The 55080-nt window shown below is 75.0% G+C and carries 57 protein-coding genes (2 of these 57 cut by a window edge); 32 read left to right on the plus strand and 25 right to left on the minus strand.

From position 1 onward, the window contains the following. Positions 1–482, minus strand: the 5' portion of a protein-coding gene (locus tag FXF65_RS08120; RefSeq protein WP_148349108.1) for a cation:proton antiporter regulatory subunit. It extends 1 nt beyond the left edge of the window; the window shows 482 of its 483 coding nt (coding positions 1–482); it begins with the start codon at positions 480–482; its stop codon straddles the left edge of the window (only 2 of its three bases are visible, at positions 1–2). 154 nt (positions 483–636) lie between these two features. Here FXF65_RS08120 and FXF65_RS08125 point away from each other — a divergent pair, with 154 nt between their 5' ends. Both FXF65_RS08125 and FXF65_RS08130 read left to right on the plus strand, forming a co-directional pair. Further along, complete coding sequence (locus tag FXF65_RS08125) at positions 637–1257, plus strand: RNA polymerase sigma factor (protein ID WP_148349109.1); 621 nt, start codon at positions 637–639, stop codon at positions 1255–1257. Further along, positions 1250–2284, plus strand: coding sequence for a CU044_5270 family protein (locus FXF65_RS08130; protein ID WP_246198416.1), 1035 nt, complete (start codon positions 1250–1252; stop codon positions 2282–2284). Before FXF65_RS08125 ends, FXF65_RS08130 begins: the two co-directional genes overlap by 8 nt. 83 nt (positions 2285–2367) lie before the next feature. Here FXF65_RS08130 and FXF65_RS08135 read toward each other — a convergent pair whose 3' ends face one another. The 3 genes from FXF65_RS08135 to FXF65_RS08145 form a co-directional block, all read right to left on the minus strand. Next, positions 2368–3609, minus strand: coding sequence for an isochorismate synthase (locus FXF65_RS08135; RefSeq protein WP_148349110.1), 1242 nt, complete (start codon positions 3607–3609; stop codon positions 2368–2370). A gap of 273 nt (positions 3610–3882) precedes the next feature. Continuing rightward, entirely contained in the window at positions 3883–4488 is a 606-nt protein-coding gene (locus tag FXF65_RS08140; RefSeq protein WP_148349111.1) for a biotin transporter BioY, read from the minus strand. A 157-nt stretch (positions 4489–4645) separates the two neighbouring features. Beyond that, the gene (locus FXF65_RS08145) at positions 4646–5359 is read right to left on the minus strand and encodes a spermidine synthase family protein (RefSeq protein ID WP_148349112.1); all 714 of its coding nucleotides are present in this window, start codon (positions 5357–5359) and stop codon (positions 4646–4648) included. A 173-nt stretch (positions 5360–5532) separates the two neighbouring features. Between FXF65_RS08145 and FXF65_RS08150 the strand changes: the two genes are divergently transcribed. Continuing rightward, the gene (locus FXF65_RS08150; protein WP_222868432.1) at positions 5533–6054 is read left to right on the plus strand and encodes a GNAT family N-acetyltransferase; all 522 of its coding nucleotides are present in this window, start codon (positions 5533–5535) and stop codon (positions 6052–6054) included. 42 nt (positions 6055–6096) lie between these two features. Here the strand turns inward: FXF65_RS08150 and FXF65_RS08155 are convergent, their stop codons facing one another. Next, positions 6097–6966 carry an SDR family oxidoreductase gene (locus FXF65_RS08155; protein ID WP_148349113.1) on the minus strand — a complete coding sequence of 290 codons (870 nt, stop codon included), beginning with the start codon at positions 6964–6966 and terminating at the stop codon, positions 6097–6099. 337 nt (positions 6967–7303) lie between these two features. On the opposite strand from FXF65_RS08155, the gene FXF65_RS08165 reads away from it, so the two are divergent. Further along, positions 7304–8341 (plus strand): S1C family serine protease, encoded by a 1038-nt coding sequence (locus FXF65_RS08165; protein ID WP_222868433.1) that lies wholly within the window; start codon positions 7304–7306, stop codon positions 8339–8341. 259 nt (positions 8342–8600) lie between these two features. On the opposite strand, the gene FXF65_RS08170 is transcribed toward FXF65_RS08165, so the two are convergent. Next, a complete protein-coding gene (locus FXF65_RS08170) occupies positions 8601–9632 on the minus strand; it encodes an Rv2578c family radical SAM protein (protein WP_187412172.1) in 1032 nt (343 codons plus the stop codon). A 164-nt stretch (positions 9633–9796) separates the two neighbouring features. Here FXF65_RS08170 and FXF65_RS08175 point away from each other — a divergent pair, with 164 nt between their 5' ends. The 3 genes from FXF65_RS08175 to FXF65_RS08185 all read left to right on the plus strand — a co-directional run bounded on the left by FXF65_RS08175 (position 9797) and on the right by FXF65_RS08185 (position 13094). Further along, positions 9797–11581: a glycoside hydrolase family 10-like protein gene (locus FXF65_RS08175; RefSeq protein WP_187412173.1), complete on the plus strand. Its 1785-nt coding sequence runs from the start codon at positions 9797–9799 to the stop codon at positions 11579–11581. Positions 11582–11633: 52 nt separating this feature from the next. Further along, positions 11634–11831: a DUF3040 domain-containing protein gene (locus tag FXF65_RS08180; RefSeq protein WP_067886258.1), complete on the plus strand. Its 198-nt coding sequence runs from the start codon at positions 11634–11636 to the stop codon at positions 11829–11831. 513 nt (positions 11832–12344) lie between these two features. Then, a complete protein-coding gene (locus FXF65_RS08185) occupies positions 12345–13094 on the plus strand; it encodes an ATP-binding protein (RefSeq protein ID WP_148349114.1) in 750 nt (249 codons plus the stop codon). Between the two features lie 209 nt (positions 13095–13303). Here FXF65_RS08185 and FXF65_RS44445 read toward each other — a convergent pair whose 3' ends face one another. Both FXF65_RS44445 and FXF65_RS08195 read right to left on the minus strand, forming a co-directional pair. Further along, complete coding sequence (locus FXF65_RS44445) at positions 13304–14431, minus strand: helix-turn-helix transcriptional regulator (protein WP_222868434.1); 1128 nt, start codon at positions 14429–14431, stop codon at positions 13304–13306. A 92-nt stretch (positions 14432–14523) separates the two neighbouring features. Continuing rightward, complete coding sequence (locus tag FXF65_RS08195) at positions 14524–17337, minus strand: hypothetical protein (protein WP_148349115.1); 2814 nt, start codon at positions 17335–17337, stop codon at positions 14524–14526. Between the two features lie 231 nt (positions 17338–17568). On the opposite strand from FXF65_RS08195, the gene FXF65_RS08200 reads away from it, so the two are divergent. After that, complete coding sequence (locus FXF65_RS08200; protein ID WP_148349116.1) at positions 17569–18570, plus strand: EamA family transporter; 1002 nt, start codon at positions 17569–17571, stop codon at positions 18568–18570. A gap of 46 nt (positions 18571–18616) precedes the next feature. Here FXF65_RS08200 and FXF65_RS08205 read toward each other — a convergent pair whose 3' ends face one another. Together FXF65_RS08205 and FXF65_RS08210 are read right to left on the minus strand one after the other, a co-directional pair. After that, the gene (locus tag FXF65_RS08205) at positions 18617–19387 is read right to left on the minus strand and encodes an ABC transporter permease (RefSeq protein ID WP_148349117.1); all 771 of its coding nucleotides are present in this window, start codon (positions 19385–19387) and stop codon (positions 18617–18619) included. A 33-nt stretch (positions 19388–19420) separates the two neighbouring features. After that, complete coding sequence (locus FXF65_RS08210; protein WP_148349458.1) at positions 19421–20500, minus strand: ATP-binding cassette domain-containing protein; 1080 nt, start codon at positions 20498–20500, stop codon at positions 19421–19423. 102 nt (positions 20501–20602) lie between these two features. Here FXF65_RS08210 and FXF65_RS08215 point away from each other — a divergent pair, with 102 nt between their 5' ends. Further along, complete coding sequence (locus FXF65_RS08215; protein WP_148349118.1) at positions 20603–21301, plus strand: TetR/AcrR family transcriptional regulator; 699 nt, start codon at positions 20603–20605, stop codon at positions 21299–21301. Between the two features lie 95 nt (positions 21302–21396). Beyond that, positions 21397–21771: a YybH family protein gene (locus FXF65_RS08220; protein WP_148349119.1), complete on the plus strand. Its 375-nt coding sequence runs from the start codon at positions 21397–21399 to the stop codon at positions 21769–21771. 23 nt (positions 21772–21794) lie between these two features. On the opposite strand, the gene FXF65_RS08225 is transcribed toward FXF65_RS08220, so the two are convergent. Beyond that, positions 21795–22937 (minus strand): alkene reductase, encoded by a 1143-nt coding sequence (locus FXF65_RS08225; RefSeq protein WP_148349120.1) that lies wholly within the window; start codon positions 22935–22937, stop codon positions 21795–21797. A gap of 69 nt (positions 22938–23006) precedes the next feature. On the opposite strand from FXF65_RS08225, the gene FXF65_RS08230 reads away from it, so the two are divergent. The 5 genes from FXF65_RS08230 (at position 23007) to FXF65_RS08250 (ending at position 28589) form a co-directional block, all read left to right on the plus strand. Continuing rightward, complete coding sequence (locus FXF65_RS08230) at positions 23007–23900, plus strand: sigma-70 family RNA polymerase sigma factor (protein ID WP_148349121.1); 894 nt, start codon at positions 23007–23009, stop codon at positions 23898–23900. 96 nt (positions 23901–23996) lie between these two features. Further along, positions 23997–24557, plus strand: a complete 561-nt coding sequence (locus FXF65_RS45810; protein ID WP_148349122.1) for a YdeI/OmpD-associated family protein — start codon at positions 23997–23999, stop codon at positions 24555–24557. A 182-nt stretch (positions 24558–24739) separates the two neighbouring features. Continuing rightward, a complete protein-coding gene (locus FXF65_RS08240; RefSeq protein WP_148349123.1) occupies positions 24740–25312 on the plus strand; it encodes a dihydrofolate reductase family protein in 573 nt (190 codons plus the stop codon). 92 nt (positions 25313–25404) lie between these two features. Further along, positions 25405–26616, plus strand: a complete 1212-nt coding sequence (locus FXF65_RS08245; protein ID WP_148349124.1) for an AI-2E family transporter — start codon at positions 25405–25407, stop codon at positions 26614–26616. A gap of 107 nt (positions 26617–26723) precedes the next feature. Beyond that, positions 26724–28589 carry a glycoside hydrolase family 3 protein gene (locus FXF65_RS08250; protein WP_148349125.1) on the plus strand — a complete coding sequence of 622 codons (1866 nt, stop codon included), beginning with the start codon at positions 26724–26726 and terminating at the stop codon, positions 28587–28589. Between the two features lie 133 nt (positions 28590–28722). Here FXF65_RS08250 and FXF65_RS08255 read toward each other — a convergent pair whose 3' ends face one another. Then, positions 28723–29463, minus strand: coding sequence for an alpha/beta fold hydrolase (locus tag FXF65_RS08255; RefSeq protein WP_148349126.1), 741 nt, complete (start codon positions 29461–29463; stop codon positions 28723–28725). An 82-nt stretch (positions 29464–29545) separates the two neighbouring features. Between FXF65_RS08255 and FXF65_RS08260 the strand changes: the two genes are divergently transcribed. Then, positions 29546–30496 (plus strand): helix-turn-helix transcriptional regulator, encoded by a 951-nt coding sequence (locus tag FXF65_RS08260; RefSeq protein WP_148349127.1) that lies wholly within the window; start codon positions 29546–29548, stop codon positions 30494–30496. A gap of 12 nt (positions 30497–30508) precedes the next feature. Here FXF65_RS08260 and FXF65_RS08265 read toward each other — a convergent pair whose 3' ends face one another. The 9 genes from FXF65_RS08265 to FXF65_RS08305 all read right to left on the minus strand — a co-directional run bounded on the left by FXF65_RS08265 (position 30509) and on the right by FXF65_RS08305 (position 37792). Next, the gene (locus FXF65_RS08265; RefSeq protein ID WP_148349128.1) at positions 30509–31078 is read right to left on the minus strand and encodes a GNAT family N-acetyltransferase; all 570 of its coding nucleotides are present in this window, start codon (positions 31076–31078) and stop codon (positions 30509–30511) included. A 9-nt stretch (positions 31079–31087) separates the two neighbouring features. Then, on the minus strand, positions 31088–32047 hold the full coding sequence (locus tag FXF65_RS08270) for a YihY/virulence factor BrkB family protein (protein WP_148349129.1): 960 nt from the start codon (positions 32045–32047) through the stop codon (positions 31088–31090). Positions 32048–32061: 14 nt separating this feature from the next. Continuing rightward, complete coding sequence (locus tag FXF65_RS08275) at positions 32062–32691, minus strand: DUF3618 domain-containing protein (RefSeq protein WP_148349130.1); 630 nt, start codon at positions 32689–32691, stop codon at positions 32062–32064. Continuing rightward, positions 32688–33224, minus strand: a complete 537-nt coding sequence (locus tag FXF65_RS08280) for a phage holin family protein (protein WP_246198417.1) — start codon at positions 33222–33224, stop codon at positions 32688–32690. Before FXF65_RS08280 ends, FXF65_RS08275 begins: the two co-directional genes overlap by 4 nt. A 119-nt stretch (positions 33225–33343) precedes the next feature. Beyond that, positions 33344–34468 (minus strand): AAA family ATPase, encoded by a 1125-nt coding sequence (locus tag FXF65_RS08285; RefSeq protein ID WP_148349131.1) that lies wholly within the window; start codon positions 34466–34468, stop codon positions 33344–33346. Next, positions 34452–35240 (minus strand): RNA ligase family protein, encoded by a 789-nt coding sequence (locus tag FXF65_RS08290; RefSeq protein ID WP_148349132.1) that lies wholly within the window; start codon positions 35238–35240, stop codon positions 34452–34454. Before FXF65_RS08290 ends, FXF65_RS08285 begins: the two co-directional genes overlap by 17 nt. A gap of 84 nt (positions 35241–35324) precedes the next feature. Continuing rightward, positions 35325–36716, minus strand: a complete 1392-nt coding sequence (locus FXF65_RS08295; protein WP_246198418.1) for an MFS transporter — start codon at positions 36714–36716, stop codon at positions 35325–35327. After that, positions 36713–37417, minus strand: coding sequence for a sigma factor-like helix-turn-helix DNA-binding protein (locus tag FXF65_RS46185; protein ID WP_148349133.1), 705 nt, complete (start codon positions 37415–37417; stop codon positions 36713–36715). Before FXF65_RS46185 ends, FXF65_RS08295 begins: the two co-directional genes overlap by 4 nt. A 24-nt stretch (positions 37418–37441) precedes the next feature. Further along, positions 37442–37792: a winged helix-turn-helix transcriptional regulator gene (locus tag FXF65_RS08305; RefSeq protein WP_148349134.1), complete on the minus strand. Its 351-nt coding sequence runs from the start codon at positions 37790–37792 to the stop codon at positions 37442–37444. Between the two features lie 78 nt (positions 37793–37870). On the opposite strand from FXF65_RS08305, the gene FXF65_RS08310 reads away from it, so the two are divergent. From FXF65_RS08310 to FXF65_RS08335, 6 genes are all read left to right on the plus strand, one after another. Next, positions 37871–38719, plus strand: a complete 849-nt coding sequence (locus FXF65_RS08310; protein ID WP_148349135.1) for an MBL fold metallo-hydrolase — start codon at positions 37871–37873, stop codon at positions 38717–38719. Next, positions 38719–39717 carry a quinone oxidoreductase family protein gene (locus FXF65_RS08315; RefSeq protein ID WP_148349136.1) on the plus strand — a complete coding sequence of 333 codons (999 nt, stop codon included), beginning with the start codon at positions 38719–38721 and terminating at the stop codon, positions 39715–39717. Before FXF65_RS08310 ends, FXF65_RS08315 begins: the two co-directional genes overlap by 1 nt. A 77-nt stretch (positions 39718–39794) precedes the next feature. Beyond that, on the plus strand, positions 39795–40373 hold the full coding sequence (locus FXF65_RS08320) for an RNA polymerase sigma factor (protein ID WP_187412174.1): 579 nt from the start codon (positions 39795–39797) through the stop codon (positions 40371–40373). Further along, positions 40370–41338, plus strand: coding sequence for a CU044_5270 family protein (locus FXF65_RS08325; protein WP_148349137.1), 969 nt, complete (start codon positions 40370–40372; stop codon positions 41336–41338). Before FXF65_RS08320 ends, FXF65_RS08325 begins: the two co-directional genes overlap by 4 nt. Before the next feature lie 140 nt (positions 41339–41478). Then, positions 41479–41796 (plus strand): hypothetical protein, encoded by a 318-nt coding sequence (locus FXF65_RS08330; protein WP_148349138.1) that lies wholly within the window; start codon positions 41479–41481, stop codon positions 41794–41796. A 22-nt stretch (positions 41797–41818) separates the two neighbouring features. Then, the gene (locus FXF65_RS08335; protein WP_148349139.1) at positions 41819–42046 is read left to right on the plus strand and encodes a hypothetical protein; all 228 of its coding nucleotides are present in this window, start codon (positions 41819–41821) and stop codon (positions 42044–42046) included. A 31-nt stretch (positions 42047–42077) separates the two neighbouring features. On the opposite strand, the gene FXF65_RS08340 is transcribed toward FXF65_RS08335, so the two are convergent. Beyond that, positions 42078–43199, minus strand: a complete 1122-nt coding sequence (locus tag FXF65_RS08340) for a coiled-coil domain-containing protein (protein WP_187412175.1) — start codon at positions 43197–43199, stop codon at positions 42078–42080. Positions 43200–43832: 633 nt separating this feature from the next. Between FXF65_RS08340 and FXF65_RS08345 the strand changes: the two genes are divergently transcribed. From FXF65_RS08345 to FXF65_RS08375, 7 genes are all read left to right on the plus strand, one after another. After that, positions 43833–44795, plus strand: a complete 963-nt coding sequence (locus tag FXF65_RS08345; protein ID WP_246198465.1) for a tyrosine-type recombinase/integrase — start codon at positions 43833–43835, stop codon at positions 44793–44795. A gap of 214 nt (positions 44796–45009) precedes the next feature. Then, positions 45010–45435, plus strand: coding sequence for a GNAT family N-acetyltransferase (locus FXF65_RS08350; protein WP_148349142.1), 426 nt, complete (start codon positions 45010–45012; stop codon positions 45433–45435). Positions 45436–45584: 149 nt separating this feature from the next. Further along, positions 45585–45920, plus strand: coding sequence for a YciI family protein (locus FXF65_RS08355; protein ID WP_148349143.1), 336 nt, complete (start codon positions 45585–45587; stop codon positions 45918–45920). Next, positions 45917–47170 (plus strand): RNA polymerase sigma factor, encoded by a 1254-nt coding sequence (locus FXF65_RS08360; protein WP_148349144.1) that lies wholly within the window; start codon positions 45917–45919, stop codon positions 47168–47170. The genes FXF65_RS08355 and FXF65_RS08360 overlap by 4 nt, the downstream gene beginning before the upstream one ends. Positions 47171–47261: 91 nt before the next feature. Further along, the gene (locus FXF65_RS08365) at positions 47262–48023 is read left to right on the plus strand and encodes a DUF899 family protein (protein WP_148349145.1); all 762 of its coding nucleotides are present in this window, start codon (positions 47262–47264) and stop codon (positions 48021–48023) included. A gap of 179 nt (positions 48024–48202) precedes the next feature. Next, positions 48203–49654, plus strand: coding sequence for an MFS transporter (locus tag FXF65_RS08370; protein WP_246198419.1), 1452 nt, complete (start codon positions 48203–48205; stop codon positions 49652–49654). Positions 49655–49692: 38 nt separating this feature from the next. Next, positions 49693–50193 (plus strand): MarR family winged helix-turn-helix transcriptional regulator, encoded by a 501-nt coding sequence (locus tag FXF65_RS08375; RefSeq protein ID WP_148349146.1) that lies wholly within the window; start codon positions 49693–49695, stop codon positions 50191–50193. A gap of 55 nt (positions 50194–50248) precedes the next feature. Here FXF65_RS08375 and FXF65_RS08380 read toward each other — a convergent pair whose 3' ends face one another. After that, complete coding sequence (locus tag FXF65_RS08380; protein WP_148349147.1) at positions 50249–51343, minus strand: helix-turn-helix transcriptional regulator; 1095 nt, start codon at positions 51341–51343, stop codon at positions 50249–50251. Between the two features lie 106 nt (positions 51344–51449). Here FXF65_RS08380 and FXF65_RS08385 point away from each other — a divergent pair, with 106 nt between their 5' ends. Continuing rightward, positions 51450–51884: a VOC family protein gene (locus tag FXF65_RS08385; protein WP_148349148.1), complete on the plus strand. Its 435-nt coding sequence runs from the start codon at positions 51450–51452 to the stop codon at positions 51882–51884. A gap of 41 nt (positions 51885–51925) precedes the next feature. Here FXF65_RS08385 and FXF65_RS08390 read toward each other — a convergent pair whose 3' ends face one another. Next, positions 51926–52441 (minus strand): nuclear transport factor 2 family protein, encoded by a 516-nt coding sequence (locus FXF65_RS08390; protein WP_148349149.1) that lies wholly within the window; start codon positions 52439–52441, stop codon positions 51926–51928. Positions 52442–52557: 116 nt separating this feature from the next. Between FXF65_RS08390 and FXF65_RS08395 the strand changes: the two genes are divergently transcribed. After that, the gene (locus FXF65_RS08395; RefSeq protein WP_222868436.1) at positions 52558–53616 is read left to right on the plus strand and encodes a LysR family transcriptional regulator; all 1059 of its coding nucleotides are present in this window, start codon (positions 52558–52560) and stop codon (positions 53614–53616) included. 132 nt (positions 53617–53748) lie between these two features. Next, a complete protein-coding gene (locus tag FXF65_RS08400; protein ID WP_148349150.1) occupies positions 53749–54381 on the plus strand; it encodes a hemerythrin domain-containing protein in 633 nt (210 codons plus the stop codon). 41 nt (positions 54382–54422) lie between these two features. On the opposite strand, the gene FXF65_RS08405 is transcribed toward FXF65_RS08400, so the two are convergent. Next, positions 54423–55080, minus strand: the 3' end of a protein-coding gene (locus FXF65_RS08405) for a complex I subunit 5 family protein (RefSeq protein ID WP_222868437.1). Its footprint extends 1160 nt past the window's final position; only the last 658 of its 1818 coding nucleotides appear in the window; its start codon lies off the right edge, out of view; its stop codon occupies positions 54423–54425.

A 55080-nucleotide genomic window follows, 5' to 3' on the forward strand; every position in this document is an offset into this window, starting at 1 on the left:
CAGCCGTGGGCGAGGATGTCGGCGACGGCGGTGGTTCCTTCGCCGGTGCCGACGACCACGACGGTGTCGCCCGCGGTGAAGACGAAGTCGGGGCGTGGGCTGGCGACGACCTGTCCGCCGCGGACGACGGCGACGATGGAGGCGCCGGTGCGGGTGCGGGACCGGGTGTCGGCGAGGGGTCGTCCGTCGTAGGGGGATCCGGCGGCGATGGGGATCTGTTCGGTGACGAGTCCTTCGACCTGCCGGTGGAGTTCGGCGAGGTGTTCCAGGACGCGGCCGGTGCCGAGGAGTTCGGCGATGGCGTTGGCCTCTTCGGCGGTGAGGGCGACGGTGGCGATGCAGCTGTCGGGGTCGTCGCGGTCGTAGATGACGAGGTCGCGGCGTCCGGTGCGGTGGGAGATGACGCCGATCTGGCGGCCTCGTCCGGTGGTGATGACGTGCTGCAGGCCGATGCCGGGCAGGGCTGTCCGTTCGACGTCCACGGTGCTCGGGTCCTCCGTTGGTGCTGGTGGGTCGTGGTCGACCGTACCGGGTGCGCCGCGTGGTCCTTCACTGCCGGTGGGGGTGGTGGGAACCGTTCGGGGGCCGTTCGGCAATAGGGGGTGACCTGATCGGAAGCCCGAGAGGCGCAGACACATGAGTGATTCGAGCCCGTCGGATGCCGACGGCACCGATGACGGCGCCGATGACGCCGCCGTGATCGAGCGGTCGCGGCGGCATCCGGAGGCGTTCGCCGAGGTGTTCAGGCGGCACGCCCCCGATGTGAAGCGGTATGTGACCCGCAGGTTGGGGCGGGACGCGGCCGAGGACGTGGTGGCGGAGACGTTCCTGGCCGCGTTCCGGCAGCGTGACCGGTATGACCTGGCGCGGCGTGACGCGCGGCCGTGGTTGTACGGGATCGCGACGAACCTGGTCGGCCGGTATGTCCGGGACGAGGTGCGTCAGTTGCGTGCGGTGCAGCGCGGTGGTGGTGATCCGGTTTCTGAGTCGTTCGCGGATCGCAGTGATGAGCGGGTGAGCGCGCAGGCGCACGGGCGGCGGCTGGCGGGGGCGCTGGCGTCCCTGCCGGAGGGGCATCGTGACGCGTTGCTGCTGGTCGCGTGGGGCGGTTTGACCTATCCGGAGGTCGCGGCCGCGCTGGGCGTGCGCGTCGGGACGGTGCGGTCGCGTGTCAGCAGGGCGCGCAGGCGGTTGCGCCGGGAGCTCGGCGAGATCAGTCCCACGTTGTTCGTCAGGGAGGAGACGGTTCATGGATGAGATGACCGTGCTGGACCGGTTCCGGGCGGAGGTTCCGCGTCCGGGCCTGGACGAGCTGCGCAGCGAGGAGGCCCGGCTGATGGCCGCCATCGCCGGTGCGGACGCGGGGGTGGATTCGGCGTCCGTTCGGCGGGTTCGTCTCGTTCGTCGGGGGCGGTTGACGATCGGTGTGGCCGGGGGGCTGGCGGCCGCGGCGGTGGCCGGGGTCGTGGTGGTCACCGCGCGGGGGCCGGAGCAGGGCACGGTCACGCATGTCATGCCGGTCGCCGCGTCCCGCGTCCTCACGCGCGCCGCCGACGCCTCCACGGGGTTCCCTGAGCTGCGTCCCGAGCCGGGGCAGTTCCTGGTGTACGAGTCGCAGACGATGGATCCGGTGGAGTCGAACTCCGCGCAGGGGCATGCGCGTTACCTGGCCCGGAGCGTCCGCAAGGTGTGGCTGCCCGTGGAGGGCGACTCGACGCGGGGTGTCATCGAGGAGAGGACGCTCGCGCCCAGGCCGTATCCGGGGTGGCCCATCCCGCCGTCCGCGCGGCGGGCCGGTCCGAACGGCGGGCCTGAGAAGCTCGCGGACTTCGACGACCGGGCGGAGTTCCTGCGCAACGACTTCGCCTATGTCAGCCGTCTGCCGACCGAGCCGCAGAAGATGTACGAGCATCTCTACACCCGTCTCGGTACCGGTCCGCAGGCGGACGTGGAGGCGTGGATGCGGGTCGGCGGCCTGCTGACGGAGGCGTACCTTCCGTCGGCGCAGCGCGTCGCGCTGTACCGTGCCGCCGCGGCGATCCCCGGAGTCACCACGGTCGACAGGGCGGTGGACGCGGCGGGCCGGGCGGGCATCGCGGCGGCGAAGACGGTCGGCGGTGTGCGGCGGGAGTACCTCTTCGACCAGCGCACGTACCAGTATCTCGGGCAGCGTGAGGTCGTCACGGACGCCGCTGTGGCCAGGGCGCCGGTGGGGAGCGTCCTGACGTCCACGGCGCAGCTCAGGGTGTCGGTCGCCAACCGCGCCCCGCGAGTCGACTCCTAGCAGGCGTGGCTGGGCCCCGCCACCGTCGCCGGTGGCCGGGGCCTTGCTCCTGCGTCTGCGTGACCGAAAGGCAGGTCGGGCGGTCAGCCGTTGAGGGCGTATTGCATGGGGCGGAGTTTGGTGCGGGCTTCGGCGAGTTCGGCGGCGGGGTCGGAGTCGGCGACGATGCCGCAGCCGGCGAACAGGCGGGCGCGGGTGCCGTCGATCTCGGCGCAGCGCAGGGCGATGCCCCATTCGCCGTCGCCGCGGGCGTCGACCCAGCCGACGGGCCCGGCGTAGCGGCCGCGGTCCATGCCCTCGAGTTCGCGGATGAGGTCGAGGGCGGTGCCGGTGGGCGTGCCGGCGACGGCGGGGGTGGGGTGGAGGGCGGCGACGACGTCGAGGACTGACCGGTCGGCGGCGAGGCGTCCGCGGACGGGGGAGGCGAGATGGGTGAGGTTGGGGAGGGTGAGGAGTTCGGGCTCGTCGGGGACGGTGAGTTCGGCGCAGAGGGGGGCGAGGGCGTCGCGGACCATGTCGGCGGCGTAGCGGTGCTCCTCGCGGTCCTTGGCGGAGGCGAACAGGCGGGCGCCGCGGGCGCGGTCGTCGGCGGGTCCGGCGCCGCGGGCGGTGGTTCCAGCGAGGACGAGGGATTCGACGTCGCCGCCGGTGCGGCGGATGAGGAGTTCGGGGGTGGCGCCGACGAGTCCGGCGCAGGAGAAGGCGTAGCAGGCGGGGAACCGGTCGGCGAGGCGGCGCAGGAGGACGCGGGCGTCGATGGGCGCGGCGGCGCGGGCGGTGACGTCGCGGGCGAGGACGACCTTGCCGAGGCGTCCGTCCCTGATGCGGGCGACGGCGGCGGCGACGGCGTCCTTCCAGGCGTGTTCGGCGAGGGCGCCCTGGCTCCAGGTGAGGCCGGTCGGGGCGGCGGGAGGCGTGGTGAGGGTGAGAGGCTCGGTGTCGTCGCCGATGGTGGTGAGCCAGGCGACGCCGTTGCGGCGGCCGAGGACGCGGCGCGGGACGATCAGGACGGAGTCGGGCGATTTGGGGTCGAACCCGAACGATCCGAACGCGACGGGTCCTGTGCCGGGGAGGGCGACGGGGTCGTCGACGTCGGCGGCGCCGAACAGGCGGGTGAGGAGCCGGGCGGCGTCGGTGAACCGGTCGTTGCCGTCGCCGCCGGGGAGGGTGAGGCGGGCGGCCTCGCCCCAGCCGACGATGCCCTGCCCGTCGCGGATCCAGGCGAGCGCGGTCGGGTGCGGAAGCCGCGCGACGAGGTCGCCCGGGTCGGGGACCGGGACGGTGCGGACGGACAGGCGGTCCGGTGCGGTCACGGCGAGCTTCACGCGACCCACTGTACGACAGATTTGAACCTGTTCAAACGGGTGGGGGCGGGGCGCGCGGTGAGGTGTGCGCCACATCCGGGACGCCGAACGCCCCCGCGACGCCGCACGAAAGCCGCACGGGACAGCCCGACCGGACGCCCGCCCGTCTGTCCGGGAGGGCGGTGTCCGGTGCGGGCTTGGATTCCCGTCCGCCCGGCGCCTATGCGCGCCGCGCGCAAGACGCGGCCCGTGGAACCGGACGGACGGGTGCCTTAGGGGGCTGCCGGGGCGGGGTCAGCGGCGGCGGGCGGCGCCGGTCAGCTTCCACGCCGCCGGGAGCAGCCCGGCCGCGAGCAGCACCTTCAGCGCGTCCCCGGCCAGGAACGGCGTCATCCCGAGGTCGATCGCCTTGCCGAGCCCGACGTGCAGCGACGCCATCAGGTACGGGACGCCCGCCGCGTACATGATCGCGGTGCCGACGAGCATGGTCGCGACGGTGCGCGCGGGGGTACGGTCCCCGCCGCGCTGGGCGAGCCGTCCGACGACGGCGGCGGCCACGACGAACCCGATGACGTAGCCGAGCGTGGGCGAACCGGTGCCGGACTCGCCGTCGGTGAACCACGGGACGCCCGCGATCCCGGCGAGCAGGTAGAGCAGCATGCCGAGGGCGGCGCGGCCGAAGCCGAGCGTGGCCCCGGCCAGCAGGACCGCGAAGGTCTGCCCGGTGACCGGCACGGGCGTGCCGGGCAGCGGGACCGCGACCTGCGCGGCGAGGCCGGTGAGCACGGCCGCGGCGGCGACGAGCGCGGCGTCGCGGGCCAGGGCGCCGGGCAGCAGGTCGCCCAGGACGGCGGGACGCCGCCGGGCCGCGCCGCCGGCGGCTGCGTGGGCAGTAGCCACAGATCCTCCCAAACGTGTGTTCGTCAGGGCGAACCTAGCGAACGGGTACACGGGGGTGGATCACGCGGGGTACGGAAACGAGCGCCCGCGCTTTGCCGCGCGCACCCCTTGACACCGGCCGGGCCGGCCGCCCTCGCGGGGTCGGGCGCCGTGGGGGTCAGGCGGTGCGGCGGGGGCGGCGGGCGAGGTAGACGACGTCGGGCTCACCGCGCGGCACGGGCACCGGCCGCGCCTCCACGGCGGCGAACCGGTCCCGCAGCAGCGCCTCGAACGCGGGGTCGGCGGCGGCGCTCCAGACGGCGAGCGTCCCGCGGCGGGTGAGGCGGGCGGCGAGGAGGTCCAGCCCGGCGGGGGAGTAGAGGCGGGCGTTGCCGGGGGTGACGGTCCAGCCGGGCCCGTTGTCGATGTCCAGGCACAACGCGTCGAACCGCCCGCCGCCGCCCGCCGGGACGGGTTCGGCCGCGACGGGTCCGGCGAGGACGTCGAGCAGGTCGGCGCAGCGGACGGTGACGCGCGGGTCGTCCACCGCGCCGCGCGACCAGGGCCGCAGGACGCCGCGGTGCCAGTCGACCACGGCCGGTTCGCGCTCGACGACCGTGACGTGCGCGACCTCGGGGAGGTCGAGGGCCTCGGCGAGGGAGAACCCGACGCCGAGCCCGCCGATCAGCAGCCGCACCGGCCCGTCCAGCCCGTCGACGGCGGCGCGGACCAGCAGCCGCTCCGACGTCCCGTCCCGGGTGTCCATCAGGAACACGCCATTGCTGATGATCTCGTAGTCGTCGCCCGCGCGGCGCAGCACGAGCTCCCCGCCGACCCCGTCGGCGCGCTCGACCACGACCGGCCCGCCGGACGTCCCCGCAACCACTCCCATGCCCGCACCCTACGACGTGCCGAGCCGCCCCCGGACCCGCCACGGGCAACCGGCCGTCCCCTCTCGGCACCGGCCGCACCCGCCGCCATCCAGCCCGCCCGCCAGGCCCTCCGCCGACCTGGCTCGGGTAAGGGCTGGCGGTCGGGACGGACGGCGGCCTACGGTGAGTCACCGTGGACGATCTTGTGCGGTTGCGGCCCGTGGCCGAGGACGACCTCCCCTTCATCGCGGCGCTGCGCACCGACCCCGACCTGTGTGGACCGTTCCTGTGGGAGGGCTGGCGCGACCCGCACCGCTTCCGCCGCCGCTGGGAGGACGACGGATGGCTCGGCGACGACACCGCCCTCCTGATCGTCGCGCGCGGCGCCGATGCCCTCGGCCTGGTCTCCTACCGGCGCGTCGAGATGGCCGGACCGGTGTGGTGCTGGAGCATCGGGGCCCTGCTGGCGCCCGAAGCCCGCGGCCAGGGCCTCGGAAGCCGCGCGCAGCGCCTTCTCGTGGAGTACCTGTTCGGCTGTACCCTCGCGCACCGGATCCAGGCCGAGACCGACGTCGACAACATCGCCGAGCAACGCGCCCTGGAAAGTATCGGCTTCACCCGCGAGGGCGTCCTGCGCGCCTACTCCTTCCTCGGCGGCCGCTACCACGACGAGGTCGTCTACAGCATCCTGCGCACCGAAGTCTCCCCACCCTGACCTTGCGCCATGCCCCCGGGCGGCTACAGAGCGCCGGTTCGCCTAACGGAAGTCGGCGGCGTGGTCGAGCGCCCATTCGTCGAAGCCGATCGCGGGGCGGCCCAGGACCTCCTCGACGGTGGGTGTGGCCGGTGAGTTCCCGGCGGCCGCGTCGTCCAGGAACCGCAGCACCGCTTCGCCTTCCCACCCCTCCATGAACTGCGAGAACCACCGCATCGCGGCCCCGCGGGACAGCTCCTCCACCGAAATCGGCTCGCCGACAGCGCGGCCGATCGCAGCGACCTGGTCACCCTGGGAGATCCGAGCCGGACCGGTGAGCAGACCGCTCGCCACCGGCTCGGAGGCACCGGTCAGCGCGGCGCAGGCGACGGCGGCGACGTCCCGCTCGTGGATCGGCGCGGTCAGCGCATCCGGCCGATACAGTGCCACGCTCCCGGCGGCGCGGACCTGGTGCGCCCAGCAAAGTGCGTTGGTCGCGAGGACGAGCGGACGGATCGGCACCACCACCACATCCGAGGCGGCGGCGAACGCGGCCTCCACCTCGCGGTGCTTCTCGGTGATGGCGTTGCCCGCCGAGGTGGGATGGACCACGCTCCCCGACGACAACAGCACGACGCGCCCCACCCCGGCCACCCGAGCCGCCTCGACGACACCGCCGACACCCTCATGCTTGGCATAGAGGAACACCTGCCCGGCCCCCTCGAACGCGGGGGAAAGACTCGCCGGGTCGGTCAGGTCCGCGGCAAAGACCTCGACGCCGTCCGGAAACTGACCGGACTCCAGCCGCCGCGCGGACGCGCGGACCGGGACGCCTTCGGCCAGAAGCCCCTGAATGACGAACCTGCCGACGCTCCCGCGAGCACCCATCACCAAGGTGGGCCTGCGATCAGAATGTGCCACGACCGGCTCCAATGCACGTAGTCCCTACGCGCCACGGAGACCCGGACCGGCCGGCGGGGCGTTCCGACGCAGCACCCCACCACCGGCAAGCATAACTCCGGTCGACGTCGATCAGGCGCTAGCCAACAGGCGTGGGAACACCACTTCCCGTTCTGGGGTTACCGTGTAACGATGTAATCATCTGGGAGGTGTGATGATCTCCGACCCCCATGACGACGCCACCGACCGCCCGCAAGAACGTCCGCAAGAACGTCCGCAGGACCGCCTACAGGAACGTTCACAAGACAGCCCGCAGCGACGTTCCGGAGACGGCCGCTCCGTCGACGGCCGTTCCGCGGACGAGGGGGCGATGGACGAGGGGGCGATGGACGAGGGGGCGATGGACGAGGGGGCGATGGACGAGGGGGCGATGGACGAGGGGGCGATGGACGAGGGGGCGATGGACGAGGGGGCGATGGACGCCTACTCGCGTGTCGTGTCCGCTGTCGCGCGGGAGCTGACGCCTCGGGTGGCGGCGTTGCGTGTCCGGCATCCGCGTGGTGAGGGCGCCGGGTCGGCCGTGGCGTTCACCGGTGACGGGTTCCTGCTCACCAACGCCCACGTCGTCGGGGACGCCTCCGGCGGGCAGGTCGCGTTCGCCGACGGCGCGACCGCCCCGTTCAGCGTCGTCGGCACCGACCCCCTCTCCGATCTCGCGGTCGTCCGCGCGGACGGCCCCGTCCCCGATCCGGTCACCCTCGGCGACAGCGACGACCTGGTCGTCGGGCAGCTCGTCGTCGCCGTCGGCAACCCCCTCGGCCTCGCCGGGACGGTCACCGCGGGCGTCGTGTCCGCGCTCGGCCGGTCCCTGCCCACGCGGCAGCCCACCCGCACCGGGACCGTCGCCCGCGTCATCGAGGACGTCATCCAGACCGACGCCGCCCTCAACCCCGGCAACTCCGGCGGCGCGCTCGCCGACTCCCGCGGCCGGGTCGTCGGGGTCAACACCGCCGTGGCGGGGATCGGCGTCGGCCTCGCCGTCCCGATCAACGCCACCACCCGCCGCATCATCGGCGCCCTCATCCGCGACGGGCGGGTCCGCCGCGCGTACCTCGGGCTGGTCGCCGCGCCCGTCCCCGTCCCCGCCGCCATGCGGCCCCGCATCGGCCAGGACGAGGCACTGCGCGTCGCCGAGGTCGTCCCCGGCAGTCCCGCCGACCGGGCCGGGCTCCGTCGCGGCGACCTGGTCCTGACCGCCGGCGGCACGCCCGTCTCACACGCCCAGTCGCTGCAGCGGCTGATGTTCGCCGAGGCGATCGGACGGCCCCTCCCCATCACCGTCCTGCGCAACGGCGCCATGGTCGACGTCATCGCCGCCCCCGTCGAACTCGACGCCGAACACGCCTGACCCGGGACCGAACACACCCGACCCCCAGCCCAAGCCCGGCCGACCGGCCCAACCTCGCCCTACCGGACCGCCCACACCCCGACCGGCCCGAACACACCGACCTTCGCGCCCGCCACCTCTGACCGCGGCCCCGCCAGGCGAGGCGTCCCCCCCACCCACAAGGCGTGGCGTCGCACCCGCCACGCCTGGCGGGGCGCCGTCAGGCCCGACGTCAGGCATCATGTGGCGCCTGACGTCGCGCTATCGCGCGTGGCTTCGGTCAGAGCAGTGTCAGCTGCCGTGGTGGCGCGGAGGGCGGGACCGGCTCGGCGACGGGCGGGGGCGCGCGGCGGCCGGTGATGCCGTACCGGTCGGCCAGGTCGCGGACGCGCCGGGACACCCGCTCCTGGTACTCGCGGGGCGCGTAGGAGCCGCCCCGGTACAGCCGCGCGTACGGGACGACCAGCTCCGGATGGTGCTCGCGCAGCCACGCCATGAAGTGCTCCCGCGCCCCCGGACGCAGATGCAGCGTGATCGCCGACACCGACGTGGCGCCCGCCTCGGCGATCGCCCGGACCGCCGCGTCCAACTGGGCGGGGGAGTCCGACAGGTAGGGGATCACCGGGCCCATCAGCACCCCGCAGCCGATCCCCGCCTCGTTCAGCGCCGCGCACACTCCCAGGCGGCGGCGCGGCGGCGGCGTGCCCGGCTCCACCAGCCGCCACAGGTCGGGGTCGACCGACCCCACCGAGACCGCCGCGCCGACCGTGGTGCGCTCGGCCGCCTCCTGCAGAAGCGGCAGGTCCCGCAGGATCAGCGACCCCTTCGTCAGGATCGAGAACGGGTTGGCGGCGTCCCGCAGCGCCGCCAGGATCCCCGGCATCAGCCGGTAGCGGCCCTCCGCGCGCTGGTAGCAGTCGACGTTGGCGCCCAGCGCGATGTGCTCGCCCCGCCACCGCGGCGACGCCAGCTCCGCCCGGACCCGCTCGGCCGCGTTCACCTTCACCACGATCCGCGAGTCGAAGTCTGCGCCCGACCCGAGGTCGAGGTACTCGTGGGTCTTGCGGGCGAAGCAGTAGACGCAGGCGTGCGAGCAGCCCCGGTAGGGGTTGACCGTCCACCGGAACGGCATCCGGGACGCGTCCGGCACCCGGTTCACCACGGTCCGCGCGCGGACCTCGTAGAAGGTCATGCCGCGGAACTCCGGCGTGTCGAACGTCCGGGCCACCGCGCGCCGCTCGATCAGCGGCACGCCCGCGCCGGCGTCGGCGTCGCCCGCCTCGCCGTCCAGCCGCAGATGGTCCCAGCGCACACCCCACCCCTCTCGAACGTGTGAGCGAATCCGCGCGCCGCCAGTATGGAACACCTGTTCGATGATCGCAATTCGCGGGCGGGACGAACACGCACGTTGTGGGATAACACGGGCATCTCGGTTTGGGCCGAAGCATCGCGACCCGTGCGTAACAATGGGCCGCTATGGCATCGCGATCCACGATCACGACGACGGCAGCCGAGTCCCCGAACGAGCCCCCGAACGGGCGCGCCGCGAGCGGCCGGGCGGGTGGCCGGTCACGCGACGGCGGCGCGGCCCCGGTCCAAGCCACGGCGGGGCTTCTCGGCGCGCTCCGGGCCCGCGGCGCCGCGGGGCTCGCGGCCGGGCTCGCGGCGGGCGCGGTCGCCGGATGCGGCATCCCGGCGCTCGGCGGCTCGGGCGAGTCCGGCGCCGGGACCGGAGCGCCCGTCCCCTCCGGCGCCCCCGCCGAATGCCCGCGCGTCGGCCCGCCCCCCGCGTCCGGCGGACGCGACCTGCGCGCCATGTGGATCGCCACCGTCGGCAACATCGACTGGCCGAAGAACCCCCGCGCGTCCGCCGACGAGCAGAAGAAGCAGTACGTCCGCCTCCTCGACACGGCCGCCGCGATGCACATGAACGCCGTGTTCGTGCAGATCCGCCCCAACTCCGACGCGTTCTACCCGTCCCCCTACGAGCCGTGGTCGCAGTGGATCACCGGGACGCAGGGCAAGGACCCCGGCTACGACGTCCTGGCGTTCATGCTCAAGGAGGCCCACGCCCGCAACCTGGAGTTCCACGCCTGGTTCAACCCCTACCGCGTGTCCCGCCAGGACGACGTGAAGAAGCTGTCGCCCAAGAGCCCCGCCCGCCAGCACCCCGACTGGGTCCGCAAATACGGCGGGGGACTGTGGTACGACCCGGGCCTGCCGCAGGTCCGCGACCTGGTCACCAACGCCGTGCTGGACGTCGTCCGCAAGTACGACATCGACGCCGTCCACTTCGACGACTACTTCTACCCCTACCCCGAGGGCGGCGAGTTCCCCGACGCCGCCACCCACAAGACCTACGGCGCGGGCATGAGCAAGGGCGACTGGCGGCGCGCCAACGTCAACACCCTCGTCCAGTCTCTGTCGAAGCGGATCCACGACGCCAAGCCCTGGGTCCGGTTCGGGATCAGCCCGTTCGGCGTGTGGCGCAACAAGAGCACCGACCCCGCCGGGTCGCCCACCAGCGCCCTGCAGAGCCACGACGACATCTACGCCGACACCCGCACCTGGATCAAGAAGGGCTGGCTCGACTACGTCACCCCCCAGCTGTACTGGCCGATCGGCGACCCCCGCGCCGACTACGCCAAGCTCGTCGCCTGGTGGGCCGCGCAGGTCAAGGGCACCCGCGTGCAGCTGACCATCGGGCAGGCCGCCTACCGCGTCGGCGAGGACGCCACCTGGCGCAACCCCGCCGAACTGTCGCGCCACCTCACCCTCAACGCCAAGTACCCGCAGGTCCAGGGGGACGTGTTCTTCAGCGCCTCCGACATCGCCGCCAACCGGCGCGGGTTCGCCGCCCGGATCCGCGCCGACCACTACGCGAGGCCCGCGCTCCGCCCCGTCGTCGACGGCCGCGGAGGCGCCGCGCCGCCCGCCGTCCAGAACACCGCCGCCGCCCCCGCCGACGGCGGCCAAAGCGGTGACGGTGTGAAGGACGTGAAAGCCGTGAAGGGCGTGAAGGTCACCTGGCGGGCCTCCGAGGGCGCCGCGTCCTACGGCGTCTACCGGGTCGACGGCAAGGGCCCCGCCTGCGCGGCCGTCCGGCCCGCCGACCTCGTCGCCGACGTCCGCGGCGGCGGGATCGTCGACCCGTCCGCGAAACCGGGCCGCACCTACACCTACTACGTCACCGCCCTCGACCGGCTCGGCCACCAGAGCGGCCCCGCACGCGGCGCAACCGCCACCGCACCCCAGGGATAATGATCATGTTCGGGGGGGAGGTACCAGACACCTGACCCCCGGAGGTACGAGCATGTCGCTGTCGATGGAGGAGCAGCGGATCCTCTCCCAGATCGAGGTCCGCCTGAGCGAGGACGACCCCCGGCTGGCCCACCGGCTCGCCCGGCTCGGCACGCGCCGCCGCCGCGCCCGCACCGTCGTCATCGCCGCCGCCGTCATCGTCGTCGTCCTCGCCGCGATCGCCGCGCCGGTCATCGCGGCCGTGCTGTGACACCGCCGCCCCGCCGCCGCGGGCGCCGCAGCGACCCCGCTCCCAGACCCCCGTGACCCTCCCCTACCCCGGGGGCGGGCGACCGTGCCCGAACCCCGCGGAGACGCGAACGCCGATGCCCCGGCGAGGACAGCCTCGCCGGGGCATCGGCGTTCAAGCCGGTGTGGTGGTCGCCTCACGGCGAAAGGCACAACGAAGCTCCAGCCCGGACCGCATGGGACCGGCGGTATTCCCCGAAGGCATCAGGTAGAGCCCGGGGGACACATGCCACACCGACCCACCCACTGTAACGGCTCCCAGCCACTGCCTCCTCCACCGCGTCCCCCCGAGCACCGATCACCTCACCCCCGAGTGACGCTTCCCCTACGCCTGCGCACCGCCACGACGGACAGCGCGTCCCTGCATATGACCTGAATACGACCGAACGCGGCAAAGGGGCCGGCGGGGGACGCCCACCCGATGCCGCGCCGCGACCCGGCACGAGCACCAGCAGGGGGACGAGGAGACGGGGACGTGAACACCACGGGGACCGGGACCAGACCACCCACCAACGACACAGGCACAGACACCACCGGCGAGACCACCTTCGACGACACCAATGGCGACAACTTCGACAGCGACCTCGACGACAACTTCGACGACGACCTCGACAGCGACCTCAGCGGCGACCAGCTAAGCCGCTCCATCGGTCGCGACACGGGCGGCAGCTCCAGTCCCGGCGGCGGAGTGCACGGCGAGCCGCGCGGGGCCCCGGGCGGCGGCTACGGGGTGGGCAGCGAAGCGGGCGGGGACGGCCGGGCGGCGGGTGAGCGGACGTGGGAGCTGAGCCCCGGTGCCGACGCCGCGTCACGGGCCCGCGCGCTCACCCGCCACGCCCTGCGCGAATGGCACGTCACCGGGCCCGCCGACGCCGACGACATCATCCTCATCGTCGACGAACTCGTGACCAACGCCGTCGTCCACGGGGACGGGCCCGTCCGCCTCACCCTGCGCCTGGACGACCCACTCGACGGCTCGCCCGGCCGGCGCCGCCTCACCGGCGACGTCCACGACGACGGCGCCCGCACCCCCGCCGAGGCGCCCGCCCCGCCGACCGGCGCGCAGCCCCCCGACTGGTCCGAGGCCGGACGCGGACTCCTCCTCGTCGCAGCGCTCGCCACCGCCCACGGCACCCGCCCCGACCCCGCCGACAGGACCGGAAAGCCCGGCAAGACCGTCTGGTTCACCCGACTCCTCGCACCCGCCACCCACAACCCCGCCTGACCAGCCTCAGCCCACCCGGCCAGGCCCACCATCGGCCTCAGCCCTCGCCACGATCGTGGCCTTGTCGCTGTCGAGGAGCCCGATGCACCATCCCGTACCGGTACGGCCCTGAGCGCCCAGCGGGCGACGGGCATGCGTGGGCGTGCAGGACACGGGCGGTGGGTGCGCACGGCGGGGTGCCCGTGGGCCCCACTGTGGGTGGAGGCGGGTCATGCCTGGAGGGGGCAGCGGTCTATCAGCCAGACCTCGCCTTCGTCGTCGGTGAAAGGTTCGGGCGGCTCGTCGGTGAGGCGGTCCAGGTGCCATTCGATGTGGGCGAGGGGGCCGCGCCAGCCTGCCAGGAGGTCCGCCAGAGGGCGCGGCGGACCCGGCGGGCCGTAGGGGCGCGGGTCGGGCAGCTCCTCCTCCCACAGCGCGTCGTCGCAGTCGGCCGCCCAGTGCGCGAGCGACGCCAGGACCTCCTCCAGGTCGCGGACGAGGTCGCCCAGCGACCGCAGCGCCATCGCGTCCTGGATCATCCGCTCCCGCGCGTCGTAGGGCAGCTCCCGGTCGAACACCGGCGGGAAATCCGGACGCCGCCCCGCCAGCACCGGGTCCTCGCCGGTCGCCGCCGCGCGGACCGCCGCCGCCTGCCACCGCGTCCACTCCGCCAGATGCCCGAGGACCGTCCGCAGCGACGCCGCGCCCGCGCCGCCGCCCGACCGGACCTCCGCCGCCGCGTCCCGCAGCCGCGACCGGACGAACTCCACCCGGTCCAGCGTCCACGCGCGCGCCCGGTCCGCCCCCGCCGGGCCCCGCGGCCCCGGCCCCGACCGCGTCCGCGGACGCGGCATCGGCGCCCGCAGCGCCGCCAGCAGATCGTCCAGGTCGCGGACCTCCGCGCCGCGCCCCGACAGGAACGCCGCGCCGATCCGGTCCAGCCGGAACATCCGCGGCCCGTCCCGCATCCGGCACCACCCCACCAGGTACTCCCCGTAGGGGGCCGTGACCAGGCCGTGCGCCTCCACGTCGCGGAAACTCCGCGCCCCCGCCTGATCGGTGTAGGCCAGCCGGACGATCCGCCGCGTCCGGACCGCCTCGCCCAGCGTGTCGCGCACCGGCCCCATCAGCGACCCGACCTCGCTCAGCGGCTCAGGCTCCGGCGCGGCGCGCAGCACGTACCCGCGGCCCTTCTCAGCCCGCACCGGCAGGCCCCCGTGCGTCAGCAGCTCAAGGTCGCGGCGGACCGTCCGCGCGCTCACCCCCAGCCGCGCCGCCAGCGCCGCCGCGTCGAGCGGCTCGGGGGACGCCGCGCGCAGCTCCGCGACGAGCGCGAGTAACCGGTCAACGCGATCCACCCACCCATCGTGACCGCGCCCACCGACATTTCCGCCGTCCCCGCAGGGCTCCAAAACCCTTACGGGGTCGGTGATTCCGACGCCCGCGCAGGTCAGGTGCCGGACAGCTCCGCCGCCAGGCCCTCGAAATCGGCCGCCGTCAGCGACAGCGCGCTCCCGATCGCCCGCGTCGCCTCCGCGCTGCCGAGATGCCGCGTCGCGGCCCGGTCGAGGTAGGCCTCGACGAGCCGCGCGCCGGTCAGCCGGCCGCGCGGGCGCAGGGTGCCCACGTCCCGGTCCACCACCGCCCACGCGTCTGCGCCGAGTCGCAGCCGGCGCTCCTCGGCCAGCAGCCCCACCAGCGCCGACCGTGACGCCGCGTCCGACAGGTCCGGCAGCCGCACCGCCCGCAGGTCGGTCACCAGCTCCGGCGACACCGCCGACAGCTCACCGACCCGGTCCGGCTCGCACGTCGCCAGCAGCGCCGTGTCGTTCACGCCCTCCAACCGCGTCCGGTACAGCGCGGACGCGTACGCCGGGCCCTGCGCCTCGTCCAGGATCAGGCCGTCCAGGCCGTCCAGCAGCAGGACGTGCCCCGCGTGCTCCTCCAGCGCCGCGCGGAGCCCGTCCGGGCCGTGCTCGCGCAGGTCCTCGGCGTGCGCGGAGCGGACCTCGCCGCTGGAGGCCTCCACCTCCGCCAGCGCCGCCGCGACCATCCGCGCCAGCCGCCGCTGCCCGCTGGACGGCGTCCCGATCAGCAGCAGCGCCGGGGCCGACGCGCTCGACACGTCCTGGCCGCGCAGCCGGCGCGCCCACTTCCCGCGCCGCCGCACCTCCGTCACCACCCGCTCGATGTCGTCCGCGCCGCACAGGAACCGGATCCCGTACGCCTCGGCGACCTGCGGGCTCTGCTCCGGGACGGGCGCCGCCCGCAGCGGCGGAGGCGGCTCGGGCACCGGCGCCGGCGGCCGCGGCAGATCCGCGGGCCGCTCACCCGCCCGCTCCCCGGCAGGCGCAGACGGCACGGGTGGCGCGGACGGCGGGGGCGGCGGCGGGACGGGGCCCTCCGCGCCCGGCCACGCCGGACCCCGGTCGAGCTGGGTCTTGAACGCGTCGGTGTCCAACTGCGTGTGCTGCGGCTCCGACGGCCACACCGGCTCCGCGGGCGCGGGCGGCGGAACGGGCGGAGCCGCGACGGGCCGGGCCGGGACGGGCGGCGGGGGAGGGCCGTCGGCGGTGGTCGCGTCCGGCGACGGCCACGCCGGGGCCGGGTCGTCCACCGGACGCGACGGCTCCGGCACCGGCGGCGCCTGGAACGGCGGCGGGGACGAAGGCGGCGGCTCCGGAGCCGAGGGCGGCGGAACCGGCGGGGCGGACGGCGGCGGAACGGGCGCGACCGCGGGCGGCGGGCCAGGCGCGTCCCGCGCGGGCTCGGGCACCGGCGCGACCGGCTGGTCGGCGCCCGGCTCGGCGCGCCCGGCGGCCAGGTGCGCGCGGGCGGCCTTGATGATGTCCCACGCCGACAGCTCGTCGGTGGACGGCGGCGTGTGCAGCGCCGGGGACGTCAGCTCCGCCGCCACCGCCTGGGGCACCGCGAACCCCGTCGCCGGGGGCGGCACCTGCGCCAGCCGGCACCACGTCAGCCCGAGCGTGTAGGTCGTGGCCAGCAGGGCTGCCAGCGCCTCCGCGGGCGGCGCGGCCCCTGGTACCGCGGTCTGCGTGCCGCGCAGCGCGTCCGGCAGCCGCCCGTCGCGCGGCCACAGCACCCGCAGCGGGTTCGCCGGGTCGGCCAGCACCGCCTGCAGCGTCCGGGCGCTGTCGGGGTCGAGCCACTGCTGCACGGCGGCGAGCGCGCCCGGCGCGGCCTGCAGGTCGGCGGCCAGCACCGCGACGCCCGCGCGGCGGACCTCGTCGTGGCCGCGGCCCGGCGCGGCCGGCCGCGGCCCGGTCAGCTCCGCGACGATCTCCTGCAGGTCGTACAGGGCGAGGCGCAGGTACTCCCCGGGCGCGGTGTCGCGGACCATCGGCGTCGCGAACTCGGCCGGGCAGCGCCGCCGCCACTCCTGCACGATCGCGCCCGGCCCGTACCGGACGGTCGCGAGGTCCTGGTTGACCATCCGCAGCGACGCCGCCGTGATCGCCGCGAGCGCGTCCGCGCCCGGACGGAACCGCGGGTCGCCCCGCAGCCCGGCCGCGACCTCGTACATCACCCGGGCGACGTGCGCGGCGCCGCCGCCGTCGCCCGCGCCGAGCCGGTGCACGTAGTACCCGGCGAGCGTCGCGAAGTCGGGCGGCATCATCCAGTGCAGTTGCTCGGCCGACGTCGTCAGGAACGGCACGAACGACTCGATCAGCGGATGCTCGGTCAGCGCCACCGGCGACCCCGCGCACCACAGCAGCGCCCCCCACGCCGCGGCGACCGTCGACGGCGTCCCCGGCTGGAACATCGGGTCGTGCTGGGCGAACTGCTGCGGGTCGACCGCCAGCGCCGTGGTGAGGGCCTGGGAGATCCCCGCCACCACCGCCGTGTCGGGGACGGGCCCGAGGAACCCCAGCGGCGCGACCCGCCCGGCCGACAGGTCCGGGCCGGTGGGGAACAGCTGCGGCGGGACGGGCGGCGTGCCCGCCCCGCGCGGCGCGGGCACGGCGACGCGGCGGTCCTCGAACGCGGCGGGCGGCGGGCACGGATGCCACGCGCCGTCCAGGCCGCACCGGTACCAGCGGCCCCACGCCCCGTAGAGCCACCACTCCCCGGCGCCCCACAGCATCCGCGCGGCGATCTGCGCGGCGCGGTCGGCGGGCTGGGCCGTCCGCCACCACGGGGCGGCGACCAGCTCGCGCACGTTGCCCTCGACCGACGCGAACAGGTCCCCGCTCGGGCCGCCACCGGTTCCGCCGGGCCCGCCCCCGGCCGCCTGCCAGCTCATCCGGCGATAGTAGTGGCCGCGGCGCCGCGCCCGTGCGGCGTGCCCGGCAAGACGGCGCCGCCGGTCAGGACGCCTTCTCCGGACGGCTTCCCGGGCGCCGCGCGGCGGGAGCCTGCGGAGGTGCGGCGGCGGGTTCCGCGCCCCTTGTTGTAAGGAGTGTCCCTGCTGTACGTTCATTAACCGTTGGTTCCCCGGCCGTGCCGGGACGGCGGCGAGGATCGGGAGCGGGCGGTGGACGGTGCGGCGCGCACGCGCGCCTGGGGCGTGGGCCTCACGGTGTTCTCCTCGGTCTGCTTCGGCGCGTCCGGGCCGTTCGGCAAGGCCGTCATCGAGGGCGGGCTCAGCCCGCTGCAGGCGGTCTGGCTGCGGATGGCGGCGGCCGCCCTCGTCCTGGTCCCCCTCGCCGCGGTCCTGCGCCGCCGCGCCCTCACCCGCGGGCTGCGCCGCAACCTCGTCCCGATCGCCGCCTACGGCGTCGTCGGGATCGCGGGCTGCCAGGCGTTCTACTTCCTCGCCGCGTCCCGGCTGCCGGTCGGCGTGGCGATCCTGCTGGAGTTCTGCGGACCGGTCATGGTGCTGGCGTGGCTGCGGATCGTCCGCCGCGCCCCCGTGCACCGCACCGCGGCCGCCGGTGTCGCCGTCGCGCTCGCCGGGCTCGTCCTGGTCGTGCAGGTGTGGCAGGGCCTCAGCCTCGACCCCGTCGGCCTCGCCGCCGGTCTCGCCGCCGCCGCGTGCCAGGCCGCCTACCTCCTCATCGTCGACCGGCTCGCCGGACGCGTCGACCCGATCGTGCTCACCGCGTCCGGCTCCGTCGTCGCGGTCGCCGTGCTCACCGCGATCGCCGCGCCGTGGACGCTGCCGTGGGACGTGCTGCCCGCCGACATCGCCGTCGGCGGGCACACCGCCCCCGGCTGGGCCCTCGTCGCCTGGATCGGGCTCGTCAGCACCGTCCTCGCCTACCTCACCGGAGTCGCCGGGCTGCAGCGCCTGCCCGCGCAGGTCGGCGGCGCGATCTGCTACACCGAGGCCGTCGCCGCCGCGCTCATCGCCTGGGCCGTCCTCGGCGAGCACCTCACCCCCGCCCAGCTCGCCGGCGGCGCGATCGTGCTGACCGGCGCCTACATCGCCCAGCGCGCCGCCATCGCCCGGCCCGTCCCGCCCGCCGTCCTCGCCGCCCCGGCCGCGGCCACCGGAACCACGGCCGCCGGAACGACGGCCCCGGCCGGACGCTGATCCCGCCTCCCGAGCGGCGTTTCCGCGGACGGGGTCTCCCGGCGGGTCAGGTGTGCTCGGCGCGGAAGCGGCGCGCGCCGAGCGTCACCGACACCACCAGCAGCACCGCCGTGACCAGCGCGCCCTCCGCGACCGCCGCCGTGGCGTAGTCGCCGCGGAACGCCGCCCGCGCCGCGTCCACCACGTACCGGAACGGCGTCAGCCGCGACAGCACGTCCAGCCAGCCCGGCGCCAGGCTCATCGGCAGCAGGATCCCCGACAGCAGCAGCAGCGGCAGCGTCACCGCCGACAGCAGCGGCGCGAACGCGTCCTCGCTGCGCGTCCGCAGCGCCAGGACGTAGGACAGCGACGCCACGCTCACCGCCAGCGACACCACGAACACCAGCCCCACCGCCACGCCGCCCGCCGGGGCCCGCAGCCCCAGCGCCAGCCCGATCCCCACCAGCAGCACCGCCTGCGCGCCCACCACGGCGGTGTCGCGCAGCACCCGGCCCAGCAGCAGCGCCGTCCGGCTCACCGGCGTCACCCGCAGCCGCTCCAGCACCCCCGACCGCAGATCGCCGATCAGCCCGAACCCCACGAACCCGGCCCCGAACAACGTCAACTGGATCAGCACGCCCGGCACGAACGACTGCCACGCGTCGCCCGCCCCGAACCCGCGCACCTTCACCAGGTCCTTCAGCAGCGGGCCGAACAGCACCAGATACAGCAGCGGCTGCAGCGCCCCGAACACGATCGCGACCTTGCTGCGCAGCGTCTGCCGCAGACACCGCAGGAAGATCAGCCGCGTGTCGGACGCGGTCCGCGCGAGAGACATCACAGGACTCCTTCGAGACACGCCGGACGCCGCTCAGGCGGCCGACACGGAAGACGGACCGGACGAAACCGGACCGGGCGAGGCGGGACCGGACGGAGGCCGGGCGGGCCGATCGGCGGGCGCTGGGCCGGTCGGGTCGCGCAGGGAGCGGCCCGTGACGGCGAGGAACACGTCGTCCAGGGTCGGGCGCGACAGGCTCAGCGACGCCAGCTCCACGCCCGCACCGTCCAGCGCGCGGATCAGGCCCGTCAGCGCCTTCTCGCCGTCCTCGACCGTCAGCCGCACCACCCGACCCGACACCGCCGCCTCCCGTACCGCCGGATGCCGGGACAGCGCCTCCCGCACCGCCCCCGCCCCCTCGCCCGCCCTGTCGCCCGCCGTTCCCGCTCCGGACGCGGCCGAGCCGGCCAGTTCCAGGACGACGACGTCGCCCGCGACGCGGCGCTTCAGCTCGGCGGGCGTGCCCTCCGCCACGATCAGGCCCCGGTCGATGATCAGCAGCCGGTCGCACAGCGCGTCCGCCTCGTCCAGGTAGTGCGTGGTCAGGAACACCGTCGTGCCGTCCCCGTCGCGCATGGCGCGGATGTGGTCCCACAGGTTGCCGCGGCTGTGCGGGTCCAGGCCGGTGGTCGGCTCGTCCAGGAACAGCAGCGGCGGACGGTGCACCAGCCCGAGGGCGATGTCCAGGCGGCGGCGCTGCCCGCCCGACAGCGACCCCGACGGCCGTGCGCCCAGCCCGTCCAGGTCCAGGCGGCCGCACAGGTCGGCGATCCGCGCGGCGCGGTCCGGCACCCCGTACAGGCGGGCCTGCAGATCCAGCTCCTCCCCGGCGGGCACGGACGGGTCGGTGCCGCCGCCCTGCGCCACCACCCCGATCCGGCGCCGCACCCCGGCCGGGTCGGCGCGCAGGTCGCGGCCCGCGACGGTCGCCGTCCCGGCGGTGGGCGCCAGCAGCGTGGTCAGCATCCGCAGCGTGGTCGTCTTGCCCGCGCCGTTCGGGCCGAGGAACCCGACGATCTCGCCCGGCGCGACCGACAGGTCCACGCCGCGGACGGCCTCGACCGTCCCGTGCCTGCCGGTGAAGGTGCGGGCCAGCCCGCGCGCGTCGATCACGGTCACCTCCTGAGGAGCCAGGTGCAGAAGCATGCACACAGTAACCCCAAATTTGCAGTCACACCAAATTTTAATTGACACCAGTGAAGGTATATTCTCCGCATGGGAGACGAGATCGCGACCGGCGGGGAACGGGGGAGCGGGCGGGAGCTCGGGCTGCGCGAGCGCAAGAAGCGCGAGACCCGGCGCCGCATCGCCGACATCGCCACCGGGCTGTTCATCATGCGCGGCTTCGACAGCGTCACCATCGCCGACGTCGCCCGCTCCGCCGACGTGTCGGTCAACACCGTCTTCAACTACTTCCGCACCAAGGAGGACCTGTTCTTCGACCGGCAGGCCGAGATCGTCGAACGCGCCGCCGCCGCGTTCGACGAACGCCGCCCCGGCGAGAGCGTCGCCGCCCTGTTCCGCCGCACCTTCATGGAGGGCCTGGACGCCGGCGCCCACCAGACCGGGTTCCACGAGGGCTCGGAGACCTGGGCCAGGACCGTCCAGGACAGCCCCGCCCTCATGGCCCGCCAGCGCGAGATCGCCCGCCAGGCCCAGGACGCCCTCGCCGAGCGCCTCGCCGAGGCCACCGGCGCCGACCCCGACGACATCACCCCCGCGATCGCCGCCGCAATGGTGTTCGCCGCCGTCACCGGGCTGACCGACCACGTCGTCCGCCGCAAGATCGCGGGGGAGACCCTGGAGGAGATGCGCGACAGCGTCTACGCCAACGCCCGCCGCGCCTTCGACCTCCTCGAACACGGCCTCGGCGGGTACGCCGCCGCCCCACTCGACGGCACCCCCGAGTCATAACCCTCGCTTCTGGGTCGCAGAAGATCCATGTCTTGGACTTATCGGACGGCGGGCTGCACCCTGGAAGGGAGACACACCGAACCAGGGGAGCGACCATGACAGAGCGCGAGAAGGCCATGCGGCCCGAGGACATCATCCGGCTGTTCGTCGAACGGTCCAACGCCGGGGACGCCGCCGGCGTCGCCGCGCTGTACGAGCCCGACGCGGTCCTGGCCTACCCGCCCGGATCCCAGACCGTCGGACGCGCCGCCATCCAGGCCCTCTGGGAGAAGGTCCTTGCCGCCGGACCCCGCTTCGAGCCCGAGGAGCCGCTGCCCACCCTCGTCAGCGGCGATATCGCCCTCACCTCCACCCCGCCCCGCGACGGCGCCGGGGCCCGCGCGCAGGTCGTCCGCCGCCAGCCTGACGGGAGCTGGCTCCGCGTCCTCGACCAGCCCGAGTTCGTCCCCGTGCCCGGAACCGCGGACTGAGCGCCGGGACGGGGAACGCGCGGTCAGCCGGGCCAGATCGGGTAGTCGACGTAGCCGCGCGGGCCGCCGCCGTACCGGGTCCCGGGATCGTCGGACGCCGGCTCCACGCCCAGCGCGAACCGGGCCACCAGGTCGGGGTTGGCGATGAACGGCGACGCGAACGACACCGCGTCGGCGATCCCCGCCTCCACGACCGCGTTGCCCGACTCCCGGCCGAAGCCGTGGTTGGCGATCAGCGGCCCGCCGAACAGCCCCCGGAACCTGGCGAACTCCGCGAAGTCGGGGACGGCGCCCGGCCGCGGCAGCGCCCGCCCCCGCAGATGCAGGTAGGCCGGCCCCCGCCGCTCCAGCTCGCCCACCAGGTCGTCGTAGCGGGCCAGGGTCGCCTCGTCGGCGGTGTAGGGGTAGCCCTCCGCCGGGCGGTGCGCGTCGGCCGCCGTCCACCAGGGGGACAGCCGCACGCCCGTCCGCGCCGGGTCCCACGCCGCCGCGACCGCGTCCACCACCTCCAGCGGCAGCCGCGCGCGGTCCGCGCCGTACCCGTCGCGGCGCACGTTGAGCCGCGGGTTCAGGAACTGCGCGAGCAGGTACGCGCCGTTCGCGGCGACCTCCACCCCGTCGAACCCGGCGCGGCGCGCGTTGGCCGCCGCCGCCGCGTACTCGGCGACCGTCCGGTCGATGTCGGCGGACGTCATCTCCCGCGGCGTCACGGTCGGCCTGGGACCGGCGCCGGTCCGGCACGTCTCGCCCGGGTTCACCGGCGACGGGCCCGCGGGCCGGCCCCCGCCCAGATGGTCGGGATGGGAGTGGGCGCCCGCGTGCCACAACTGCAGGACGATCCGCCCGCCGAGCGCGTGCACCACCCCGGTGACCCGCCGCCACGCCTCCACCTGCGCCTCGGCGTAGATCCCCGGCACCCGCGGGAACCCGACCGCCCCCTCGCTCACCCACGCGCCCTCCGCCACGATCAGCCCCGCCGTGGCGCGCTGCGCGTAGTAGGCGGCGTGCAGGTCCGTCGGGACCCGGCCCGGTCCGGCCGCCCGCGCCCGGGTCATCGGCGCCATCACCACCCGGTTCGGCAGCGCCAGCCCGCCGAGCCGCACGGGCCCCAGCAGCGGCTGGTCCCGGCCGTTAGGCTGGTCGGGACGCCGTACATCTCGGAACATCGGTCTCCCTCTCCGTGCCGTCCATTCGATGCCACCGAACAGACGGACCCCGACGAGAAAAGGTGACCGATGTCCGAGCACGCCGCCCTGGCCGAACGGTTCCAGGCCCACCGCGACCGGCTCCGCGCGGTGGCCTACCGCATGCTGGGCTCCGCCGGCGAGGCCGACGACGCCGTCCAGGAGGCGTGGCTGCGCCTCACCCGCGCCGACCCCGCGCGCATCTACAGCCTGGAGGCGTGGCTGCGCACCGTCGTGTCCCGGGTCTGCCTGGACATGCTCCGCGCCCGCGCCGCCCGCCGCGAGGACCCGCTCGGCTGGCACTCGCCCGTCCAGGCCGAGGACGGCGACCCCGAGCACGAGGCCGAGCTGGTCGACTCGGTCGGCCGCGCCATGCTCGTCGTGCTGGACGCCCTCGGCCCCGCCGAACGCGTCGCGTTCGTCCTGCACGACGTGTTCGCCGTGCCGTTCGACCAGATCGCCGCCGTCGTCGACCGCAGCCCCGACGCCGCCAAGAAGCTCGCCAGCCGCGCCCGCCGCCGCGTCCGCGGCGCCCCCGCCGCGCCGCCCGCCGAACTCGCCGCGCAGCGCCGCGTCGTCGAGGCGTTCCTCGCCGCCGCCCGCGGCGGCGACCTGGACGCCCTCCTCGCCGTCCTCGCGCCCGGCGTCGTCCGCACCGCCGACGCCGCCGCGCTCGCCCCCGGCCGCCCCCGCACCGTCACCGGCGCCGCCGACGTCGCCCGCGAGATGCAGATGTTCGGGCGCCGCGCCCGCTACGCCGCGCCCGCCCTGGTCGGCGGCGCGGCCGGCGCCGTCCTCGCCCCGCACGGACGGCTCCTGCTCGCCCTCGCCGTCACCGTCCGCGACGGCCGCGTCGCCGCCTACGAGATGATCGCCGACCCGGGCCGGCTCCGCGCCCTCGACATCACCGTCCTGGACGACCGACACCCGCCCCGGCCCGCATAGGCTTCCGAGACCGGCCCAACACCGCCAGGAGACCCTGCATGCGCGCCCCGACCAGCACCGACGCCGCCGACGGCGGCGCCGTCCCCGGCCGCTGACATGGACGACCCGGGAAGCGCGCTGCACTTCGCCGACGCCGCCGAATGGGAGGCGTGGCTGGCCCGCCACCACGACGCCGGCACCGGAGCCTGGCTGACGATCGCCAAGAAGGGCGCGCCCGTCGCGTCCCTCACCATCGCCGCCGCCCTCGACGTCGCGCTGTGCTACGGCTGGATCGACAGCCACCGCAGGTCCCGCGACGAGCACAGCTACCTGCAGCGGTACTCGCGGCGCCGCAAGGGCAGCCCCTGGTCGGCGAAGAACGTCGCCAAGGCCGAGGCGCTGATCGCCGCCGGGCGGATGCGGCCGCCCGGCCTCGCCGAGATCGACGCCGCCCGCGCCGACGGACGCTGGGACGCCGCCTACGCCGCCCAGCGCGACGTGTCCGTCCCACCCGACCTCGCCGACGCGCTCGCCGCCCGACCCGGCGCCGCCGCCCGCTTCGACGCCCTCGACAAGACCGCCCGCTACCTGCTGATCCTGCCGCTGCTGAAGGCCCGCACCCCGGCCGGGCGCAAGGCCCGCCTCGACCGCGCGATCTCCGAGCTCCTCGACACCTGACCCCCGCCGCGCCCCGCCGCGGGCCGGGGCGGGCCAGGGCGTCCGCGCGTTCGCCGGTGTTCTGTCGGTGCCGCCGCATACTCTTCCGGAACCCGAGCACGACCGGGCACACGGCCCCGGAACCGGCGGGACGCCCCCGGCCACGGCGGCGACACGACAGGACGAGACCTTCAGGAGAACCGATGCGCACCTTGATCAGCACCGCCTTCGTCTCGCTCGACGGCGTCGTCGAGGCGCCCGGCGGCGAGCCCGGCTACCGCAACTCCGGCTGGACCTTCAAGCACGTCGACTTCCTCCCCGACGCGTTCGAGATCAAGGGCCGCGAGCAGCAGGAGGCCACCGCGATGCTCCTGGGCCGCGTCAGCTACCAGGCGTTCAGCCCCGTCTGGCCCGACATGGCCGAGTTCGCCGAGTACAAGACGATGCCGAAGTACGTCGTGTCGACCACCCTCACCGACGCCGACCTGGTCGACAACTGGTCCGAGACGACCATCCTGCGGTCCCTGGACGAGGTCGCCGCCCTGAAGGAGACCGACGGCGGCCCGATCATCGTCCACGGCAGCGCCGCCCTCAACCACGGCCTGTCCGACGCCGGGCTCATCGACCGCTACCACCTGCTGGTCTTCCCGCTGCTGCTCGGCGCGGGCAAGCGGCTGTTCAGCGACACCGACAAGGACGCGCAGAAACTGCGGCTCGTCGAGCACGAGGCCTACGCCAACGGCCTGCAGAAGAACGTCTTCGACGTCGTCCACTGACCGCCGCGATCGACTGAAGAGTCGGCAAAGACCCGGTATCGGACGCACGGCGGCGCCCGGGCGGAACCGGGCGGCGCGGTTAGCGTGCGAGCATGCCGCAGCCGCCCGGCGACACGGCCGCCTACGCACCCGCCGACCTCCCGCCCGACGCGCCCGGCCCGCCCCACCCCGCCCGCAACGGCAGCGGCGGCGGTGGCGGCCCGGCCCGCATGCCGGGGTGGCTGCCCCGCGCGTTCCTGCTCGCCGGCGCCATCGTCCTGCTGTTCATGGGCGGGCTGTGGCTGCTGGAACGCCTCCGCGAACTGCTGATGCTCCTGCTGACCTCCCTGTTCATCGCGTTCGCGATCGAACCCGCCGTCAACTGGCTCGCCCGCCGCGGCTGGCGGCGCGGGCCCGCGACCGGCCTGACGTTCATCGTCGCCGCCGCCCTCGGCGCCGGGTTCCTCGGCGGCATCGGATCCCTGCTCGCCACCCAGGCGACAAACCTCATCGACGGGTTCCCCGGCTACGTCCGGCACCTCATCTCCTGGGTCAACGACACCTTCGGCACGCGGATCTCCCAGGACACCCTGTTCGAACGGCTCCCCACCGTCACCGGCACCCTGTCCCGGCACCTGGCCGGCCTCGCCCAGAACGTGTGGGGCATCGGCGCCACCGCGTTCGGCGTCGTGTTCAAGGGCCTCGGCGTGCTGCTGTTCAGCTTCTACCTGTCCGCCGAGGGACCCCAGTTCCGCCGCACCGTCTGCTCCCTGCTCCCGCCCCGGCGGCAGCGGCAGGTGCTGTGGGCGTGGGAGATCGCTGTCGACAAGACCGGCGGCTACATCTACTCCCGCGCCCTGCTCGCCCTCATCTCCGCCGTCGCCCACTACATCGCCATGATCGGGCTCGGCGTCCCCTACGCCGCCACCCTCGCCCTCTGGGTCGGCGTCGTGTCCCAGTTCATCCCCGCCATCGGCACCTACCTCGCCGGGGCCGTGCCCATCCTCATCGCGCTGACCGTCGCGCCGTCCACCGCGCTGTGGATGCTGCTGTTCGTCATCGCCTACCAGCAACTGGAGAACTACCTCCTGCAGCCCCGCATCACCGCCCGCACCCTCGACATGCACCCCGCCGTCGCGTTCGGGCTGATCCTCGCCGGCGCCGCCGTCGCCGGACCCATCGGCGTCGTCCTCGCCCTGCCCGTCGGCGCCAGCATCCAGGCGTTCGCCTCCGCCTACGTCCGGCGCTACGAGATCGAGGAGCACCCCCTCACCGAACCCGTCGCGCCCGCCGGCACGATCATGCGGTGGCTCGGCCGCAAATGACCCCCCGCCGTCGTCGACCTTTGCCGTGGACGGCGCCCCGGCGCCGGGTTACCTTGCCAGCGGAGAGCTTGATCATCGGGACTTCTCGGGGGCGGGAGGGAGCCGTCATGAACCGTCCCCGAAACCACAGGACCGGGCGGGGGAGGGCGCGGAGGCGGTGGGTCGCCGGGGTCGCCGCCGGGACGCTCGCCGTCACCGGACTCACCGCCCTCGGCCCCGGCACCGCCGGCGCCAGCTCGCACGCTGGGAAGGACCCGGGGCTGCTGCGGCTGATCCGGTCCATGCCGCTGGAGGAGAAGGCCGCGCAGCTGTTCGTCCTGCAGATCTACGGCAAGAGCGCCGACACCGCCGACCCGGCCGCCGTCGCCGCCAACCGGAAGCTGTACGGGGCCGACAACGCCGCGCAGGTCATGGCCCGCTACCGGCCCGGCGGGTTCATCTACTACGGAGAGAACGTCGCCGACCCGCCGCAGCTCGCCGCGTTCTCCAACGGCATCCAGCGCGCCGCCGCCGCGCAGCCGCACCGGATCCCCGCCACCGTCGCCATCGACCAGGAGGGCGGCATCGTCGCCCGTCTCCAGCCGCCCGCCACCCAGTCGCCCGGCGCGATGGCCATCGCCGCCGGACGCCGCACCGGCGACGCCCGCGCCCTCGCCCGCATCACCGGGCAGGAACTGCGCGCGGTGGGCGTCAACCAGGACTACGCCCCCGACGCCGACGTCAACGTCAACCCCGCCAACCCCGTCATCGGCGTGCGGTCCTTCGGATCCGACCCCTCGCTCGTCGCGTCCATGGCCGCCGCGCAGATCGGCGGATACCGGTCCGCCGGGGTCACCCCGACCGCCAAGCACTTCCCCGGCCACGGCGACACCACCACCGACAGCCACACCGGCGTCCCGCAGATCGGCCACACCCGCGCGGAGTGGGAGCGGCTCGACCTGCCGCCGTTCCGCGCCGCCATCGCCCGCGGCGTCGACTCGATCATGACCGCGCACATCGTCGTGCCGTCCCTGGACCCCTCCGGCGACCCCGCCACCCTGTCGCGGCCCATCCTCACCGGCATCCTGCGCGACCGGCTCCACTACCGCGGCGTCGTCGTCACCGACGCGCTCGACATGCAGGGCGTCCGCGACAAGTACGGCGACGAGCGGATCCCCGTCCTCGCCCTCAAGGCCGGCGCCGACGTCCTGCTCAAACCGCCCGCGGACGCCGCCGGAACCGGCGTGTTCCCCCGCCAGCTCGCCGCCGTCGTCGCCGCCGTCCGATCCGGCGAGCTCACCGAACGGCGCGTCGACGAGTCGGTGTACCGGATCCTGGACGTCAAACGGCGCCGCGGCCTGTTCCGCGACCCCTACGCCGACGAGACCCGCGTCGGCGACGTCGTCGGAACCCCCGCCCATCTGGCCGCCGCGCAGCGCGCCGCCGACCACGCCGTCACCCTCGTCAAGAACGACGCCGGCGTCCTGCCGCTGCGGCCCGGGCCGCGGAACGTCCTGGTCACCGGATGGGGCGCGGCCACCACCGCCTCCCTCGCCGCCGAGATCGCCCGCCGCGGCGCCGCCACCGCCGTCCGGCAGACCGGCCTCAGCCCCGGCAGGGCCCAGATCGACCAGGCCGCCGCCGACGCCAAAGGACGGGACCTCGTCGTCGCCGTCACCAACCGCGCCTGGGACGTCAAGGACGAACCCGGCCACAACGGCCCCGGCCAGGCCGACCTGATCAAGGCGCTCGTCGCGACCGGGACGCCCGTCGTCGTCATCGCCGTCCGCGACCCCTACGACATAGCCTGGTTCCCGGAGGCCGCGACCTACCTCGCCACCTACTCCTACACCGCCGAAGCCGTCCGATCGGCCGCCGGGGCCCTGTTCGGCGAGCTGAACCCGGGCGGGCGGCTCCCCGTCGCCGTCCCCGTCCGCGACGAGCCCGGCCGCGTCCTCTACCCGTTCGGGCACGGCCTCCACTACCGGCACTGACCCAGGCGCCCGGTGCGGGGCCCGGTTCCGGAGCGGCAGCCGCCGCCGCGCCGGAACCGGGCCGCCCCATCATGGCGGCACCCTGCGACATTCCGGCGACCACCACCCCCGAACGGCCCCCGTGGATGCCGGGTCAGGCCAGGTCGGCCAGGACCGCCGCCAGGTCCGCCGGACGCGAGAGCATCGGCCAGTGGCCGGTCGGCAGCTCCCGGTAGGTCCACTCCGGGCCGGTCATCGCCGCGAAGACCGGGACGCCCTCCTCGCCCATCCGCCGCACCGCCTCGATCGGGAACGTCGACGCGACCACCGTGCGCGGCGTGTCCGGCAGCGGATCGGGACGCGCCGCGGGCTGCGACGCCGTCCCGAACGGCTGCGGCGTCCCGCGCTCGCGCATCGCCGCCAGCGTCTCCGCCGACAGCCCGGCGAGGTTCACCGGGTCGGCGTCCGCGTCGAACGGCGGCACGGGGATCAGCCAGCCGCCGCCGTCCTCGGCCACCCGCTTCTCCAGCGCCGCCCGCGTCTCCGGGTCGTGGAAGTCGATCCCGGCCAGACCGTCCGGCATCGGCCCGGTGTCGACGTAGACGACCCGCGCGATCCGGTCCGGGATCCGGTCGGCGGCGGCCGTGGCCGCCATGTTGCCGCCGCTGTGCGCGACGAGCACGACCCCGGCGAGGCCGCCGCCCTCGACCACCTCGACGATGTCGGCCGCGTGGGTGTCGACGTCCACGTCCGGTGTCGCCTGCGCGGCGCGCTCGGCCACCCCGGTGAGCGTCACCGCGCGGACGTCGTGGCCCGCCGCGCGCAGCCCCGCGGCCACCCCGTCCCACACCCACGCCCCGAACCAGTGCCCCGGGACCAAAACGAATGTCGCCATGTCGGCCGTCCTTCCCTCCGTCGTCACGACCCACGCTACGGTCGGTACCGGACAGAACCCGCCCGGATCAAGTGAGAGACCCGTGTCACATCCGACGACCCGCGTGCTGGCGATGCTGGAGCTGCTGCAGGCCAACCACCGCATGCGCGGCGGCGAACTCGCCCGGCGGCTCGGCGTCGACGAGCGCACCGTCCGCCGCTACGCCGCGCGCCTGGACGACCTCGGCGTCCCCGTCACCGCCGACCGCGGCCCGCACGGCGGATACCGGCTCCTGCCCGGCTACAAGCTGCCGCCGCTCATGCTCACCGACGACGAGGCCGCCGCCGTCGTCCTCGGCCTGCTCGCCGCCCGCCGCACCGGCCTGACCGGCGCCGCCACCGAGAGCGCCCTGGCCAAGGTGCAGCGGGTGCTGCCCGCCGCGCTCCGCGACCGCGTCCAGGCGCTGCGCGAAACCCTCGGCTTCACCGCCCCCGCCCGCGACGCCGCCGCACCGGATACCGGCGCCGTCCTCACCCTCGCCGCGGCCGCGCGGGAACGGCGCCGCGTCCGGCTGCGGTACCGGTCCTGGCGCGGCGAGGACACCGAACGGGACCTGGACGCCTACGGGCTGGTGTTCCACTCCGGGCGCTGGTACGTCACCGGGCACGACCACCGCAGCGGCGAGGTCCGCACGTTCCGCGTCGACCGGGTCGTGTCCGCCGAACCCGGCGACGCCCGCTACGAGATCCCCGGCGACGCCGACCCCGTCCGCGACGTCACGCTGTCGCTGGCCCGCGTCCCGTACGCGCACGAGGTGGAGGTGCTCCTGGACGCCGGGCTGGACGAGGTGCGCCGCCGCGTCCCGGCGACCGTCGCGACACTGACCGAGGAGCCCGGCGGGGGAGTGCTGCTGGCCACCCGCGCCGAACGCCTCGACGGGATGGCGCGGATGCTGGCCGGGCTCGGGTTCCCCTTCACCGTCCGGCGGCCCGACGAGCTGCGCGGCCACGTCCGCGACCTGGCCCGGACGCTCGCCGAGCAGGCCGAACGCTGAACGCGCCGCCTGTCAGGAGGTCTGGTCGCGGGCGTCCCACTCGTGGCGCAGCATCGCGTACACGACCTCGTCGGACCACTCGCCCTTGACGATCTCGTTCTGCACCAGGTGCGCCTCCCGGCGCATCCCGAGCCGCTCCAGCACCCGGGCGGACGCGCTGTTGCGGCCGTCCAGCCGACCGCACACGCGGTGCAGGTCCAGGCCCTCGAACCCGAGCCGCAGCACCACCTCGGCGGCCTCGGTCGCGAACCCCCGGCCGTGGAAGGCCGGGTTGAAGATGTAGCCGATCTCGCCCTGCCGGTGCTCCCTGCTTCGCCACTGCAGGTTGACCTCGCCGACCAGGTCGCCGGTCTCGCGCCACACCGCCGCGAGGACGAGCCAGTCGCCCTCCTTCTCCACCGTGGACGCGCTCATCTTCTGCTTCAGGAACGTGCGCGACTCCTCCCGGTCGCGGGGCTCCCAGTACAGGAACCGCGCCACCTCGGGCAGAGACTGGTAGGCGTACAGGTCGTCGAGGTCGGCCTCGCGGAACGGCCGCAGGGTCAGCCGCTCGGTCTCGATCGGGTAGTCCGGACGGAGCATGCGACGATCCTATTCACGGTGATCGGCCTTGTGCGACCCGTGATCGCCGGGAATCGTCGTGTTTCCGTCCTCGGCGGGGGCCGTCCCGCCGCGCTCGGCCGCGCGCTCCTCGAGCTCGGCGTTCAGCTCCGCGCCGAGCAGGATCGCCAGGTTCGTGATCCACAGCCAGATCAGGAACACGATGATCCCGGCCAGGCTGCCGTAGGTCTTGTTGTAGGACGAGAACCCCGACACGTACAGCGCGAACAGCCCCGACGCCGCCAGCCACAGCAGGATCGCCAGGATCCCGCCGGGCGTCACCCACCGGAAGCGGTGCCTGGTGCTGGGCGCCGCCCAGTACAGCAGCGAGAACAGGAACGCCACGATCAGCAGCAGCACCGGCCACTTCGCGATGTTCCACGCGGTGACGGCCTGGGAGCCCAGCCCGAGCAGGTCGCCCGCCTCGCGCGCCAGCGGACCCGACACCACCACCGCGATCACCGATGCCGACAGCAGCACCAGCGAGACCAGCGTGAGCGCCACCCGGAGCGGGACGGTCTTCCAGAACGGCCGCTCCTCCGGGACGTCGTAGACGACGTTGGCGGCGCGCATGAACGCCCCGACATACCCCGACGCCGACCAGATCGCCGCGCCGAGCCCGACGAGCGCGACCGCGCCCGCCCCGGCGCGGTTGCCCTGGAGTTGGTCGATCGAGCTGACCAGGACCTGCTTCACCGACCCTGGCGCGATCTTCCCGGCGCTGTCGATGAGGTCCGCGGTGACCGACCGTCCGGCGAGCCCGACCAGCGACACCACCACCAGCATCGCCGGGAAGATCGACAGGACGGAGTAGTAGGTGAGCGCGGCGGCCCAGTCGGACAGGTTGTCGCGCTGATATCCGGCGAAGGCGCGTTTCAGCGCCTGCCACCACGACCCTGCGGGCAGGGCCAGCGGCCTACCGGGTGCGCCCTTGGCGGGGGTGGCGCCCATGACCGGCCTCCCGCTCAGAGAGACGAACGACGGCGTCCGCCCCGCCCCGGAACCCGCCCGCGCATCCCGCCCGACATCCCACCGGCCGTTCCGCCGCGCATCTTCCCGGGCATCTTCCCGGGCATCCGGGAGCGGACACCGGCGGGCATCCGGCCGAGCATCCCACCGGGCGACTTGCCGGGCATCCGCGAGCTGATGGCCGAGGGCATCCACGCCGGCGCCCAAGAGGGCGTCCGCGTGGCCTGCCGGCCCAGCCGTCCGGTCATCCGCCGCGTGCGGACACGCAGGCCGGGGCCGCTGCGTCCGGAGCCGCGCAGCCGGTCCGGCATCGCGACGGCGCGGCCGCCTCCGCCGGACGAGCGGCGGCTGCGGAACCACACCGCGCCGAGCGCGGCGGCGCCCACCCCGGCGGCCCCGATACCGGCCCATCTGCCGCCCTGCCAGGCGGCGACGTCCCTGGCCCGCGCGGCGGCGTCGGCCGCGCGTTCGCGGACCTGCTCCGCCTTCTCCCTGGCCAGGGCCTTCACGTCGGCCTTGGCGGCGAGCTGCTCCACCGTCTCGCCCAGGTCGTGGCGGGCGCGGTCGACGTCCTCGCGCAGCTCCGCCGTTCCGGCGGCCGCGCCGTGCTTGCCCTGCGTGGTCATCGGTGCGTCGCCCTCTCCTTGAGCTCGGCCATCGTCTGCCTGGCCTCGCCCATCGCCTGTTCCGGTTTGGGCGGCGTGGCGCGTCTGGCCTGGGCCCGGCCGAGGATCGCGAGGACGCCCGCGACCAGCATCAGGAACCCGCCGATGATCAGCGCCGCCGCCCACACCGGCAGCGCCACCGCGATCGCGGCGACCGCGGCCGCCAGCAGCACCGCCACCCCGTACAGGGCGACGAGCGCGGCGCCGCCGAGCATGCCCGCGCCGGTCCCGGCGTGCCGGGCCTTGTCCTTCAGCTCGGCCGCCGCCAGCCGCATCTCGGCGCGCATCAGCTCCGAGACCTGCTGCGCCGCCTGCTTGACCAGCTCACCCGTCCCGGCCTCGTGGCGCCCGTCCCGCCCGGGGCGCGCGCCGTTCAACTCAGGGGCGCCGCCCGGGTCGTGCCGGTGCGCGCCCGGCATCCCGGACCCGGTCCCGGCCCCTGCCGTTGTTCCGGCCTCGGTCTCGCCGTCGTATGTCGGCCGCACGATGCTCATCGCCTCCGGCCCCCTCACGTGCTCGTCGCGAAGCTCGCTGAAAGAAGGTCGCCGAAACCCGTTCCCTCTGCTGGGCGGCTAAACGTCACCGCCCGCCAGGGGAGGCGGCCGGGACGGGGTCAGGCGGTGGTGAGCCAGCGGACGCGGTGCGCCTCGGTCGGGTCCGGGGTCTCCCAGCGGCGGACGAGCCGGTCGACCACCGCGTCCGGAACGGGCGAGGGCCGCCCCCGGTTCCGGTCGCGGACCACCTCCGGCGGCGCCTCCAGCGCCACCACCTCCACCCGCCCCCGGTACCCGGCGATCAGCCCCGCGCACGCCTCGCGCTGCGACCGCGACACGTTCGTGGCGTTCCACACGAACGACCGCCCGGCGCGCAGGTGCCCGCGGGCCTGCTCGTGCGCCGCCGCCGCGACCGCCCGCTGGTCCCCGGCGGGGGACACGCCGAGCTCGGCGCGCAGCCGGTCCAGGCTGACGACCGGGACGTCCGGGCGGTGCGCGGCGATCCAGTGGTCCTTGCCGACGCCCGGCAGCCCCGACAGGATCGTCGCGGTCAGCCGCGTGTCGTCGTAGGCGGCGTAGCCGGGGTCGCGGCCGGGCTTGCGGAAGTACCAGAACCGCGCGTGGTCGGACGGGAACGCGCGCGGCCCGTCCAGGCAGCCCTCCTCCGCGCAGTAATCGCCGTACAGCGCGACGTTGTCCAGCAGCTCGGCCGCGTCGGGGCACACGCGGCCGAGGATGTCGGCCGACGCCAGCAGCACCAGGTCGTCGTTGCGGGCCAGGAGACTGACGCGGAACACGATCCGCTGCAGGTCGGGGCGCTCCAGCGCCCAGAACGGCACCTGGTGGTGGCGGATCAGCGCGGCGACGTGCTCGCGCCACTCCACCGGCGCGCCGAGCTCCCACAGGATCCGCCGCGCCATCAGGTCGCCGCGCCGGGAGTGGCCGCGCGCGGTGATCCGGCCGCCGTCGTCCAGGGCGGTGCAGTGCGGCTTGGCGACGTCGTGCATCAGCACGGCCGCGAACAGCCGCGTCCGCTCCCCGCGCGGCCGGGACCGCCACTGCGGCATCGCCGCGAGCGCCTCGCACGCCATCCGGGTGTGGGTCTCCACGTCGCCCTCGCCGTGGAACACCGCGTCCTGCGGGACGCCCGCCAGGTCCCGGACCCAGCCGAACGCGTCGCGGACCCGGTCCCAGTCCAGGGCCCAGCCCGGCGGCTCCGGGCACAGCTCATCGAACACCCGCATACAGCACCTCCGGGTCGGCGAGGCCGTTGGCGACGATCGGCCGGTCCTGCCAGTGCGTCCCCGCGTCCAGGATCGCCGTGAGGAAGGTCGGCCGGACCCACTTGTAGCGGTCGACCGTTGTGCCGCCCTCCTCCACCTTGATGTAGAGGCCCTCCATCTCCTCCGCGGAGTCGGACTCGGCGGCGGCGCGGTCGGGGTCGGCGCCGCCCGCCGCCGCGGCGGCGCGCAGCGCGTCCCGCCACCGCGGGGTGCGGCACGTCGAGGGCCCGGCGAGCGCGGTCAGCGCCGCCAGGTCCGGCAGCGGCCCCTCGTACAGGACGGGCACAGACACCACCGGCGTCCCGGCCAGCAGCTCACGCCGCGCCGCCGTCGACAGGAACGTCCCGTCCGACAGGTCCAGCACGTCGAACTCGCAGAAGTAGTGGGGGAGCGCGTCGTAGAAGACGGTGTGCTTGGCGTACAGCCATTCCCCGTACAGCACGTACCGATCGCCGAGCCGCTCCCGCAGGACGTGCTGGACGGACGCCGCCCACGCCTTCAACGGCCCGAACTGGCGCTCGCGGGGCCCGCCGGTCAGGTAGTGGCCGCGGCTCTGCAGCCGGAGCTCCCCGGCCGGGGTGAAGCTGATCCCGGCGTTGGCGCCGTCGAGCTTCTCCTCCACGACCAGGTACCGCCCCGCGACGTCCGCGAACGGCACGGCGGCGAGGTCGTGGTCGCCGGGCTGGAGCCGGGACCCTTCGATGTGCCGGGTCCGGGGGTACTTGCGGAGCATGCCGACCGTTGTAAGGGACCGCCGCCGCCCCGCCAACCGGTTTTCCCACCCGAACGGCCGCAGACGGGGGCCGGGCGGGCGGGTTCAGCGGTTGGGGACGGCGCGGGTCAGCGCGAGCGCCGCCACCCACAGCGCGACGCTCGCCCACGCCAGCGCGTGCAGCCCGGACGCGAACTCCCCGGGCAGCGACGCGGGCCCGGCGACCGCCCCGAACACCGCGACGCCGAGCGCGGTCCCGACCTGCCGGGCGGTGTTGTTGAAGCCCCCGGCGAGCCCGGCGTGCGCGGGCGGGACGGCGCGCATCGACGCGGCGACCACGGCGGTGACGATCAGGCCGTCGCCGATCCCGACGGCGAGCAGCGCGGGCAGCAGCGGCCCGTAGCCGCCGTCGCCGCCCGCGCCGAGCAGCGACAGGCATCCCGCGGCGGCGATCGCGGCGCCCGCGCCGAGCGGGAGGCGGGTGCCGTACCGGGCGGTGAGGCGTCCGCTGACCGGGGCGAGCAGCGCCAGCGGCACCGCCATCGGCAGCAGCATCGCGCCCGCCGTGAACGCGGACCGGTGCCCGGCCTGCTGCAGCTCCAGCGTCGCGACGAACAGGATCCCGTTGGTCACCAGGTTCATGATCAGCGCGATGGCGGCGGCGCCGAGGAACGCCGGGGCGCGCAGCAGCCCGCCGGGCAGCATCGGCGCGGCGGCGCGCCGCTCGGCGACCGCGAACCCCGCGGCGGCCGCGACGCTCGCATCGGCGGCGATGACGGCGGCGGCGCGGTGGCCGTGGCCCGCGGCGATGACCGTCCACACCAGGCCGCCAAGGACAAGCGGGGCGAGGAGCGTCCCGGCGCGGTCCAGCGGCACGTCCGCGCGCGGGGCCCGGCCCGGGTCGCCGACCAGGGCCCGCACCCCGACCGCCGCGGCCACCACGATCGGCACGTTCAGCAGGAAGATCCACCGCCACCCCGCCGAGTCGACCAGGACCCCGCCGAGCAGCGGCCCGGCGGGCAGCGCCGTCGACGACACGCCCGCCCACACCCCGAGCGCCCGCGCCTGCTCGGCCCGCCCCGGATACAGGGCGGTGATCAGCGCGAGGCTGCCGGGCAGCAGCAGCGCGGCGCCCGCCCCCTGCACCGCCCGCGCCGCGATCAGCGGGCCCGCGCCGGGCGCCGCGCCGCAGGCCAGGGACCCGGCGCCGAACAGCGCGAGGCCGAGCAGCGTGGTGCGGCGGTGCCCGATCCGGTCGCCGAGCGCGCCGCCGCCGAGCAGCAGCCCGGCGATCGCGACGGCGTACCCGTCCACGACGCCCTGCAGCGCGGGCAGTCCGGTGCCGAGCGCCCGCCCGATGCCGGGGAGGGCGACGTTGACGACCGTCACGTCCAGCAGGACCAGGAACATCCCGGCGCACAGCACGGCCAGCGTCGCGCCGCGCCGGGGCGCGGGCCCGGCCTGCGCGGCGCGGGGCGGGGAGGTGGGAGCGGTCATGCCCCCACGCTGCCCCCGGGACGTTTCGCCGCCCCTCGAACCATGCCCGCATCCGGCCCGCGTGTGTCACAGGCGGGCCGCGCGGCCGTTGAGGTAGCGCTGCTCGGGGACGCTGTGCGTGCGCCGGGCCGCCGCCCGGTACACCTCCCGCGCCCGGCGGCGTCCCCGGACATCTCCAGCAGGTGCGCGCGGACGGCGAGCAGCCGGTGCAGGGTCCGCGCGAGCCGGATCGCCTCGGCGGCCAGCTCCCCGCGGAACAGCCGCGTGCCCGCCGTGGCCGTGTACCCCTCGCCGAACACCAGGTAGAGGACGTGCGGGACGGCGGCCAGGCGCGCGTCGCGGTCGCCGGGCGCGGGCATCCGGAACGGGACGCCGCTGTCGCGGATCCGCCGCTTGGCCCGGCTGATCCGCTGCCCCATCGTCGCCTCCGGGACGAGGAACGCGCGGGCGATCTCCCCGGTCCTCAGCCCGCCGACCGAGCGGAGCGTCAGCGCGACCTGCTGCTCCGGGGACAGCACCGGGTGGCAGCACAGGAACAGCAGGATCAGCGTGTCGTCGCCGTCCGGCGGCCGGTCGGCGGGCGAGCCGCGCGGTGATCTCCGACGCGCGGTCGAAGCCGTCGCACTCGACGATCGTGTACCGGGCGAGGACCTCGGCGGTCTCGGCGTAGGGGCCGCCGCCGCGCCTTCGACACCTTCCAGCCCGCACGGGCCGAACTCGGGGCGTCAGGGTTCGGCCGGGAGCTCGATCCATTCCAGCGCCCACTGGTTGAGGTCGAGGAGGACCCTGCCGAGCGCGGCGCCCTTCTCGGTCAGCCGGTACTCGATCCGCACCGGGGTGGTGGGCCGCACGTCGCGTTCGACGAGCCCGTCGGCTTCGAGGTCCTTCAACCGCTGCGACAGCAGCTTGTGGGTCATGTCCGGGACGGCCGCCGCGATGTCGCTGAACCGGGTCGCGCCGCCGAGGAGCGCGCGCAGCACGGTCGCGGCCCAGCGGCGGCCGATCATGTCCATCGCCGCGGCGTAGTACGGGCAGTACGGCCGGAGGTCCTCGACGTCCAATCGGCGGTGTGACATGATCCACTCTCCGGAGTTTCTATCTTTAAGATACCTTCCATCCTTAGGATACAAGGTGATCGTCTAAGGAGTCAGGCCATGCCCGAGTCGAGTACGGCGGCGCTGTCGTACGAGGTGTTCGTGTCCGAGCCGATCCCCACCACCGGCACCCTGCCGACCGGGGCGCCGCAGATGTGGTCGCCGCTGTCGACCACCCTCATCTCCGGTGACACGGACGCGGTCCTGGTCGATCCGCCGTTCACGGTCGAGCAGACCCGCCTGGTCGGCGACTGGGTGGAACGCTCCGGCAAGCGGCTGGCCCACATCTACATCACCCACGGCCACGGCGATCACTGGTTCGGCGCGGCGCCGCTGGCCGGGCGCTTCCCCGGGGCGCGGGTCCACGCCACCGAGGGCACCGTCCGGCTCATGCGCGCCTCGGCGACCGGACGGCGCAAGGAGTTCTGGGACGGCCTGTTCCCCGGCCAGCTCCCCGACATCGAGGTGTCCGCCCGGGTGCTCCCGGCCGACGGCCTCACCCTGGAGGGACACGCGCTGCGCGCGGTCGAGGTCGGGCACAGCGACTGCGACGACTCCACGGTGCTGCACGTCCCCGCGCTCGGACTGGTCGTCGCGGGCGACGTCGCCTACAACAACCTCCACCAGTACCTCGCCGACGGCGGGCTCGACGGCGGCATCGACGCCTGGCTCCGCGCCATCGACACCGTGCGCGACCTGCGTCCGACCGCCGTGGTCGCCGGGCACAAGGACGCCTCACGTGCCGACGACCCGCGCATCCTCGACGAGACCGCCGAATACCTGCGCACCGCCCGCCGGGTGCTCGACGACAAGCCCGCGGCGCGGACGTTCTTCGACGAGATGACCCGCCGCTACCCCGACCGGCTCAACCCCGGCACCGTCTGGCTCAACGCGCAGAGGCTGGCCTGATGCGCGCCGTCCGCTTCCACGAGTTCGGCGGACGGGACGCCCTGCGGATCGAGGAGCTGCCGCACCCGGAACCGGACGCCGGCGCCGTGACGATCCGGATCGCCCGCGCCGGCGTCAGCCCCCTCGACGACAAGGTCCGCGCCGGTGTCCTGCCCGCGTCGATGCGCAAACCGCCGCCGCTGGTGCCGGGGGCCAGCGCCGTGGGCCGCGTCGCCGATCCCGGCGCGTCCGGGCACGCGCCCGGTGCGCGCGTCCTGCTGTGCGGCTGGGGCTACGGCACGACCCGCGACGGCACCTGGCGGGAACTGGCGGCCGTCCCGCCGGATCACCTCGTCCCCGTCCCCGACGAGGTCGGCGATGACGACGCCGCCGCCCTGGCGGCCGGTGCGGGGTATCTGACCGCCTGGCTGGCGCTCACCAAGACCGCGCGGATGCGGCCGGGGCAGGTCGTCCTCGCCCCCGGGATCTACGGGGCCGTCGCCTACGCCGCCGCCCAGGTCGCTCCGATACTCGGGGCCGCGCAGGTGATCTCCACCGTCCGCGGCGCGGACCGCCTCGCCGCCGTCCCGCCCGCGGGGAACCTCGCGGTCATCGACCTGGAGCGGGAGACGCTCGGCGACGGGGTCGCGCGGTTGACCGGCGGCGCGGGGGCGGACGTCGTCCTCGACGGCCTCGGCGGCGACCTCACCGGCCCGGCCCTCGGCACGCTGCGGCGCGGCGGAGTCCTGGTCAGCATCGGCTACACCGCCGGGACGAAGGCCGCCATCGACGTCACCGACCTCATCTGGAAGACCGCGCGGCTGGAGGGCTTCCTGTTCACCGCGTTCACCCAGCGGGAGATCGCCGACACCTACCGCACCCTGCTGGGGCACCTCGCCGCCCGCGCCGTCGAGCCCGCGATCGACCGGGTCTACCCCCTGGAGCAGGCCGCCGAGGCCCAACGGCGCGTCGTCGAGGACCGTCCCCTCGGAAGGGTGTTCCTCGACCCCCAGGTCTGAGCGCGCGGCGCGGGCGAACTTTTCCGGGGCGTGCGGCGAAAAGGGGGTGTCCGGATGGAACACGATCGGAGCCGCCCGTGAACGCACCCGCTCGAATATCCGCCGAGAGCGACGGGGAGGTGATCCGGCGGTCGACGCGGGAGCCGGAGGCGTTCGCGCTGCTGTACGACCGGCACGCGCCCCGGCTGCACCGCTACGTCGCCCGGCGGCTCGGCGACGGCCACGCCGACGACCTGGTCGCCGAGACCTTCCTCATCGCCTTCCAACGGCGCGGGGGCTTCGACCCCTCGCGGGCCGAGGCGCTGCCCTGGCTGTACGGGATCGCGGGGAACCTCATCGCCCGGCACCGCCGGACGGAGGTGCGCGTGTACCGGGCGATGGCGCGGATGGGCGGCGACCCGTCCGTCCGCTCGCACGCCGACCAGGTCGACGTGCGGGTGACGGCGGCCGCCGCGCTGGCGCGCCTGTCGGCCAGGGACCGGGAGGCGCTGCTGCTGGTGACGTGGGCCGACCTGTCCTACGAGCAGGCGGCGCAGGCGCTCGACGTCCCCGTCGGGACGATCCGCTCCCGGCTGAACCGGGCCCGGCGCAAGCTGCGGACCGCCCTCGGCGACCGCAACCCCCTGACGACCGCTGCCGAAGGAGAATCCCGATGAACGAGCTCGACGTGGTGAACAGCGTCCGCGCGGAGGTCGGCGAGCCGCCCGCCGACCGGCTCGCCGAGGGCCGGGCCCGGCTCACGGCGGGCATCGCCGCGCCCGGTTCGACCCGGGCCCATCGTCTGGTGTTCGGACGGCGGACGGCGCTGGCCGGGGGACTGGCACTGGCGGCGGCGACCGCCGCGGGCGTGGTGATCGTCCAGTCCGACGGCGGGAGCGAGCGGCCGCGGTCGGAGGCGGCGGACTTCCTGAACCGGGCGGCGCTGGTCTCCGCCAAGAGCCCCTCCCTGAGGCTCCCGCCCGGCAAGTTCCTGTACGCCGAGCAGGTGTTGAAGGTCGGGGCCCCGAACGGCCCGTTCCGGACCGACCGCCTCCAGTCGTGGTCGCCGCGCCCGGACATGCACCGCAGGGGCCGCGACAAGTCGTTCGTCCACCAGCGGGGCAAGGTGCCGCCGGGGTTCCTGCGCGGCGACCCGGGGTTCTACGCGGGACTCCCGTTCTCGCCCCAGAAGGCCCTTGACGCCCTCCCGACCGACCCCGCGCGGCTCCTGCGGTTCGCCACCCATCCGGGAGTCGGGGCGGACGGCCACACGACCAAGGCCAACCCCATGGAGGTCAAGGCGTTCCTCAGCGGCTGGCTGCAGCAGCCGAACCTGCCGCCCGGCGCCCGCAGCGCCGCCTACCGGGCGCTGGCCGGGCTGCCCGGGGTGACGCTCGACCGCGACGTCGTCGACGCGGCCGGCCGCCACGGCGTCGGGGTCGACCTCGGCGCGGTCCGCTCGCCGGAGTCGCGGCTCACGCTGATCCTGGACCGGCGGACCTACCGCCTGCTGGGGACCCGGGACAGCTCCGTCGTCCACTTCACCGACGACGCCACCGGGAAGCGCTACGACGAGCGGGCGCTGGTCGTGACCGCCATCCTGCGGACCGCCGTCGTCCCGACCGTCGGCAAGGCCCCGTAACGACGTCGGCGCGTACTGGTACTCCGCCGTCTCCGGCCCGGCCACCGTGGCCGGGCCGAAGACGACGGCCCCGCGGACCGCGCCGAGCGGTTCGCCACCGCCGGAGCCACCTGTCGCCCTGGCACGGCTTCACAGACCTGGTGCGGTCGGAGGTGGTCGGCCAGACCCCGGCGGACGCGCTCGACAACGTCATCGAGCTGCGCGCCTACATCGAGGCACTACCCGGACATCGGTACGGAGAGCTGCTGCGCGACGTCCCGTACACCTATCTCAAGAAGTCGATGACCTGGCAGTCCACCCTCGAGAAGATGCACGAGGCCCTGGAGAGCACTCCGCTTGAGAGCAACTTCGACTACGAGCCGAACGCGAAGGACCGCAGCGCCGCCAAACAGGTGAAGTGGACACCGGCGTCCGGCTCGTCCCAGCTCCAGCTCGTCCAGTTCCGGTTCGACCTCTGACTCCACGATGTCCGACTCGATCATGTCCGGGCTGGTCTCGAGCGACGACGGCGCCGGAGTCGAGGAGGACGTCGAAGTGCCGCCCGCGATGGCCAAGGACCTGAGCCCCGCGGTGTGGTACGCGAAGGCGCGGAAACACCTCAAAGAGGCGCTCACCAGGGCCGGGGCCATTCCCGTGCAGGACGACGACAGCCTCGTTTCCAAGCACCGCACAGGTCACCCGCTCTGCGCCACCAGAGCCGCACGCTAGTGAAAAACCTGCATTCGGCCGCGGCGAACTTCTACTCACCCTGACCCTGATCCGGGGCGGGGGACACATGGGGAAGCGTGTGCCCTTGGTCGGCCTCATCACGTCGGGCGAGTTCGGCTAGGGCTCGCTGGGCCTGGAACTCGGCCTGGACGGCGCGTTCGCGCTGTCGGTCGGCGTCGGCGCGGGCGGTGTCGCGGTCACGTTCGAGAGACCGCACCGTGGTGGTGAGGGCGTGCGCCTCCAGGCGTGCCTGGTCAGCCTCGGCGCGAGCGGCAGCGTTCTCCAGCCGAAGGTCGGCGGCGGTTTGCTCGGCCCTCTCGGTGAGCGCGATGGCGCTGGCGGCGGCGCGTTCGGCCTCGTTAGCGCGTTGGACGGCCTGGTCGGCTCTGGCGTGACCGGCCTCGGCGGCCGTTCGCGCGGTGCGGGCGGTGGCCTGCGCGGCGGCGAGCTCGGTGCGGCAGTCGGTCAGTTCCCGCTGCGCCCGCTCCCGCGCAGCGGTCTGGTCTTGAAGCCGGGTGAGGGCGTCCTGGAGTTGCCCGGCCAGTGATTCCTCGGCCCGCTTGGCCAGAGCGGCGGCGCGCTCGGCCTGGGTTCGTGCTTGCTCGTGCGCGGTGACGGTGTCGGCGGCGTGCCGCTCGACCTGAGCGGCCTCCTTCCGGGCTTGCTCGGCCGCCCGCTCGGCATCCTGGCGGGCCTGCCGTTCACGTTCTTGCGCGGCGGCGGCAAGGGCGGCGCGTTCGGTGGCTTGCCCGGCTTCATGCTGCGCGGCGGCGGCCGCGTCCTGGGCGGAAGCGACTTCGGCCTTGGCCGCGGTGACCTCGGCGCTGCTCGCCTCCTTGATCACGCTGAGGGCATCGACCGCCTTGGCCAGGGTGTCGCGCAGGTCAGTCATGGCCGGCACGGCCTCGTCGGCGACCGTGACCACCAGCCGGAGCGGATCGCTGATCGCCTCGGCCAGGCGGGACTCACGTCGCGCCTGGGCCCGTTCCTTGCAGTCGCGGGGCGGTGGGCAGTACAGGCGGCGACGACCGCCCTTGTACTTGCCGTCGTGGCGCCGCGGCGGCGCGGGGAGCGGCTCCCGGCACACCTGGCACCGCCCGTGCGGCGCCTCATGGTCGGCTGCTTCCTCCTCCGGTGCCTCCCCGTCCAACACCGTCCCGCCCGACCCCGCTCCGACCATCGCGACGGCCGTTCCCACGGCCGGTCCGGCAACCGGTTGTTCGGCCGCGCCTGCGGGCCGGGCACCGATGGACGGCGCGGTCTCGGGGGAGGGGCCGGGGGGGTGCCCCACTGGCTCTCCAGGGACCTGGCCCGAGAGGCCGGTGGCCGAACTGGAGTCTGGCGCTGGGCTGGCTGCCGGGGCGTCGGCGGCATTCCCGCCGGAAGCGGGCTCGGGCCTATCGATCATGGGTCAGCAGGCTAGCAGAGATAGTTACGCGAAATACGAAACTAATTACGCGAACCGCGATTCATATTCAAGCAAGCTGCATCGAGTGCATGAGAATGACTCTTATCATTCACTCGGCTAGCAGGGCGTCTGTCTCGTCTCGGTGGCGGCCGCGCAGTCGCTTGTGACTTGTGGGGGCCGCGTGGCACAGGGGCCGTGGGAGCGGTGATGCGCCACAATGCGGAGGAAGGCGGCGCGCTCCGGCAGCTACGTGATGGAGCGGCGCGGACGGCATGTTCGACGAGCTCCCATGGGAGGGCCCTAGTGACCTCGGCCGCGAGTCCTGGGTTGGATCTTGTGCCGGGTGGGACCAGCGTCGAAGGTGCCCGTTCGGTGACGATGCGAGTGCGGGGGACGCCGCCGGCACGCACCCCGGGAGAGCTGGCGAGCCTGCTGCGGGCCGCGCGGCTGTCTGAGAGGGGGCTGCGGGCGACCGCGGTGTGGCTGGTGTCGGGGCGGCGCGAGTCCGACCACACCCGGGCGGCCTACGTCCGCGATGTCGGGTGGTGGGCCGCTTGGTGCGCCGCGGCGGGCGTGGACGTCGCCGATCCGCCGACGGCCGCGGCCGACTTGTACATGGCCGAGCTGGTGGCCTGCGGACTGGCCCGGTCCACCATCGGTCGGCGGGTCGCTGCCGTGTCGTCCTGGTACACCTATCTGGTCCGCGAGCAGGGCGCGGCGGCCAATCCCTTCGACGGCGCCGAACGGCCCAGGCTTGACAATGCCGCCTCGGCCACGCGCGGGCTGTCCCGCGCGCAGGTGACGGCGGTGCTGGCGCACGCCGCCGAACACGAGAGCGCCCGTACCCATGCATTGCTGTGGCTGATGTTCGCCACCGCCGGGCGGATCGGGTCGCTGCTATCGGCCCGCATCGAGCACCTCGGGCAGGACCGCGGCCACCAGGTCATCGACCTGACGGTGAAAGGCGGGACGAAGAAGAGGTTCGCGGTTCCGCCTGCGGCGTTGCATGCGCTTGCCCGCTACCTCACCGAGCGCGGGCACCCCGAGAGCGGGCTGCTGTTCGTCACCCGGACCGGGCGGGCGCTCGGCCAGCCGTACGCGTGGAAGCTGGTCAACCGGATCGCCCGTGCCAGCGGTGTCACCCACGCCATCTCCCCGCACACCTTCCGGCACACCGCGATCACCATCGCCCTCAGTGACGGCAAGCCCTTGCACGTCGTCCAGGACTTCGCCGGACACGCCGATCCCCGCACCACCCGCCGCTATGACCGGGCCCGCAACTCCCTGGACCGCTCACCGGCCTACGAACTTGCTGCTTTGATTGCCCCTCAACCCACATAGCCCTTCACAACCCGCCGGTCAGTTCCGGATGGTCCACACCGCTCCGGCGCAGTGGCCTGGGGATGGTGGGGTGGCCGCCTGACCTTGAGGCCGGGCCGATCGCCTTCCGCGTCGGGCCGAATGCGTTGCCGACGGCCGGAGCCCGCCCAATGGGGCTGGCTGCCCCGCCGCCGGTGAACCTCCCGCGGAATGGGCGGCCCCGTTCGGGCGCGTGATGGGCCATGTGCTGGACGCGCCGGGCGCCGAGCTGCAGATGGGGTCGCGGGCCTGGGACACCGCGGCGGTCCGTGCCTGGGAGGCCGGGATGAGCGGCCGGCATCTGCTCGTCGGTGCGGTGGTGCACTCACCGTCGGGCGATGTCGTCGGTGCCACGGTCACCACGGTACGGAGCAGGGAAGCGAGGGTGGCCGAGCAGCACGACACCGCGGTGCTGCCTGGACACCGGGGCAGCGGGCTGGCTCGCTGGATGAAGGCCCGACAGACCCTGCGCCTGCATGAGCTGTTCCCGAGGGTCGAGTCGGTCACGGTGACCGTCAACCAGCGGAATGCGCCGATGCTCGCCGTGAACCGGGCGGTCGGCTACCGCCTTCTGCGAGAACGTCTGCTCGTGGAGATGTCAACGCACCGGTTGCGAACCTGAGAGCCGGTGATTCCCGTCGGATCAGATCACGGCGGACGGCCTAGGCCGTCGCGCGGCGGGAATGCGGCGTCTGCGCCGGGGCCGTCGGGACGGAGACGGTGGTGGCCGGGGTTCGTGGGTGGGGGTGGGTGTCCGGCAGAATCGGCTGTATGAGGTACGCGCTGCTGATCTGCGACGACGAGACCTTCTCGCCCAGCAACGAGGAGTTGGACGCCGATCCCGAGCATCAGGCGTGGCGGGCCGATCTGGAGCGGCGCGGCGCGTTGGTCCTCGGGACGCGGCTGCGGCCGGTGGTGGACGCGACGTCGGTCCGGGTCCGCGACGGCGAGACCCTGGTCTCGGACGGTCCGTTCGCCGAGACCAAGGACTTCGTCGGCGGGGTCGTCCTCATCGACTGCTCCGACCTGGACGAGGCGATCGAGATCGCGTCCGGCCACCCCTACGCGCGGTGGGGCGGCGTCGAGATCCGTCCCCTCTGGGAATGACCCCGCCCGCCGCGCCCGCGCCCGGTGAGGAGGAGGTGCGGGCGGCGGTCGACGCGGCCTATCGGGACGAGTGGGGGCAGGTCGTCGCGACCCTGATCGCGATGACGGGCGACTGGGACCTGGCCGAGGACTGCGCGCAAGACGCCTTCGCCGCCGCGCTGACCGCCTGGGCCCGCGACGGGGTCCCGCACCGTCCGGGGGCCTGGCTGACGACGACGGCCCGCAACCGCGCGCTGGACCGGCTCCGCCGCGACGCCGCGGGCGCCGCGAAGCTGCGCCGCCTCGCCGACCATCCCGCGGCCTCCCCCGGGGACCCGTCCGGGGACGGCGACATCCCCGACGAGCGGCTCCGGCTGATCTTCACGTGCTGCCATCCGGCGCTGCCGTTCCCGGCGCGGGTCGCGCTGACCCTGCGGACGCTGGCGGGGCTGAGCACCGCCGAGATCGCCAAGGCGTTCCTGACGGCCGAGCCCGCGATGGCGCAGCGGCTCGTCCGGGCCAAGCGCAAGATCCGGGAGGCGGGCGTCCCGTACCGGGTGCCGCCCGCCGAGCGGCTGCCCGAGCGGCTCGCCGCCGTCCTGGCGGTGCTGTACCTGATCTTCAACGAGGGCTACGACGAGCGGGACGGGCGGCGGGGGCTGGCGGGCGAGGCGGTCCGGCTGGCGCGGGTGCTGGTCGGGCTGATGCCGCGCGAGCCCGAGCCGCGGGGGCTGCTGGCGCTGATGCTGCTGCACGAGGCGCGGCGCGCGACGCGCACCCGCGGCGGCGTCCTGGTGCCGTTGGAGGACCAGGACCGGTCCCGGTGGGACGGGGCGCTGATCGACGAGGGCGTCGCGGCTCTCGACCGGGCGCTGGCGCTGCGCCGCACCGGCCCCTACCAGGTGCAGGCCGCGATCGCGGCCTGCCACGCCACCGCGCCCGACGCGGCGCGCACGGACTGGCCGCAGATCGCCGCGCTGTACGGGGAACTGGCCCGGCTGGCGCCGTCGCCGGTGGTCGAGCTGAACCGGGCGGTGGCGGTCGCGATGGCCGACGGCGTCCCGGCCGGGCTGGCGCTGGTGGAGGAGCTGACGGCGTCGGGCCGGCTGGACGGCTACCACCTGCTGCCCGCGACCCGCGCCGACCTGCTGCGCCGGGGCGGCCGTCCCGGCGAGGCCCGCGCCGCCTACGAGGAGGCGCTGCGGCTGGCGCCGACCGAGGCCGAGCGCCGCTACCTCGCCGCCCGCCTCCGCGACCTGCGGCCGGACTGACCGGAGAATTCGGCGGACCGGGATGTCGATCCGGTGCGGGTGCCCTTCGTCGGTGGGGTGAACGTCCAACCGGAGGAGAGGGGCACCGCCAATGAACACCCGCGCAGACACCGCCGAAGACACCGGCACGCCGATGCCGCCCGTCGTCGACCGGGCCGTGTGGCAGGCCGAGCTGGACGCGCTGCGCGTCCGCGAGAAGGCGCACACCCGCGAAGGCGACGCGATCGCCGCCGCGCGCCGCCGCCTGCCGATGGTCGAGGTCGCCGCCGCGACGCCGCTGACCGGCCCGGACGGGGAGGTCACGCTGCTGGACGCGTTCGAGGGACGCCGCCAGCTGATCGCCTACTTCCACATGTGGCACGCTGGGGCGCCCGCCGAGGCGCAGTGCGAGGGCTGCACGTACTTCAACGGGCAGGTCCGCGAGCTGTCGCACCTGCACGCGAACGACGTCACCTACGCGACGTTCTGCGAGGGCCCCTACGAGGAGAGCGTCCGGTACCGGGACTTCATGGGCTGGGACGTGCCGTGGTACTCGGTGCGCGACTCGGCGGCGTCGCTGCTCGCGGGGCGGCGGCCCGACATGTTCCACCTGGTGTGCTACCTGCGCGACGGCGGCCGCGTGTTCGAGACGTACTGGACGAACGGCCGCGGCGTCGAGGCGATGGACGGCAGTTTCGCCCTCCTGGACCTCACCGCCTACGGGCGCCGGGAGACGTGGGAGGACTCGCCCGCCGGGTGGCCGCGGGACCGGTCGTCCGACGCCGGGCCGATGCGGACGCGGGGGCGTCCGACCTCCCAGTGGCCGCGGCTGGAGGCGGGCCGCTCCGACGACCTCGGCCCCGCGACCGGCTGACGGTCGGCCGTCGGCGCGCGTGAGCGGGCGCCGGGCCGGGCCTCCGGAAGGGCGCCGGGCCCGGTGCCCTTCGCGTGTGCGGAAACTCTTGCGCGAATTCGTGTGGGGTCGATGTCGATTTCCGGGGCGCGTGCTTCGTCGGTGGGGCGAAAGGTCCGCTGAGACGAAGGAGAAGCACGGTGACCATCGACACGAGTGACACGACGGCGGGGGCCGGGACGGGGGAACGGCGCGGCGGGGCGCACTTCGGCGCCAGGGATCGGCTGGTGCTGTTCGTCCTGCTGGGCGCGGGGTTCATGCTGTCGGTCGATTTCTCGATCCTGAACGTGGCGCTGCCGGAGGTCGGCGCGGGCGTCGGGCTCGGGGTGACGGGCCTGCCGTGGATCACCTCCGCGTACGCGCTGCCCGCGGCCGGGTTCACGCTGCTGTTCGGCAGGCTGGGCGACCTGTTCGGGCGGCGGAGGCTGTTCGTGGCCGGGCTGGTGCTGCTGATGGGGGCGTCGCTGCTCGGCGGGCTGGCCGCCGGGCCGGGGACGCTGCTGGCGGCGCGGGCGCTGCAGGGGCTGGCGACGGCGATGACGATCCCGGCGACGCTGTCGCTGCTGACGACGACGTTCGCCGAGGGCGGGGCGCGGGAGCGGGCGCTCGGCCTGAACGGGGCGCTGCTGTCGGGCGGGTTCACGGTGGGCGCGCTGGCCGGGGGGACGCTGGTGGGGCTGCTGAGCTGGCGGGCGGCGTTCTTCGTGAACGTGCCGGTCGCCGCGGCGATCCTGCTGGCGGTCCCGTTCGTGATCGGGGAGAGCAGGGCGCCGGGCCGGGTGCGGCTGGACGTTCCGGGCGCGGTGACGGTGACCGGCGGGCTGCTCGCCGTCGTGTACGCGGTGGTGGAGCGCAGCGTTCTGGCGGGCGCGGCCGGGGCTGTGCTGCTGGTCGCGGCGTGGGTGGTGGAGACGCGGGCGGCGGCGCCGCTGGTGCCGGTGCGGGTGCTGCGGCGGGCGTCGGTACGGTGGGGGAACGGCGCGGGGCTGCTGGTCTTCGCGATGGAACCCGCCATGATCTTCCTGATGACCCTGTACCTGCAGGACGTCCTCGGGCTGTCGCCGCTGGGCACGGGCCTGGTCTTCGGGGTGCCGGGCCTTGCGTCGGTGGCGGCGGGGGTGGCCGCCGGACGGGTGATCGGCCGGTTCGGGAGCCGGACGGTGCTGGCCGTGGGGATGTCGGTGCAGGCGCTGGCGACGGTGCCGCTGGTGTTCCTCGGCGGGGACCGCACGTTCCTGCTCGTCGTGGTCCCGGCGTTGTTCGTCGGGTTCTACGGGCACGTGACCGCGATCGTGGCGTTCACGGTGACCGCGACGTCGGGGCTCCCGGACGCCGAGCAGGGCCTGGCGACCGGCCTGACGTCGATGACGCAGCAGGTGGCGCTGACGGTCGGGGTGCCGGTGATGGGATCGGTCGCGGCGGCGTGGGCGGCGGGTCCGTCCGGCCTGCGGTTCGCGCTCGGGGTGATCGTGGCGGTGACGCTGCTCGGCACGGCCCTGGTGTGGTCCGGCCTGCGCCCCCGCGGCCAGCACGGGCCGCACGAACGGCGGGGTGCCCGCGCGGTTCCGGGGACGGGCGTATCCTCCGATTGATAATCTCAACGTTGAGATTGTGGACGGTTGGAGGGCGGATGGCCGACGCGGTGGACGCGATCCTCGCGCAGTGGGGGCGGGAGCGTCCCGACCTCGACGTGTCACCGATGGGCGTGATCGGGCGGATCTCGCGGGCGCAGCTGCTGCTCGGCCGGGAGCTGCGCCGGTTCTTCGCCGCGCACGGGCTGGAGAGCTGGGAGTTCGACGTGCTGGCGACGCTGCGCCGGTCCGGCGCCCCCTACGAGCTGACGGCGGGCACGCTGCTGAAGACGGCGATGGTCACCTCGGGCGCGATCACCAACCGGATCGACCGGCTGGAGGCGCGGGGGCTGGTCGAGCGGGTCCGCGACACCGGGGACCGGCGGTCGGTGCGGATCCGGCTGACATCCCAGGGCCTGGAGACGGTGGACGCCGTGGTCGGCCCGCACGTCGCCAACGAGGAGCGGCTGCTGGCGTCGCTGGACCCGGACGGCCGGGAGCGGCTGGCAGACGCGCTGCGCACGCTGCTGGAGTCCCTCGGCGACACCTCCACCGCCTGACCCCGCGTCCCGTCCTGCCCCTGCCCCGTCGCGGTCCGGCCGTGGCGGGGCGGGGTCAGGCGAGGTCGCGGACGGCGGCGGCGGCGCGGCGCGCGATGTCGGCCAGCGGCCCGGCGAGTTCGGGCGGGTCGAGCAGGGTGTAGTCGACGGGCAGCATCGTGACGCGGTAGGCGAGGAAGTGCAGCGAGTCCGACCGGGTGTGCAGCAGGCAGGTGCGGTCGTCGACGGGTTCCAGGACGCCCTGCCATGCGGTGACGTGCTCGGCGGCCTCGTCGGCTGGGACGTGCAGCAGGACCCGCGCGGTGATCGTCCCGGATCCGCCGGCCAGGGCGTCCATGGCCCAGGACGCGGCGTCGGCCCCGCCCGGCAGGACGAGCTCGGGGCCGCGGACGCCGGTGCCGCGCGGCCCGGTGATCCGGTCGGCGCGGAAGGTGCGCCAGGCGGCGCGGTCCTCGTCGTGGGCGACCAGGTACCAGCGGCGCCCCGCGGCGACGAGCCGGTGCGGCTGAACCAGCCGCCGAGTCACGCCCCCGCCGCCCGCCCCGCCGCTCGATCCCGCGGCGGCCCCGGCGCCTGACCCGCCGCCCATCCCGGCGGATGACCCGCTGCCCGGTTCCGCGGCTGTCTCGGTGTCGGTTCCGCCGCCTGGGCGGGTGGCGGCGGTGTAGGTGAAGCGGACCTTCTCACGGGTGACGCAGGCGGCGGCGAGGACGGCGAGGACCTCGGGGTCGGCGGGCGGCGTCGCGGTGTCGCGGGGCGGCAGCGCGACGGCGGCCGCGGTGAGGGCGGCGACGCGGCGGCGCAGCCGGGCGGGCAGGACCTGATCGAGCTTGGCCAGGGCGCGGGGTGCGGCGTCCTCGGCTCCGGCGACGGCGCCCGCGGCGGCGGTGCGCAGCCCGATCGCGATGGCGACGGCCTCCTCGTCGTCCAGCAGCAGCGGCGGCATCGCGGCGCCCGCAGTGAGGCGGTAGCCGCCGGTGTTGCCGCGCGCGGCGTGGACGGGGTAGCCGAGGTCGCGGAGCCGGTCGACATCGCGGCGGACGGTCCGGACCGTGACGCCGAGCCGTTCGGCGAGTTCGGGGCCAGGCCATTCCCGCGGGGTCTGCAGCAGGGACAGCAGCCGCAGCAGCCGTCCGGACGGATCGCGCATAACCCCCATACTGCCGTCCCATGAGGACGCTCACCGACCTGATTGCCCCATAGCGTTACGGGTACCGGGCCGGGGACGGGCCCTAACCCGGCGGAGGGAGCAGGTCATGTTTCGTGGTTTCGCGACCATCGTCTTCTGGGCCGACGACCTGGAGGCGGCGAGGGACTGGTACGCGCGGGTCCTGGAGATGGAGCCCTACTTCTCCCGCCCGGGTCCGGACGGGAAGACCGCCTACTACGAGTTCCGCGTCGGCGACCGGCAGGACGAGCTCGGCCTGATCGACGGCCGGTTCCGCCCGCCGTCCGCCGCGCCGGGCCGGGACGCGACGCCGGGCCCCGGCGGGGCGATCATGTACTGGCACGTGGACGACCTGGAGGGCACCTTCGCGCGGCTGCTGTCGCTGGGCGCCGCCGAGTACCAGCCGGTCACCGCGCAGGGCGACTCGGGGTTCGTGACGGCGGCGGTCGTCGACCCGTTCGGGAACGTCCTCGGGATCATGAACAACCCGCACTTCCTGGAGATGCTGGACGCGTCCGCGTGACCCGCGCACCCCGGACCGGGCCGAGCGTCCGCGGTCCGGGGTCAGGCGCCGAAGATCGCGGCGGGGTCGCCGGTGTACCAGACGTTGTCGATGACGACGCGGCTGATGACCCACCGGTGCCCGTCGCGGACGAGGTCGGTGTCGTAGAGGTTCTTCAGCAGCGCGTGGACGGACCGGTCGGCGGTGAGCAGGTGCTGCGCCTCCACCAGCGCCGTGAGCCGCGCGGTGTCCCCGGCCGGGGCGCCGCCGTCGGGGTCGATGACAATGCGGGGGTTGGTGACCTGGTGGGTGGTGTCGACCCGTCCCTCGAACCCGCCGAGGATGGTGGCGACGATGGCGTCGCGTCCGGTCATGACGGGCGGCGCGGCGCCCCACGCGGCGGCGGCCGGGCGGAAGTCCAGCTCGGCGTCGGCGGCGAAGCAGGACGCGAACAGGGCGGGGTCCTTGAGGTCCTGGCCGAGGCCGAACCGGTAGAGCGCGTCGACGATCTCGGCGTGGTCGCGCAGCGCGGCGGCGCCCGCGCCGGGGTCGAGGGCGCGCTCCCGGGTGACGTACATGGGTTCTCCTGGGCAGGTCGGAGGGTGTTGGGACGGTCCAAGCGTGCCGCCGCCCGACCGGGGTGATCAACGCCGTCCTGTGCAAGGATCGTGAAGCGTCGCTCAATAATGGGCAGGTGCGGCGCGGCGCGGCGGGGGCCGGGCGGAGGGCGGTGGGGGCGGTGCTGGAGCGGCATGAGATCGAGGCGCTGGTGGTGCTGGCCGAGGAGCTGCACTTCGGGCGGACGGCGGAGCGTCTCGGGGTGTCGACGTCGCGGGTGAGCCAGACGGTCCGGGGGCTGGAGCGGCGGGTGGGCGTGCGGCTGTTCGACCGGACGTCGCGGCGGGTGGCCCTGACTCCGGCGGGACGGCGGCTGGCGGCCGAGGTCGGCCCGGCGTGGGCGCTGATCGGCGCGGCGGTGGACCGGGCGGTCCGGGAGGGGCGAGGCGTGACGGGGACGCTGCGCGCCGCGTTCACCGGCGCGGCGGGCGGGCAGTTGCTGGCGGGCGCGGCGCGGCTGGCGCGGTCGCGGGAGCCGGGCCTGCGGGTGGTGCTCCGCGAGGCGCGCCCCGGCGAGGTCGCGGCGTGGCTCCGCGACGGCGAGGCGGAGGTGTGCCTGGTGGAGTTCCCGGCGGGCGCCCCCTGGGACGGCGCCGACAACCGCGCCGCCGGCCTCGTCGACGGCGGTGCTGACGGCGGTGCCGACGCTCGTGCCGATGTCGGCGGCATTCGTCACGTCGACGGCCACGCCGACGGTCGTGTCGAGGGTGGCCAGGTCGACGGCGGGGACGTTGGCCGCCTCGATCGTCGCCCGGATGGTCGCGTTGACGGCGCGGGGGTGGAGGTGGGGCCGGTTCTGGTGCGGGAGGCGCGGATGCTGGCCGTTCCGGCGGGGCATCCGTTCGCGCGGCGCGGGTCGGTGCCGGTGGGGGAGTTGGCGCGCGTGCGGGTGCTGGATCCGCCGTCCCGGCGCGGGGGGACGTTGCAGGAGGCGCTGACGCTGGTCGGCGCGGGGGAGGGGGTGCTGCCGGTGAGCGCGCACGTCCGCCGGTACCACGCGCGGCCGGACGTGGCGTACGTCCCCCTGGACGGCGCGCCGCCGGTGGAGTGGGGCCTGGTGTGGCGGGCGGGCGGGGACAGCGCCCGCGTCCGCGCGTTCGTCCGCGCGGCCCGCGACCTGCTCGACGTCTCCTAGCGGACGGCCCGAGCACGGTGGCCCGGGCACGGTGGGCCGAGCGCCGGTGACGCGGCGCGGGGCGGGGTGTGAGATGCGTCTCTCCGCCCGTACGGCCGTCACATCCGGGGCCCGCGGAGGGCTCTTCCTAGTATGGGAGCTTTCGCGATCAAGCCGCGCGTCGGCGTGTCCTGCGACATGATCCTGCGCGCCGTGCACGAGGCGTTCCGCCGGGACCTGGACCGGCTCGCCGCGGCCGCGGCGGCGGGCAAGGGCGGCGCCGCGCATGTGCGGGAGGGCTGGGAGTACTTCAAGGAGCTGTTCCGGGTGCACCTGGACCTGGAGGAGCGGGAGCTGTGGCCGCGGGTGGAGCGGGCGGTGGCGGCCCGTCCGGTCGAGCGGGCGGTGCTGGCGGACCTGCGGTCCGGGCGGGCGCGGCTCGATCCGCTGATCGACGGGGTGGACGCGGCGCTGGGCGGCGGCGGGGACCTTCCGGCGGCGGTGCGGGACCTGCGCAAGGCGCTGAAGGCGCGGCTGCGGAACGTGGAGGCGAGCGCGCTGCCGCTGGCGGAGGCGGCGCTGCCGCCCGCCGAGTGGGAGGCGTTCGCGGCGGAGGCGGGACGGCGGTGCGAGGCGCGGACGCCGCTGTTCGTCCCGTGGGTGGTGGACGGGATCGCGCCGATCGAGCGGTCCCGGTTCCTGACGTCGCTGCCCGAGCCGCTGCGGGACCTGAACCGGGTGACGTGGGAGCCGACCTACCGCAAGCGCCGCCTCTGGAGCGTGTGATCCGCCCTCCGGCGACCCCCGGCCGGGCGGGGGCCCGGGGGTCATCGGAGGGCGGTGAGCAGGGCCAGGACGGCGACGCCCGCGGTGAGCCAGGCGGCGTAGTCGCCGATGTGCCCGGAGTGCAGGGCGTGCAGCCGGGCGGTAACCGCGGCGGCGGCCCGTCCGACGGCGCGCCCGGCCGGGCGGCGGGCGAGCCTGCCCCCGACCCGGCCCCCGCCGCCGTCGGGGGCGGCGTGCGGGAGGGTGGCGGCGGCGATGAGCACGGCGAGCAGCACGGTGACGGCGGCCCCGGCGAAACCGGGCAGGGTCCACGGGTCGGCCGGGACGGGGCGGGGGTGGGTGAGGCGGCCGTCCAGGACGAGCGCGGCGTAGGCGCCGTGTCCGGTGAACGCCTCGGCCGCGGCGGCGACGGGCCCGCCGGGGATGAGCCCGGTCGCGAGCCCGGCGGCGAGCAGGACGAGGCCGGGGGCGAGCATCGTCCAGGGCAGGGACCCGAGCGTGACGCGGGTCTCGGGGTCCTCGCGCTCCTGCGGGCCGTCCCGCCTGGACGCGGCTGGGGCGGGGGCGGATCGCCAGACCACGGCCCACACGCGCAGCACGGCCCCTGCGGTCAGCGCGGACGCTGCGACCGACAGCGGCGTGTACCACCACCAGCCGATCTCCGTGGCGGCGTGCTCGGTGACGGAGTGCCCGGCGAAG

Origin of the sequence: Actinomadura syzygii (assembly GCF_008085905.1) — a bacterium.
Taxonomy (GTDB): domain Bacteria; phylum Actinomycetota; class Actinomycetes; order Streptosporangiales; family Streptosporangiaceae; genus Spirillospora; species Spirillospora syzygii.

What these genes read in the sequence shown, in the direction of transcription:
- FXF65_RS08350 (WP_148349142.1), top strand. Translation starts at nt 45,010, where the DNA reads ATGGGCCATGTGCTGGACGCGCCGGGCGCCGAGCTGCAGATGGGGTCG.
- FXF65_RS08315 (WP_148349136.1), top strand. Translation starts at nt 38,719, where the DNA reads ATGCGCGCCGTCCGCTTCCACGAGTTCGGCGGACGGGACGCCCTGCGG.
- FXF65_RS08125 (WP_148349109.1), top strand. Translation starts at nt 637, where the DNA reads ATGAGTGATTCGAGCCCGTCGGATGCCGACGGCACCGATGACGGCGCC.
- FXF65_RS08325 (WP_148349137.1), top strand. Translation starts at nt 40,370, where the DNA reads ATGAACGAGCTCGACGTGGTGAACAGCGTCCGCGCGGAGGTCGGCGAG.
- FXF65_RS08270 (WP_148349129.1), bottom strand. Translation starts at nt 32,047, where the DNA reads ATGGGCGCCACCCCCGCCAAGGGCGCACCCGGTAGGCCGCTGGCCCTG.
- FXF65_RS08230 (WP_148349121.1), top strand. Translation starts at nt 23,007, where the DNA reads ATGTCCGAGCACGCCGCCCTGGCCGAACGGTTCCAGGCCCACCGCGAC.
- FXF65_RS08345 (WP_246198465.1), top strand. Translation starts at nt 43,833, where the DNA reads ATGCGAGTGCGGGGGACGCCGCCGGCACGCACCCCGGGAGAGCTGGCG.
- FXF65_RS08265 (WP_148349128.1), bottom strand. Translation starts at nt 31,078, where the DNA reads ATGCTCCGTCCGGACTACCCGATCGAGACCGAGCGGCTGACCCTGCGG.
- FXF65_RS08275 (WP_148349130.1), bottom strand. Translation starts at nt 32,691, where the DNA reads ATGACCACGCAGGGCAAGCACGGCGCGGCCGCCGGAACGGCGGAGCTG.
- FXF65_RS08280 (WP_246198417.1), bottom strand. Translation starts at nt 33,224, where the DNA reads ATGAGCATCGTGCGGCCGACATACGACGGCGAGACCGAGGCCGGAACA.
- FXF65_RS08400 (WP_148349150.1), top strand. Translation starts at nt 53,749, where the DNA reads ATGGGAGCTTTCGCGATCAAGCCGCGCGTCGGCGTGTCCTGCGACATG.
- FXF65_RS45810 (WP_148349122.1), top strand. Translation starts at nt 23,997, where the DNA reads ATGGACGACCCGGGAAGCGCGCTGCACTTCGCCGACGCCGCCGAATGG.
- FXF65_RS08215 (WP_148349118.1), top strand. Translation starts at nt 20,603, where the DNA reads ATGGGAGACGAGATCGCGACCGGCGGGGAACGGGGGAGCGGGCGGGAG.
- FXF65_RS08290 (WP_148349132.1), bottom strand. Translation starts at nt 35,240, where the DNA reads ATGCTCCGCAAGTACCCCCGGACCCGGCACATCGAAGGGTCCCGGCTC.
- FXF65_RS08240 (WP_148349123.1), top strand. Translation starts at nt 24,740, where the DNA reads ATGCGCACCTTGATCAGCACCGCCTTCGTCTCGCTCGACGGCGTCGTC.
- FXF65_RS08225 (WP_148349120.1), bottom strand. Translation starts at nt 22,937, where the DNA reads ATGTTCCGAGATGTACGGCGTCCCGACCAGCCTAACGGCCGGGACCAG.
- FXF65_RS08355 (WP_148349143.1), top strand. Translation starts at nt 45,585, where the DNA reads ATGAGGTACGCGCTGCTGATCTGCGACGACGAGACCTTCTCGCCCAGC.
- FXF65_RS08195 (WP_148349115.1), bottom strand. Translation starts at nt 17,337, where the DNA reads ATGAGCTGGCAGGCGGCCGGGGGCGGGCCCGGCGGAACCGGTGGCGGC.
- FXF65_RS08375 (WP_148349146.1), top strand. Translation starts at nt 49,693, where the DNA reads ATGGCCGACGCGGTGGACGCGATCCTCGCGCAGTGGGGGCGGGAGCGT.
- FXF65_RS08165 (WP_222868433.1), top strand. Translation starts at nt 7,304, where the DNA reads ATGGACGAGGGGGCGATGGACGAGGGGGCGATGGACGAGGGGGCGATG.
- FXF65_RS08390 (WP_148349149.1), bottom strand. Translation starts at nt 52,441, where the DNA reads ATGTACGTCACCCGGGAGCGCGCCCTCGACCCCGGCGCGGGCGCCGCC.
- FXF65_RS08295 (WP_246198418.1), bottom strand. Translation starts at nt 36,716, where the DNA reads ATGACCGCTCCCACCTCCCCGCCCCGCGCCGCGCAGGCCGGGCCCGCG.
- FXF65_RS08220 (WP_148349119.1), top strand. Translation starts at nt 21,397, where the DNA reads ATGACAGAGCGCGAGAAGGCCATGCGGCCCGAGGACATCATCCGGCTG.
- FXF65_RS08205 (WP_148349117.1), bottom strand. Translation starts at nt 19,387, where the DNA reads ATGTCTCTCGCGCGGACCGCGTCCGACACGCGGCTGATCTTCCTGCGG.
- FXF65_RS08180 (WP_067886258.1), top strand. Translation starts at nt 11,634, where the DNA reads ATGTCGCTGTCGATGGAGGAGCAGCGGATCCTCTCCCAGATCGAGGTC.
- FXF65_RS08360 (WP_148349144.1), top strand. Translation starts at nt 45,917, where the DNA reads ATGACCCCGCCCGCCGCGCCCGCGCCCGGTGAGGAGGAGGTGCGGGCG.
- FXF65_RS08285 (WP_148349131.1), bottom strand. Translation starts at nt 34,468, where the DNA reads ATGCGGGTGTTCGATGAGCTGTGCCCGGAGCCGCCGGGCTGGGCCCTG.
- FXF65_RS08305 (WP_148349134.1), bottom strand. Translation starts at nt 37,792, where the DNA reads ATGTCACACCGCCGATTGGACGTCGAGGACCTCCGGCCGTACTGCCCG.
- FXF65_RS08335 (WP_148349139.1), top strand. Translation starts at nt 41,819, where the DNA reads ATGTCCGGGCTGGTCTCGAGCGACGACGGCGCCGGAGTCGAGGAGGAC.
- FXF65_RS08255 (WP_148349126.1), bottom strand. Translation starts at nt 29,463, where the DNA reads ATGGCGACATTCGTTTTGGTCCCGGGGCACTGGTTCGGGGCGTGGGTG.
- FXF65_RS08175 (WP_187412173.1), top strand. Translation starts at nt 9,797, where the DNA reads ATGGCATCGCGATCCACGATCACGACGACGGCAGCCGAGTCCCCGAAC.
- FXF65_RS08385 (WP_148349148.1), top strand. Translation starts at nt 51,450, where the DNA reads ATGTTTCGTGGTTTCGCGACCATCGTCTTCTGGGCCGACGACCTGGAG.
- FXF65_RS08130 (WP_246198416.1), top strand. Translation starts at nt 1,250, where the DNA reads ATGGATGAGATGACCGTGCTGGACCGGTTCCGGGCGGAGGTTCCGCGT.
- FXF65_RS08245 (WP_148349124.1), top strand. Translation starts at nt 25,405, where the DNA reads ATGCCGCAGCCGCCCGGCGACACGGCCGCCTACGCACCCGCCGACCTC.
- FXF65_RS08145 (WP_148349112.1), bottom strand. Translation starts at nt 5,359, where the DNA reads ATGGGAGTGGTTGCGGGGACGTCCGGCGGGCCGGTCGTGGTCGAGCGC.
- FXF65_RS08365 (WP_148349145.1), top strand. Translation starts at nt 47,262, where the DNA reads ATGAACACCCGCGCAGACACCGCCGAAGACACCGGCACGCCGATGCCG.
- FXF65_RS08310 (WP_148349135.1), top strand. Translation starts at nt 37,871, where the DNA reads ATGCCCGAGTCGAGTACGGCGGCGCTGTCGTACGAGGTGTTCGTGTCC.
- FXF65_RS08250 (WP_148349125.1), top strand. Translation starts at nt 26,724, where the DNA reads ATGAACCGTCCCCGAAACCACAGGACCGGGCGGGGGAGGGCGCGGAGG.
- FXF65_RS08380 (WP_148349147.1), bottom strand. Translation starts at nt 51,343, where the DNA reads ATGCGCGATCCGTCCGGACGGCTGCTGCGGCTGCTGTCCCTGCTGCAG.